General features: G+C 67.6%; 58 protein-coding genes and 1 tRNA gene (2 of these 59 cut by a window edge). 25 read left to right on the forward strand and 34 right to left on the reverse strand.

Going from position 1 to position 56,461, the window contains the following annotated elements; genetic code table 11:
- From CQ045_RS03530 to efp, 4 genes are all read right to left on the reverse strand, one after another.
- Positions 1 to 1,030 carry the 5' portion of a Rieske 2Fe-2S domain-containing protein gene (locus CQ045_RS03530; RefSeq protein WP_105721263.1) on the reverse strand. The gene continues 548 nt to the left of window position 1, outside the view, so 1,030 of the gene's 1,578 nt are visible here — the first part of the coding sequence; its start codon is at positions 1,028 to 1,030; its stop codon lies beyond the left edge, outside the window.
- 81 nt (positions 1,031 to 1,111) lie between these two features.
- Positions 1,112 to 4,072, reverse strand: a complete 2,961-nt coding sequence (locus CQ045_RS03535; protein ID WP_105721264.1) for a DEAD/DEAH box helicase — start codon at positions 4,070 to 4,072, stop codon at positions 1,112 to 1,114.
- Between the two features lie 47 nt (positions 4,073 to 4,119).
- Entirely contained in the window at positions 4,120 to 4,530 is a 411-nt protein-coding gene (gene nusB / locus CQ045_RS03540) for a transcription antitermination factor NusB (protein ID WP_105721265.1), read from the reverse strand.
- Positions 4,531 to 4,533: 3 nt separating this feature from the next.
- Complete coding sequence (gene efp / locus CQ045_RS03545; RefSeq protein WP_105721266.1) at positions 4,534 to 5,094, reverse strand: elongation factor P; 561 nt, start codon at positions 5,092 to 5,094, stop codon at positions 4,534 to 4,536.
- Positions 5,095 to 5,437: 343 nt separating this feature from the next.
- Between efp and CQ045_RS03550 the strand changes: the two genes are divergently transcribed.
- Positions 5,438 to 5,749: a hypothetical protein gene (locus tag CQ045_RS03550; protein WP_105721267.1), complete on the forward strand. Its 312-nt coding sequence runs from the start codon at positions 5,438 to 5,440 to the stop codon at positions 5,747 to 5,749.
- 13 nt (positions 5,750 to 5,762) lie between these two features.
- Here the strand turns inward: CQ045_RS03550 and aroQ are convergent, their stop codons facing one another.
- The 11 genes from aroQ to CQ045_RS03605 all read right to left on the reverse strand — a co-directional run bounded on the left by aroQ (position 5,763) and on the right by CQ045_RS03605 (position 17,070).
- Positions 5,763 to 6,197, reverse strand: a complete 435-nt coding sequence (aroQ, locus tag CQ045_RS03555) for a type II 3-dehydroquinate dehydratase (protein WP_105721268.1) — start codon at positions 6,195 to 6,197, stop codon at positions 5,763 to 5,765.
- The gene (gene aroB, locus CQ045_RS03560) at positions 6,194 to 7,282 is read right to left on the reverse strand and encodes a 3-dehydroquinate synthase (RefSeq protein WP_105721269.1); all 1,089 of its coding nucleotides are present in this window, start codon (positions 7,280 to 7,282) and stop codon (positions 6,194 to 6,196) included. Before aroB ends, aroQ begins: the two co-directional genes overlap by 4 nt.
- A complete protein-coding gene (locus CQ045_RS03565; RefSeq protein ID WP_105721270.1) occupies positions 7,279 to 7,797 on the reverse strand; it encodes a shikimate kinase in 519 nt (172 codons plus the stop codon). The genes aroB and CQ045_RS03565 overlap by 4 nt, the downstream gene beginning before the upstream one ends.
- Complete coding sequence (gene aroC / locus CQ045_RS03570) at positions 7,781 to 9,010, reverse strand: chorismate synthase (RefSeq protein ID WP_105721271.1); 1,230 nt, start codon at positions 9,008 to 9,010, stop codon at positions 7,781 to 7,783. Before aroC ends, CQ045_RS03565 begins: the two co-directional genes overlap by 17 nt.
- A gap of 60 nt (positions 9,011 to 9,070) precedes the next feature.
- Entirely contained in the window at positions 9,071 to 9,883 is an 813-nt protein-coding gene (locus CQ045_RS03575) for a shikimate dehydrogenase (protein ID WP_105721272.1), read from the reverse strand.
- A gap of 4 nt (positions 9,884 to 9,887) precedes the next feature.
- Positions 9,888 to 11,387 (reverse strand): endolytic transglycosylase MltG, encoded by a 1,500-nt coding sequence (gene mltG, locus CQ045_RS03580; protein ID WP_105721273.1) that lies wholly within the window; start codon positions 11,385 to 11,387, stop codon positions 9,888 to 9,890.
- Between the two features lie 2 nt (positions 11,388 to 11,389).
- Complete coding sequence (gene ruvX / locus CQ045_RS03585; RefSeq protein WP_105721274.1) at positions 11,390 to 11,863, reverse strand: Holliday junction resolvase RuvX; 474 nt, start codon at positions 11,861 to 11,863, stop codon at positions 11,390 to 11,392.
- Positions 11,860 to 14,520, reverse strand: coding sequence for an alanine--tRNA ligase (alaS, locus tag CQ045_RS03590; RefSeq protein WP_105721275.1), 2,661 nt, complete (start codon positions 14,518 to 14,520; stop codon positions 11,860 to 11,862). The genes ruvX and alaS overlap by 4 nt, the downstream gene beginning before the upstream one ends.
- 55 nt (positions 14,521 to 14,575) lie before the next feature.
- A complete protein-coding gene (locus CQ045_RS03595; protein ID WP_105721276.1) occupies positions 14,576 to 14,764 on the reverse strand; it encodes a hypothetical protein in 189 nt (62 codons plus the stop codon).
- 111 nt (positions 14,765 to 14,875) lie between these two features.
- Positions 14,876 to 15,505, reverse strand: a complete 630-nt coding sequence (rpsD, locus tag CQ045_RS03600) for a 30S ribosomal protein S4 (protein WP_105721277.1) — start codon at positions 15,503 to 15,505, stop codon at positions 14,876 to 14,878.
- A 182-nt stretch (positions 15,506 to 15,687) separates the two neighbouring features.
- Positions 15,688 to 17,070 carry a replication-associated recombination protein A gene (locus tag CQ045_RS03605; RefSeq protein WP_105721278.1) on the reverse strand — a complete coding sequence of 461 codons (1,383 nt, stop codon included), beginning with the start codon at positions 17,068 to 17,070 and terminating at the stop codon, positions 15,688 to 15,690.
- Between the two features lie 101 nt (positions 17,071 to 17,171).
- Between CQ045_RS03605 and CQ045_RS03610 the strand changes: the two genes are divergently transcribed.
- Positions 17,172 to 17,474, forward strand: coding sequence for a hypothetical protein (locus tag CQ045_RS03610; RefSeq protein ID WP_105721279.1), 303 nt, complete (start codon positions 17,172 to 17,174; stop codon positions 17,472 to 17,474).
- 42 nt (positions 17,475 to 17,516) lie between these two features.
- Here the strand turns inward: CQ045_RS03610 and CQ045_RS03615 are convergent, their stop codons facing one another.
- A complete protein-coding gene (locus CQ045_RS03615) occupies positions 17,517 to 18,278 on the reverse strand; it encodes a winged helix-turn-helix domain-containing protein (RefSeq protein WP_105721280.1) in 762 nt (253 codons plus the stop codon).
- Positions 18,275 to 20,158 carry an NAD(P)/FAD-dependent oxidoreductase gene (locus tag CQ045_RS03620; RefSeq protein ID WP_105721281.1) on the reverse strand — a complete coding sequence of 628 codons (1,884 nt, stop codon included), beginning with the start codon at positions 20,156 to 20,158 and terminating at the stop codon, positions 18,275 to 18,277. Before CQ045_RS03620 ends, CQ045_RS03615 begins: the two co-directional genes overlap by 4 nt.
- 214 nt (positions 20,159 to 20,372) lie before the next feature.
- Here CQ045_RS03620 and CQ045_RS03625 point away from each other — a divergent pair, with 214 nt between their 5' ends.
- Positions 20,373 to 21,731, forward strand: coding sequence for a DUF349 domain-containing protein (locus CQ045_RS03625; RefSeq protein WP_181156426.1), 1,359 nt, complete (start codon positions 20,373 to 20,375; stop codon positions 21,729 to 21,731).
- Positions 21,732 to 21,794: 63 nt separating this feature from the next.
- Entirely contained in the window at positions 21,795 to 22,346 is a 552-nt protein-coding gene (locus CQ045_RS03630) for a type IV toxin-antitoxin system AbiEi family antitoxin (RefSeq protein ID WP_105721282.1), read from the forward strand.
- Here CQ045_RS03630 and CQ045_RS03635 read toward each other — a convergent pair.
- The 9 genes from CQ045_RS03635 to CQ045_RS03675 all read right to left on the reverse strand — a co-directional run bounded on the left by CQ045_RS03635 (position 22,333) and on the right by CQ045_RS03675 (position 31,671).
- Positions 22,333 to 24,585 carry a bifunctional (p)ppGpp synthetase/guanosine-3',5'-bis(diphosphate) 3'-pyrophosphohydrolase gene (locus CQ045_RS03635; RefSeq protein ID WP_105721283.1) on the reverse strand — a complete coding sequence of 751 codons (2,253 nt, stop codon included), beginning with the start codon at positions 24,583 to 24,585 and terminating at the stop codon, positions 22,333 to 22,335. The genes CQ045_RS03630 and CQ045_RS03635 overlap by 14 nt on opposite strands.
- Positions 24,586 to 24,652: 67 nt before the next feature.
- Positions 24,653 to 25,642 carry a protein translocase subunit SecF gene (gene secF / locus CQ045_RS03640; protein ID WP_105721284.1) on the reverse strand — a complete coding sequence of 330 codons (990 nt, stop codon included), beginning with the start codon at positions 25,640 to 25,642 and terminating at the stop codon, positions 24,653 to 24,655.
- The gene (secD, locus tag CQ045_RS03645) at positions 25,642 to 27,390 is read right to left on the reverse strand and encodes a protein translocase subunit SecD (protein WP_105721285.1); all 1,749 of its coding nucleotides are present in this window, start codon (positions 27,388 to 27,390) and stop codon (positions 25,642 to 25,644) included. Before secD ends, secF begins: the two co-directional genes overlap by 1 nt.
- Before the next feature lie 55 nt (positions 27,391 to 27,445).
- The gene (gene yajC, locus CQ045_RS03650) at positions 27,446 to 27,847 is read right to left on the reverse strand and encodes a preprotein translocase subunit YajC (protein WP_374955007.1); all 402 of its coding nucleotides are present in this window, start codon (positions 27,845 to 27,847) and stop codon (positions 27,446 to 27,448) included.
- Between the two features lie 72 nt (positions 27,848 to 27,919).
- Positions 27,920 to 28,945, reverse strand: a complete 1,026-nt coding sequence (gene ruvB / locus CQ045_RS03655; RefSeq protein WP_105721287.1) for a Holliday junction branch migration DNA helicase RuvB — start codon at positions 28,943 to 28,945, stop codon at positions 27,920 to 27,922.
- Positions 28,938 to 29,558, reverse strand: coding sequence for a Holliday junction branch migration protein RuvA (gene ruvA / locus CQ045_RS03660; protein WP_105721288.1), 621 nt, complete (start codon positions 29,556 to 29,558; stop codon positions 28,938 to 28,940). The genes ruvB and ruvA overlap by 8 nt, the downstream gene beginning before the upstream one ends.
- A 9-nt stretch (positions 29,559 to 29,567) precedes the next feature.
- Complete coding sequence (gene ruvC / locus CQ045_RS03665) at positions 29,568 to 30,152, reverse strand: crossover junction endodeoxyribonuclease RuvC (RefSeq protein WP_105721289.1); 585 nt, start codon at positions 30,150 to 30,152, stop codon at positions 29,568 to 29,570.
- A gap of 45 nt (positions 30,153 to 30,197) precedes the next feature.
- A complete protein-coding gene (locus CQ045_RS03670) occupies positions 30,198 to 30,959 on the reverse strand; it encodes a YebC/PmpR family DNA-binding transcriptional regulator (RefSeq protein WP_105721290.1) in 762 nt (253 codons plus the stop codon).
- A gap of 109 nt (positions 30,960 to 31,068) precedes the next feature.
- Positions 31,069 to 31,671 carry a hypothetical protein gene (locus CQ045_RS03675; protein WP_105721291.1) on the reverse strand — a complete coding sequence of 201 codons (603 nt, stop codon included), beginning with the start codon at positions 31,669 to 31,671 and terminating at the stop codon, positions 31,069 to 31,071.
- 85 nt (positions 31,672 to 31,756) lie between these two features.
- On the opposite strand from CQ045_RS03675, the gene CQ045_RS03680 reads away from it, so the two are divergent.
- The 3 genes from CQ045_RS03680 (at position 31,757) to CQ045_RS03690 (ending at position 34,967) form a co-directional block, all read left to right on the forward strand.
- A complete protein-coding gene (locus tag CQ045_RS03680) occupies positions 31,757 to 33,151 on the forward strand; it encodes an aminotransferase class V-fold PLP-dependent enzyme (RefSeq protein WP_308737000.1) in 1,395 nt (464 codons plus the stop codon).
- Between the two features lie 93 nt (positions 33,152 to 33,244).
- A complete protein-coding gene (locus CQ045_RS03685) occupies positions 33,245 to 34,150 on the forward strand; it encodes an aminoglycoside phosphotransferase family protein (protein WP_105721374.1) in 906 nt (301 codons plus the stop codon).
- A 130-nt stretch (positions 34,151 to 34,280) separates the two neighbouring features.
- Entirely contained in the window at positions 34,281 to 34,967 is a 687-nt protein-coding gene (locus CQ045_RS03690; protein ID WP_105721292.1) for an alpha/beta hydrolase-fold protein, read from the forward strand.
- A 78-nt stretch (positions 34,968 to 35,045) separates the two neighbouring features.
- Here the strand turns inward: CQ045_RS03690 and pdxT are convergent, their stop codons facing one another.
- Both pdxT and pdxS read right to left on the reverse strand, forming a co-directional pair.
- The gene (pdxT, locus tag CQ045_RS03695; protein ID WP_105721293.1) at positions 35,046 to 35,657 is read right to left on the reverse strand and encodes a pyridoxal 5'-phosphate synthase glutaminase subunit PdxT; all 612 of its coding nucleotides are present in this window, start codon (positions 35,655 to 35,657) and stop codon (positions 35,046 to 35,048) included.
- Positions 35,647 to 36,540 (reverse strand): pyridoxal 5'-phosphate synthase lyase subunit PdxS, encoded by an 894-nt coding sequence (pdxS, locus tag CQ045_RS03700; RefSeq protein ID WP_105721294.1) that lies wholly within the window; start codon positions 36,538 to 36,540, stop codon positions 35,647 to 35,649. The genes pdxT and pdxS overlap by 11 nt, the downstream gene beginning before the upstream one ends.
- A gap of 90 nt (positions 36,541 to 36,630) precedes the next feature.
- Between pdxS and CQ045_RS03705 the strand changes: the two genes are divergently transcribed.
- A complete protein-coding gene (locus CQ045_RS03705; protein ID WP_105721295.1) occupies positions 36,631 to 37,938 on the forward strand; it encodes an aminotransferase class I/II-fold pyridoxal phosphate-dependent enzyme in 1,308 nt (435 codons plus the stop codon).
- 49 nt (positions 37,939 to 37,987) lie between these two features.
- Positions 37,988 to 38,839 carry a pyridoxal kinase PdxY gene (gene pdxY, locus CQ045_RS03710; RefSeq protein WP_105721296.1) on the forward strand — a complete coding sequence of 284 codons (852 nt, stop codon included), beginning with the start codon at positions 37,988 to 37,990 and terminating at the stop codon, positions 38,837 to 38,839.
- A gap of 11 nt (positions 38,840 to 38,850) precedes the next feature.
- Here the strand turns inward: pdxY and CQ045_RS03715 are convergent, their stop codons facing one another.
- From CQ045_RS03715 to CQ045_RS03735, 5 genes are all read right to left on the reverse strand, one after another.
- Positions 38,851 to 39,408, reverse strand: coding sequence for an HIT domain-containing protein (locus CQ045_RS03715; protein WP_105721297.1), 558 nt, complete (start codon positions 39,406 to 39,408; stop codon positions 38,851 to 38,853).
- Entirely contained in the window at positions 39,405 to 41,330 is a 1,926-nt protein-coding gene (thrS, locus tag CQ045_RS03720; RefSeq protein ID WP_219844393.1) for a threonine--tRNA ligase, read from the reverse strand. The genes CQ045_RS03715 and thrS overlap by 4 nt, the downstream gene beginning before the upstream one ends.
- A 122-nt stretch (positions 41,331 to 41,452) precedes the next feature.
- On the reverse strand, positions 41,453 to 41,812 hold the full coding sequence (locus CQ045_RS03725) for a YnfA family protein (protein ID WP_105721299.1): 360 nt from the start codon (positions 41,810 to 41,812) through the stop codon (positions 41,453 to 41,455).
- A gap of 26 nt (positions 41,813 to 41,838) precedes the next feature.
- On the reverse strand, positions 41,839 to 42,516 hold the full coding sequence (locus tag CQ045_RS03730; RefSeq protein ID WP_105721300.1) for a response regulator transcription factor: 678 nt from the start codon (positions 42,514 to 42,516) through the stop codon (positions 41,839 to 41,841).
- A complete protein-coding gene (locus CQ045_RS03735) occupies positions 42,513 to 43,670 on the reverse strand; it encodes a sensor histidine kinase (protein WP_105721301.1) in 1,158 nt (385 codons plus the stop codon). The genes CQ045_RS03730 and CQ045_RS03735 overlap by 4 nt, the downstream gene beginning before the upstream one ends.
- 165 nt (positions 43,671 to 43,835) lie before the next feature.
- Between CQ045_RS03735 and CQ045_RS03740 the strand changes: the two genes are divergently transcribed.
- The gene (locus CQ045_RS03740; protein WP_105721302.1) at positions 43,836 to 44,786 is read left to right on the forward strand and encodes an alpha/beta fold hydrolase; all 951 of its coding nucleotides are present in this window, start codon (positions 43,836 to 43,838) and stop codon (positions 44,784 to 44,786) included.
- Positions 44,787 to 44,806: 20 nt separating this feature from the next.
- Here CQ045_RS03740 and CQ045_RS03745 read toward each other — a convergent pair whose 3' ends face one another.
- Entirely contained in the window at positions 44,807 to 45,580 is a 774-nt protein-coding gene (locus CQ045_RS03745; protein ID WP_105721303.1) for a GIN domain-containing protein, read from the reverse strand.
- 118 nt (positions 45,581 to 45,698) lie between these two features.
- Here CQ045_RS03745 and CQ045_RS03750 point away from each other — a divergent pair, with 118 nt between their 5' ends.
- From CQ045_RS03750 to CQ045_RS03810, 15 genes are all read left to right on the forward strand, one after another.
- Positions 45,699 to 46,112, forward strand: a complete 414-nt coding sequence (locus CQ045_RS03750) for a hypothetical protein (protein WP_105721304.1) — start codon at positions 45,699 to 45,701, stop codon at positions 46,110 to 46,112.
- A 39-nt stretch (positions 46,113 to 46,151) separates the two neighbouring features.
- A complete protein-coding gene (locus CQ045_RS03755; protein ID WP_105721305.1) occupies positions 46,152 to 47,504 on the forward strand; it encodes a deoxyribodipyrimidine photo-lyase in 1,353 nt (450 codons plus the stop codon).
- Between the two features lie 73 nt (positions 47,505 to 47,577).
- Positions 47,578 to 48,183: a hypothetical protein gene (locus CQ045_RS03760; RefSeq protein ID WP_105721306.1), complete on the forward strand. Its 606-nt coding sequence runs from the start codon at positions 47,578 to 47,580 to the stop codon at positions 48,181 to 48,183.
- Positions 48,184 to 48,301: 118 nt separating this feature from the next.
- A complete protein-coding gene (locus CQ045_RS03765) occupies positions 48,302 to 48,919 on the forward strand; it encodes a copper resistance CopC family protein (RefSeq protein ID WP_105721307.1) in 618 nt (205 codons plus the stop codon).
- A gap of 11 nt (positions 48,920 to 48,930) precedes the next feature.
- Positions 48,931 to 49,464 (forward strand): copper chaperone PCu(A)C, encoded by a 534-nt coding sequence (locus CQ045_RS03770; RefSeq protein WP_105721375.1) that lies wholly within the window; start codon positions 48,931 to 48,933, stop codon positions 49,462 to 49,464.
- Positions 49,464 to 50,690: a Dyp-type peroxidase gene (locus CQ045_RS03775; protein ID WP_105721308.1), complete on the forward strand. Its 1,227-nt coding sequence runs from the start codon at positions 49,464 to 49,466 to the stop codon at positions 50,688 to 50,690. Before CQ045_RS03770 ends, CQ045_RS03775 begins: the two co-directional genes overlap by 1 nt.
- A gap of 282 nt (positions 50,691 to 50,972) precedes the next feature.
- Positions 50,973 to 52,121 (forward strand): tyrosine-type recombinase/integrase, encoded by a 1,149-nt coding sequence (locus tag CQ045_RS03780; RefSeq protein WP_105721309.1) that lies wholly within the window; start codon positions 50,973 to 50,975, stop codon positions 52,119 to 52,121.
- Between the two features lie 88 nt (positions 52,122 to 52,209).
- Positions 52,210 to 52,656 (forward strand): hypothetical protein, encoded by a 447-nt coding sequence (locus tag CQ045_RS03785; RefSeq protein ID WP_105721310.1) that lies wholly within the window; start codon positions 52,210 to 52,212, stop codon positions 52,654 to 52,656.
- A complete protein-coding gene (locus tag CQ045_RS03790; protein ID WP_146115176.1) occupies positions 52,653 to 52,982 on the forward strand; it encodes a DUF3039 domain-containing protein in 330 nt (109 codons plus the stop codon). Before CQ045_RS03785 ends, CQ045_RS03790 begins: the two co-directional genes overlap by 4 nt.
- 36 nt (positions 52,983 to 53,018) lie before the next feature.
- Positions 53,019 to 53,091, forward strand: a tRNA-Arg gene (locus CQ045_RS03795).
- Positions 53,092 to 53,114: 23 nt separating this feature from the next.
- Positions 53,115 to 53,543, forward strand: coding sequence for a hypothetical protein (locus CQ045_RS18600; protein ID WP_146115177.1), 429 nt, complete (start codon positions 53,115 to 53,117; stop codon positions 53,541 to 53,543).
- Positions 53,544 to 53,666: 123 nt separating this feature from the next.
- On the forward strand, positions 53,667 to 53,858 hold the full coding sequence (locus CQ045_RS03800) for an excisionase family DNA-binding protein (protein ID WP_105721312.1): 192 nt from the start codon (positions 53,667 to 53,669) through the stop codon (positions 53,856 to 53,858).
- A gap of 334 nt (positions 53,859 to 54,192) precedes the next feature.
- Positions 54,193 to 55,398, forward strand: coding sequence for an AAA family ATPase (locus tag CQ045_RS03805; RefSeq protein ID WP_105721313.1), 1,206 nt, complete (start codon positions 54,193 to 54,195; stop codon positions 55,396 to 55,398).
- Positions 55,399 to 55,666: 268 nt separating this feature from the next.
- Positions 55,667 to 56,053, forward strand: coding sequence for a helix-turn-helix domain-containing protein (locus CQ045_RS18605; protein ID WP_146115178.1), 387 nt, complete (start codon positions 55,667 to 55,669; stop codon positions 56,051 to 56,053).
- Positions 56,054 to 56,241: 188 nt separating this feature from the next.
- Positions 56,242 to 56,461: the 5' end (the start) of a hypothetical protein gene (locus tag CQ045_RS03810; RefSeq protein ID WP_105721314.1), read on the forward strand. It continues 407 nt past the right edge of the window; 220 of the gene's 627 nt are visible here — the first part of the coding sequence; its start codon is at positions 56,242 to 56,244; its stop codon lies off the right edge, out of view.

The following is a 56,461-nucleotide window of genomic DNA, read 5'->3' on the forward strand; positions in this document are numbered from 1 at the left end:
ACTTCTTCAGCAGCGGCTCCCACCACGTCTTGATCGCCTCGAGCATCTCCGCGGGCGGGATGATCGCGGCACGGGACGCCTCCTCGTCGCGGATCTCCTGCTGGCGGCTCGCGCGCTGCTCCTCGAGGTAGTCCCACTTCTCATCGAAGATGTGCGAGATCTCGGCCTCGGTGTAGAGCGTCTGCTCGCTCGTGACGCTTCCCCCGTCGACCGTGACGACGGTGCCGGGGATGAAGAGCTGGCCGTCGTACTGCGGCGCGAGCTCCTTCATGTGCGCGAGGAACTGCTTCTGGTCGGTGAAGATCGACTCGCCGTTCTTCCCGAGGCCGTTGAAGTCGAACAGGTCGTCGCGCAGGAACATGGGCGGGCCCGCCATCGGGAAGACGTGCGGGGCGTCGACCTTCTCGATGTAGTACATCGCGCGCTTGTTCTGCGCCTCGCGCTTGAGGCGCGCGAAGTTCTGCTTGGCGTCGAGCGGCAGGTCGTAGACCATGGGCCACCAGATCGCACCGGAGACCTGGGTGAAGTAGGCGTCGGGCTTGCCGAAGTCGAGCAGCTTCTCGAGGTCGAGCGGGTGCGAGTCGTTCTGGTTGAGCATCGAGCCGGTGCCGTCGTCGACGCTCAGCGAGGAGTCGCCGATCGGGCCGTCGCTCGGGGCGCGGAGCGGCGTGATCATCATCTTGAGCTCACCGCGCTGGATGACCTGACCGGCCGGGGCGTAGGTGATGTTCGTGTAGCCGAGGGCGCGGATGTCCTTCTCGAGGTCATCGGTGGGATACTCCGGGAGCAGCACCTCGATGTCCTTGCGGATGTACCGCTCGAGCAGCTTCGGGTCGAAGTGATCGCGGTGGCGGTGGGAGATCCAGAGGAAGTCGGCCTCACGCCCGAAGCGCTCCCAGTCGAGGCCGCGGTTGTCGGGGAACGGGAACCAGGATCCGTAGAACGAGGGCCCGAGGACCGGGTCGCAGATGATGTTCCCGCCCAAGGTCTCGATGAACATCCCGGCGTGGCCGAGTCCCGTGATCCGCATTGCATTCCTCCCGAAAGTGAACCGTTCGATTGTACCGAGGGCTCCCTGTGCGCCCGGTCGACCGGGCCGGGAGTATTCGGGTCAGCCCTCGAACAGTCCGCGGATGTCGTCGGCGGAGAGGGACTGCGCGAACAGCGCCTCGTCATCGAGGACGGCAGTGAACAGCCGGGCCTTGCGACGCTGCAGATCGAGTACCTTCTCCTCGATCGTGCCGGCGGCGATCATCCGGTAGACGAACACCTGGCTGTCCTGCCCGATACGGTGCGTGCGATCGACGGCCTGCGCCTCCGCTGCGGGATTCCACCACGGATCGAGCAGGAAGACATAGTCGGCCTCGGTCAGGGTGAGCCCGAATCCGCCGGCCTTCAGGCTGATCAGGAACACCGGCTGCTCCCCCGAGGTGAATCCCTCCACCACCTTCTGCCGGTGACGGGTGGACCCGTCCAGATGCGCATAGGGGATTCCGGCGGCGTCCAAGCGTGCCGCAGCCATGTCCAGGAACGACGTGAACTGGCTGAACACGAGCGCTCGGTGTCCTTCCGCCTGCAGCTCGATCACGCGCTCGAGCAGGACGTCGAGCTTGCGGGAGCCGATCTTCGCGTCCTCCGGATCGATGAGACCGGGCGCGAGGCTGAGCATGCGCATCAAGGTGAGGGAGCGGAACACGATGAACCGATTGCGGTCCAGATCTTCCAGGAGGCCGAGCACCTTCTGCCGTTCCCGCTGCAAAACGGTCTCGTAGAGGGCACGGTGGGATGAGCCGAGTTCGATCTCGAGGATCTGCTCCTGTTTGGGCGGAAGGTCGGGCGCGACGAGTTCCTTGGTGCGTCTCATCAGCAGCGGTCGGATTCGCCGACGCAGCTGCGCGAGGCGGCGTTGCCGGTAGGCCCCGCCTTCCTCGTTCTCCGGGACCTTCCCCTGCTCGATCGGCTGGATGTACTGCTCCCGGAACTTCCGTGCGGACGCGAAGAGACCGGGAGCGGTGAGCTTCAGCAGCGCCCACAGCTCACTCAGGCTGTTCTCCATAGGGGTTCCGGTGACGGCGAACGTCACATCCGCGCGGAACGAGGCGACGGCGCGATGCAGCTTGGTCGCCGGGTTCTTCACGAACTGCGCCTCGTCGAGGATGAGCCCCGCCCAGGAGATCGCGGCGTACTCGGCTTCATCGAGGCGTGCGACCGCGTACGTCGTGATCACGACGTCGGCCTCGAGAAGCGCGTCGGCCAAGGCCGGACCCTGGGTACTGCCCCGGAGCATCACTCGGAGCGCGGGCGCGAATCGGGCGGCCTCCGTGCGCCATGTGGAGAGCACCGAGGTGGGCACGACCACGAGGAACGGCCGCGTCTCCCCCGCTTCACGGGCGTGGAGGATGAGCGCGAGCAGCTGGAGCGTCTTCCCCAAGCCCATGTCGTCGGCGAGGATTCCGCCCAGACGGTGCCCCCAGAGAAAGGCGAGCCAGTCCAGGCCCTCCTGCTGATACGGGCGGAGCTCCGCGGTGAGTCCGTCCGGCACCGACACCGCGGGCACCGACGTGGCGCGACGCAGACCTTCCGCGGTCGCCCGCCATGTCACGGCAGGCAGGGCCTCGTCGGCCAGATCTTCGAACTCTTCCCAGAGGTCGGTCTGGTAGCGGCTGATCCGTGGGCCGGTCTCCCATTCCTCGAGTTCGCTCGATTCGTCGATCAGCTCGCGCAGCCGGTCGAGCGCGCGGTGATTCAGGGAGAAGTAGCTGCCGTCCACGAGGAGGAGCTTCTTCTTGCCCTTGCTGAGCGCCGTGAACAGCGGCTCGAACGGGATCGTGCGCCCGTCGATCTTGACGAGGACCCCGAGGTCGAACCAATCGGGGTCGGTGCTCTCCACCGTGGAGACGGTGATCTCCGGCTCCCCGGTCAGCTCGTGATAACTCTTCCGACGTCCGGAGACGACGAGAGTGACACCTTCGGCCTCGAGCGCCGGCACGACACGGGTGACGAACTCGGCAGCTGCGACGTCGTGGAACGACCCCGCGGGCGCGAGCTCCTCCCCCAGATGTTCGGTCCAGACCAGCTGCAGCGCTTCGCGCTGACGATCCTCCGCCGCCAGGTCGCGCACCGCATGCCCGCTGGGCGCGAAGGGCACGGATCCGAACCCCTGGTAGTCCCACTCGAACGCGTACTTGACCGTGTCGCCGCGATGGAACGACAGTTGCAGCGTCGGACGCGGCGCCGGCAGCTCGGGGAGTTCGACGCGCCCCACCGGTCGCACGACGATGCGGCGTGCGAGCAGCGGATAGGCGTCGCGGAGGAAGACGGACTCCTCCGCTCCCGGCACGGTGACGCCGCCCCGGGCGCCGAGCAGGGCGCGGACGGGTTCGCCGACGGGAACCTCGGCGAGCGTCACGCGGAGCCGCGTTCCTTGCTGCACGACCTCATACACGCCGTTGTGACCGATCGGACGCACCGCGAGCGGATCGGCCCCACGCCCGTCGATCGTGACGTCGGGGCGCACGAGGAGTCCGCCGTCACGACCGCGTTCGACGGTCGCGCCGATCGTGGCATGCTCGGCGAGCACGACCGTAGTGCTCTTCTGGGTCGCGACCAGCGGGATGCCGAGCTCCGCACCCGCACGCAGATGCCCCCAGAGCAGCCCGGACTCGATCAGATCGGCGACGAGCCAGTCGCCGGCGGTTCCGGAGAGGAGCGTGTCCCGCGCGATGCTCAGCAGATCGGCGAACCACCGCGACCGATCGCGACCATACTGCGTGGGAGAGCGGCGCACCGCATCCCACGTGGCCGCGCCCTGCACCCACGCGCCGGTCGAGGCGCTCGTCTCCAACGGACGGATTCCGAGCAGGATCTCGCCGGTGCGCTTGGCGACATCGCGCGCCGTCGCCGAGCGCTGCGGGCGGGACGCCCACGGGTTCGCTCCGCGTCCGTCGCGCAGACGGAGCTCGACCCCGAGGGCGAGCTTCATCTGCGCGTCGCCACCCGAGGATGCGAGGATCGACCGCCAGTCCGCCGCCGAGGAGTCCTCGGAGCGGGACGGATCGAGCGGGAGGGCCATGCCCCCATCCTCTCCGACACCGCCGACAGTGCCTCGCGTCGGACGGGTCAGGCGGCGCGAGCCACCCGAGCGAGGACACCGTGCACGAACGCACCGGAGTCGTCGGTCGAGAACTCCTTGGCGAGTTCGACGGCCTCGTCGATCGCAACAGCCGTGGGCACCTCGTCGTTGTAGAGGATCTCCCACACGGCGATGCGGAGCAGGGCGCGGTCGACCGCGGGCATCCGCTCCAGCTTCCAGTCACGACTGTGGGTGGTGATGTGCTCGTCGATCTCGTCGCGCTGGTCGATGATGCCGTCGACGATCTCGCGGGCGTAGAGCCAGGAAGCCTCGCGAGCGGGCTCGCTCGCGGCACGCTTCGCCTCCGCGGCCAGCGTCACCGCGACGTCGTCCCCGCGCACATCGGCGGAGAACAGGATGTCGAGAGCGCGCTTGCGCGCCTTCGTCCGGGCGCTCACGCCTTACTTCTCGCGGCCGAGGTAGTCACCCGTGCGGGTGTCGACCTTGACCTTGGTGCCGGTCTCGAGGAACAGGGGCACCTGGATCTCGTAGCCGGTCTCGAGGGTCGCGGGCTTGGTTCCTGCCGACGAGCGGTCGCCCTGCAGACCGGGCTCGGTGTAGGTGACCTCGAGGATCACGGAGGCAGGAAGGTCGATGTACAGCGGGTTGCCGTTGTTCATCGCGATGGTCACTGCCTGGTTCTCGAGCAGAAAGTGCTTCGCGTCGCCCACCGTCGCCGCACCGACCGTGATCTGGTCGAAGTCGGTCTGGTCCATGAAGACGTAGCCGTCGCCGTCGGTGTACAGGTACGTGTAGTCGCGGCGGTCGACGTTCTCGATCTCGATCTTCGCGCCCGCGTTGTACGTGCGGTCGACCGTCTTGCCGGAGACGACGTTCTTCAGCTTCGTGCGCACGAAAGCACCGCCCTTGCCGGGCTTGACGTGCTGGAACTCGATGACGCTCCAGAGCTGCCCGTCGATGCTGAGGACGACGCCGTTCTTGATGTCTGCGGTAGATGCCATGCGCTGCGAGTTCCGTTCGTGAGTCTGCGGGGTCGGACGAGGCCGACAGTCGATTCTAAGGGATGAGCGGGCACGGGCCCACACGGAGACTCTGCCGACCTCTGGTGCACTGCGAGAAGGCGCTGCGTGGCCCGCGGGCCGGGATGACCAGGGGGCCGCTCCGATGCGGTGCCGAAAACGCCCGTCACAAGGGAACCTAGACAACAGCCGTCGTCACGCACACCCCGTTGACGAGAGCCGCTCGGACGCTCAACCTGGAGCTGGAACAGGAGATGCGGCCATGTCCGGAAGAGCATCGCGCAGGCGGAGTCAGCCGCCCGACTCAGGTCTGGATCCGACGTGGATGACCAGCCAGCCGTCCCTGAGGACGTCGTCCGGCGGCATCTGGCTCCTCATGGCGTCTCTGTTCGCCATGTTGAGCCTCGCACTTCTGATCGCGATCGTGGTGAACGGAGGACCGGCGGCGTCCGTGGCACTCGTGACCGCGACACTGGTGGTCGGTCTCCTCATCGCGATGGAGGTCGTCCGGCGAGTGGTGGGTGAAGGCCCGCCCCGGTTGCGGGCCCTGGCGGGGTGCTTCCTGAGCATGGCGCTCATCGCGCTCGCCGGGATGGTGGTCTGCGTGATGATCGTATGGATTCCGGTGACGCGCTGAGTGCGGTCCGCGTTCAGAGGTGGGCGTTGAGCTCCCGCACGGCGTCCGCGTACCCTTCGACGCCACGCCCGACGACCCGCACGGCAGCGACGTCGTGCAGGTACGAGTGGTGGCGGAACTCCTCGCGCGCGTAGACGTCGGAGATGTGCACCTCGGCGAACGGCAGTGACACTCCCGTGAGCGCGTCACGGAGCACGACGGAGGTGTGGGTGAGACCCCCCGGGTTGATCACGATGCCCACGCAGTCTTCGCGCGCGGCATGTATCGCATCGATCAGGACGCCCTCGTGATTGCTCTGCACCGCGCGCACCTCGAGCCCCTCGAGGGCGGCGGCCCGGGCCGTGACCCGCTCCACGTCGGCGAGCGTCGCGGTGCCGTAGACCTCCGGCTCTCGGGTGCCGAGGAGGTTCAGATTCGGCCCGTTCACCAACAGGATGCGGCGGCTCACGCCCCGACCTCCTGGTACGCGGCGAACATCAGCGATTCGTCCGGTGCCTGCAGCACCGTGGGCTTCGCGATGTCGTCGAGCAGGATGAAACGCAGCATCCCGCCACGACTCTTCTTGTCCCGCTGCATCGTGGCGAGCAGCTGCGGCCACGCGCCACCCCGGTAGGACGTGGGAAGACCCAGCGACTCCAGGATCGTGCGGTGGCGTTCAGCGGCGGAATCCGACAACCGGCCCGCGAGTCGCGAGAGCTCGGCGGCGTACAGCATGCCGACGGAGATCGCCGCGCCGTGGCGCCAGCGGTACCGCTCGGCGTGCTCGATCGCGTGCCCGAGCGTGTGTCCGTAGTTGAGGATCTCGCGAAGCCCGGCCTCGCGGAAGTCATCGGACACGACCTTCGCCTTCATGTCGATCGCGAGTTCGACGGTGCGACGGAACTCATCCGTCGTCGTGTCGACCGCACGCGCGGGATCTGCCTCGATGATGTCGAGGATCTCCGGCGCCCAGATGAATCCGGCCTTGACGACCTCAGCGAACCCGGCGGTCGCCTCGTTCGGGCTGAGGCTCGCGAGCTCGTCGAGATCGCCGATCACGGCACTCGGCGCCCAGAACGCGCCCACGAGGTTCTTCCCCTCCGCGGTGTTGACGCCGGTCTTACCGCCGACAGAGGCATCGACCAGACCCAGGACCGTGGTCGGGACCTGGATCAGCTGTACTCCGCGGAGCCAGGTGGCGGCGACGAACCCTGCGAGGTCGGTCACTGCTCCCCCGCCGTATCCGACCACCGCATCGCTGCGGGTGAAGTCGGCCTGTCCCATGACCTGCCAGCAGAAGGCTGCGACCTCGATGCGCTTGCCCTGCTCGGCGTCCGGAATCTCCGCCAGCAGCACCTCACGCGGCCCCTCCGCGGTGTCGGCGAGGAGCCTGTCGCGCAGGTCTGCGGCGCGAGCCGCGAGCGTCGGCGGATGCACCACCAGGATCTTACGCACACCCGGTGCGAGGGCGGCCGAGACCCGATCCAGGACTCCGCGTCCGATCGTGATGTCGTAGGGGTCGTTCCCGGTGACGCTGATGCTCGTCGTGCTCATCGCTGTTCTCTCTTCCATGCCACGATCTCGTCGGCGATCTTCTGCATCGGTCGCCGCGACGTGTCGAACGTCGCCGAGGCGACCTCCGCGTACCAGCCGCGACGCTCGTCGAAGATCCTCTTCCAGCGCTCGATAGGATCCTCACCCGAGAGCAGCGGGCGGTTGCTGCCGCGGAGCCTGTCCGCCACCGCTTCGGCGCTCACCGTCAGGAACACGACCGAGTGACCCCGCAGCAGCTCGCGGGTCACCGCATCCGTGACAGCGCCTCCTCCGAGCGAGATCACTCCGCCTTCGGAGATCGCGTCGGCCACGGCACGACGCTCGAGGTCTCGGAAATGCGGCTCCCCGTGGTCGGCGAAGATGCTCGGTATCGGTCCGTGCGCAGCCACGATGCGCTTGTCGGTGTCGACGAACTCGACGCCGAGTCGGCGAGCGACGCGTCTGCCGACGCTGGTCTTGCCGGCGGCCATCGGGCCGACCAGCACCAGCGTCAGCGGATCAGCCGCGCTCGTCATGCGCGATGAGCGCCGCCTCGGACGCGGGGGTCGTGCGCAGCTCGGCGGGGATGCCTGCCAGGTATCCGTCGAGGTTGCGACGCGTCTCGCGGATGCTGTCGCCGCCGAACTTCTCCAGCACGGCGTTCGCGAGTTCGACCGCCACCATGGCCTCGGCGACCACACCGGCTGCCGGCACTGCGCACACGTCCGAACGCTGGTGATGGGCCGTGGCGTCGTCTCCGGTCGCGATGTCGATCGTGCGCAGCGCATGCGGCACGGTGGCGATCGGCTTCATCCCGGCGCGTACGCGCAGGACGGTGCCGGTCGACATGCCGCCCTCGGTCCCCCCGGCACGGTCGGACCCGCGCGTGATTCCGTCTGCGGTCGCGAAGAGCTCGTCGTGGGCCGCAGAGCCGCGACGACGCGTGGTCTCGAAGCCGTCGCCGACCTCGACGCCCTTGATCGCCTGGATGCTCATGAGCGCCTGGGCGAGGCGTGCGTCGAGACGTCGGTCCCAGTGCACGTGCGAGCCGAGTCCCGGGGGCAGCCCGTAGGCGAGTACCTCGACGATGCCACCGAGCGTGTCGCCGTCCTTCTTCGCATCGTCGACCTCGGCCACCATCAGCGCGGAGGTCGCGGCGTCGAAGCACCGCAGCGGATCAGCGTCGAGCGCCTCGACGTCATCCGGTGCGGGCAGCGGCGAGCCGTCGGGCACCCGCACCGGTCCGATCGACAGCGTGTGGCTGACGAGGCGGATGCCGAGCTCGCCGAGGAAGGACCGGGCGATCGCGCCGAGTGCGACGCGAGCGGCAGTCTCACGCGCACTCGCACGCTCCAGGATCGGACGGGCCTCGTCGAAGTCGTACTTCTGCATGCCCACCAGATCGGCGTGGCCGGGACGCGGACGCGTGAGAGGAGCGCTGCGCCCGCGGGACTTGTCCGTGAGCTCGACGGGCTCGGGGTTCATGACCTCGATCCACTTCGGCCACTCAGTGTTGCCGATGCGCAGGGCGATCGGGCTGCCGAGGCTCTTGCCATGGCGCACACCGCCGGAGATCGTCAGCTCGTCCTGCTCGAACTTCATCCGCGAGCCGCGGCCGTAGCCCAGCTTGCGACGAGCGAGATCGGCCTGGATGGCTTCGGAAGACACAGGGACGCCGGAGGGCAGACCCTCCATGACGGCGATGAGTTCTGGGCCGTGCGATTCGCCGGCCGTGAGCACGCGGAGCATTGCTCCAGTCTCCCACGGGTTGGAGCCCCTCCCGCGCCGCGTTTCGTCCGGGCCTCGAGGTCAGAGCGCCGCGCGCATGGCTGCCACGACCACGTCCTCGTCCGGAAGCGTGATCGCGGGGTCGCCGTGGTGGAAGATCCGGATCTGACGCACGGCCTGGTGCAGCAGCATCCCCAGGCCGGAGACCACGACGCCGGATCCCCAGCCCGCCGCGAGAGCCGAGGGCCACGGGGCGTAAGCCGCGTCGAAGAGCGCTCCGCCGTTCTCGCCCAGCGCGGCGGTGGTCAGCTCGGGGAGCGACGTCCCGCTGGGGAGAGTCGCGATCGTCAGGTCGACGGCCACGACGGGCCCGACGAGAGGTCCGGCTTCGACGACGACCCCCAGCCGCTCACCGAGGGCGACGAGGCCGGAGGCGCGCTCGGGTCGTCGGGCGCGCACCTCCGCACGGGAGGCCCCGATCTCGGCTGCCGCGACGAGAGCGGATGCCGCGGTCGCGCCTGCTCCGAGGATGCGAACGGTCTCGGCCGCAGCGACATCAGCCTCGGCCAACGCGTCGATGATCCCGCCGACGTCGGTGTTGAATCCGGCGGTCTCGTCCCCCAGAAGCAGGGTGTTGACGGCGCCGGTGAGCTCCGCGTGGCGGTCATGCCTCCCGGCGGCGCGGAACGCCTCCTCCTTCAACGGCATGGTCAGCGAGAGTCCGCGCCAGGTCCCGTCGAGCGCGCCGAGATTCGTCACGAAATCCTCGGCGGAAACCTGGCGTCGCCCGTACTCCCAGTCGAGTCCGAGCACGCGGTACGCGGCGGAATGCAGGTCCGGGGACTTGGAGTGCGCGATCGGATCGCCCCAGACCGCCAATCGTGAGCGCGTCACCGTCTCAGCAGCCGCCGTCCGGGTTCGCCCGGCACCACTCGCGCCACTTCTCGATCCCCTGCTCGTGCTCGGCCATGGTCTCGGAGAACTGCGTCTCCCCCGTGGCCAGGTTGATCGTGACGAAGTACAGCCACGGTCCGTCAGCGGGTTCCATCGCCGCCTTGATGGCCGCGTCGCTCGGGCTGGCGATCGGTGTCGCCGGCAAGCCGGTGCGCACGTAGGTGTTCCAGTCGTTGTCGTCCTCGAGCGCTTCCTTCGAGCTTGACACGACGCCCTCGTGGAGGGATCCGTATCCGTACTGCGCCGTCGAATCCATCTGCAGCTTCATGTCGATGTCGAGGCGGTTCTGGATGACTCGCGACACCTTCGCGAAGTCGTCGAGGCGCCCCTCCCGCTGGATGATCGAGGCGATCGTCAGGATCCGCTCGGCGTCTTCGGCCGGAACACCGGCGCCGTCGAGTGCTTCACGCGTGCGGTCGACCATGCGCTGGATCACCTGAGGTGCGGTGACGCCGGGATCGAACTCGTAGACCGCCGGGAACAGCCAGCCTTCGAGAGTCGGCGCATCGACGCCGTAGGCGGACGGATCCTGCACCGCGGCCTCGAAGTCGGCCAGCGGAAGCCCGAGGGTCTCCGCCATCGAGGGAAGCGACGAGACGATCGTGCCGCCCTCGGAAACCGAGACGGCGTTCGCCATCTTGTTGGCATCGTCCCTGAGAGCCTCGAGTGCGGCCTCCGCCGTCATCTTCTTCTGCAGGCGGTACACGCCGGGGTAGAACGTGACGGCGAGGTTCTCCTCGACGATGTAGTCGTAGAAGACGTCCTCGGTCTTCGTGACTCCGGCCTCGTAGAGGGCGGTGGAGACCGGCGAACCGGTGTCGCCCTGCTTGATCGTGACGAGTGCCTCCCCGGTCGCGAGACCCGGTTCCCAGTCCTTCGACTCGCCCCAGCCGAGAGCGTCGCTGATCTTGTCTCCGTAGGTGTTGGCCACCCAGACACCGGCGGCCGCGATGCCACCGAAGATGGCGAGGACGATGATCAGAGCGATCAGGCATCCCTTTCGGCGCTTCTTCTTCGGTCGCGCATCGACGTGGTCGTCGTGGGGCACGAACAGGTCGTCGAGTCCTCCGCCGATGACCGGCTCGGGTGCGGCCCCGCCCTCGGGAGTCACCTGGGGCATCGCGCGTGTCGGCGTCTCCGCGGCGTCCGCCGAGGCGCGAATCGGGGTCGGCGAGGGCACAGCATCATTCGATCGCACCGCATCATCCGCCGAGGCGCGGACCGGGACAGGAGACGGCTCGGCGGCAGCGCTCGCCGTTCCCCGCGCCGGGGTGGCGGTTCCCTCGCCGGCAGCTGCTTCCCGGGCGGCGCGGCGCGACCCGGGAGCGGGCGCGCTGTTGTCGACAGTCGGGCTCTGGCGCGTGGGATCGGGCAGATTCTCGAACAGGTCGCCCAAGCGGGCGTCGGGGTCGTGCGGGGGCGTTGCGCTGTCACGTTCGGACATCGTCAGGCGTGCTCCTCGTCAGGCGGGATCGTGGCACCGGCCGGGTTTCCGGTGCTCTTCTCCGTGTCGATCGCCTGCTGCAGAAGCACCACGGCGGCGACCTGATCCACAATGCTACGAGACTTCTTCTGAGATCTCCCGGAACTGCGCAGGGCCGCGTGTGCCGTGACGGTGCTGAGCCGCTCGTCCACGAGTCGCACGGGAATGCCGCTCCGCTGCTGCAGGGCGGCGGCGAACTCGCGTGCATCCGTGGTCGACAGGGTGTCGGCACCCTGCATGTTCACCGGGAGTCCGACGACGAACTCCATGGGCTCGTACTCCCCCGCGAGCTGCACGATCCGATCGATCGACACCTCGTCACGGGGAACCGTCTCGACGGGCACGGCGAGCATTCCGTCAGGATCGCAGCGCGCGACTCCCACCCTCGCCCGACCGACGTCGATGCCGAGCCGCACACCGCGGCGGAACCCGCTCACGCGACGCGCAGCTCCTGGGCGATGGCCTCGAGGGCCGCGGGAAGGGCCGCCGCATCCGCGCCGCCGCCCTGGGCGACGTCGTCGCGACCGCCGCCGCCGCCGCCGAGCACCCCGGCGGCGCGCTTCGCGAGCGCGCCGGCCTTGGCGCCCGCCGTGCGGGCCGCGTCGTTGGTGGCCACGACCACGACCGGTCGCCCGTTGACGACCGCGCCGAGGGCGACGACTGCGGCATCGGATCCGAGTCGTTCGCGAACGCCGTTCACGAGGTCGCGCACGTCATCTGCAGACGCCACCTCACCGAGGTTCTGCGCAGCCAGGCGGAATGCTCCGACGCGGGTCGCGGCGTCGACGATCGCGGGAACCCGTCCCGCACGCTCCTTCGCCTCGAACTGCGCGATGCGCTTCTCCGCCGTCTTCAAGCTCGCGGTCAGATCTGCGATCCGCTCGGGAAGCTGCTCGCGCGGGGTCTTGAGCGAGCTGGTGAGCTGCGACACGATCGCCCGCTCCGCAGCCAGCTCGCGGAAGGCGTCCGCACCGACGAGCGCCTCGATCCGACGGTTGGATGCACCGACGGAGGACTCACCGACGAGGCTGACCAGCCCGATCTCCGCACTCGTGTTCACATGGGTGCCCGCGCACAGCTCGCGCGACCAGGGACCGCCGATGTCGACCATGCGCACGACGTCGCCGTACTTCTCGCCGAACAGCGCCATGGCGCCGGCTTCCTTCGCCTCATCGAGCGAGACGATCCGCGTGGTCACCTCGAGGGCGTCCTGCACCGCACGGTTTGTGATCTCCTCGATCTCGCTGCGCGTGTCGGTGGACAGCGCCTGCGACCAGGAGAAGTCGAAACGCATGTAGCCGGCGCGGTTCAACGATCCGGCCTGCGTCGCGCTCGGGCCGAGCGTGTCGCGGAGCGCGGCGTGCACGAGGTGCGTGGCCGAGTGCGCCTGGCGGGCGGCGCGGCGGTTGGCCGCATCCACGACCGTCGTCGCGATGTCGTCGACCGCCACGCTTCCGCGGGTGACCTCGACGGTGTGACTGATCAGCCCGGGAACAGGCTTCTGCACGTCGAGCACCTCGAGCACGTAGCCGGGGCCGACGATGGTGCCCTTGTCGGCGACCTGTCCGCCCGACTCCGCGTACAGCGTGGTCTCGGCGAGGACGACCTCGGCGATCTGTCCCTCAGCGGCGCTCCGCACCGGGACGCCGTCGACGAGGAGTCCGAGCACGCGGGATTCGACCTCGAGAGCGGAATAGCCGTCGAAGCCGGTCTCACCCAGTGCACGGAGTTCGCGATAGACCGACACGTCGGCGAGCTGCCGCTTGCGGTTGCGGGCGTCGTCCTTGGCACGCTGACGCTGCTCCTGCATGAGCGTGTCGAAGGCCGCGCGATCGACGTCGAGTCCGGCCTCCTCGGCGACCTCGAGCGTGAGGTCGATCGGGAATCCGTAGGTGTCGTGCAACAGGAACGCCTCGGGTCCGCTGAGCGTCTTGCCGCCGCCCTTCCTGGTCTCGTCCAGAGCCAGATCGAGGATGGTCGAACCGGCGACGAGCGTGCGGCGGAAGGTCTCCTCCTCGGCGAAGGCGGATGCCGAGAGCACCGACCAGTCCTTCTCGAGCTCCGGGTAGGTCGTCTTCATCACATCACGCGATGCGGCGAACAGTTCGGGGAAGACGGGCTCGTCGACGCCGAGCAGTCGCATGGAGCGGACCGTGCGGCGCATCAGGCGGCGCAGAATGTACCCGCGCCCCTCGTTCGACGGGCGCACCCCGTCGGAGAGAAGCATGAGCGAGGAGCGCACGTGGTCGGCGACGACGCGGAAGCGCACGTCATCCTCATGCTGCACGCCGTACGGGCGTCCGGAGAGCTCGATCGCGCGGTCCAGCACCGGACGCATCTGATCCGACTCGTACATGTTGTCGACGCCCTGCTTGAGGAACGCGACGCGCTCGAGCCCCATGCCGGTGTCGATGTTCTTCATCGGCAGCTCGCCGACGATGTCGAACTCCGTCTTGCCACGGATGTTCTCGATGAAATCCTGCATGAACACGAGGTTCCAGATCTCCAGGAACCTCGTGTCGTCAACGGCCGGCCCGCCGTCCTTGCCAAAAGCGGGGCCGCGATCGAAGAAGATCTCCGAGTCGGGACCGCCCGGTCCGGGCTGCCCGGTGTTCCAGTAGTTGTCCGCACGGCCGAGACGCTGGATGCGCTCCGGCTTGAGCCCGATGATGTCGCGCCAGATCGCCTCAGCCTCGTCATCGGTCTCGTAGACGGTGACCCACAGGTCCTTCTCGTCGAAACCGAGACCGCCGTCCGACTCCGACGACGTCAGCAGCTCCCAGGCGTAGCGGATCGCGCCTTCCTTGAAGTAGTCGCCGAACGACCAGTTGCCCAGCATCTGGAAGAACGTGCCGTGACGGGCGGTCCGACCGACCTCTTCGATGTCGTTGGTGCGGATGCACTTCTGCACGTCCGCGATGCGCGGATGCGGAGCGGGCACGACCCCCGTGAGGTACGGGATCATCGGGACCATGCCGGCGACGGTGAACAGCAGAGACGGGTCGTCGCTGACCAGGGATGCCGAGGGGACGATGAGGTGGTCGTTCTTCTCGAAGAAGTCGAGGTAACGCTGCGCGATCTCCGCAGTTTTCATAGAGTGCCGGGTGTCCTTGCGTGAAGATGCCGCGCCGGAGCGCTGCTGCGGTGGTTCAGTTCTTGCCCGGCTCCGTGAGCCGTGCCTCCTGCTCGCGGTAGGCGTCGCCGATGATCGCGGTGAACCCGTTGATCCGGGCGTCGACCTCGGCGAGGATGTCATGACCGCGCGGGTCCTTGTTCATGAAGTGAGCCGCGACGAAGCCGCCGATCACACCGATCAGGAACCACTGCAAGCTCTTCATGTCGTCATCCTTGCCCTTGACCCGCGAAGGCGCGGTGTCACCATCGTATGCGGAAACGACAGGAGGCGTCGGGAATCCCGACGCCTCCTGCCTGATTGCTCTTTCGCTGGATCAGCGAGCCGCGTAGTACTCGACGACGAGCTGCACTTCACAGGTCACGGGGACCTCGGCGCGCTTCGGACGACGGACCAGGCGGGCCTGGAGCTTGTCGAGCTCGACCTCGAGGTAGCCCGGAACGGGGGGCAGGACCTCGGCGTGACCGCCGGCTGCTGCCACCTGGAAGGGCTCGGTGCCCTCGCTCTTGGCCTTGACGTGGATGAGCTGGCCCGGCTTCACGCGGAACGACGGGCGGTCGACGAGCTGGCCGTCGACGAGGATGTGGCGGTGCACGACGAGCTGGCGAGCCTGAGCCGTGGTGCGGGCGAAGCCCGAACGCACGACGAGCGCGTCGAGGCGCATCTCGAGCAGCTCGACCAGGTTCTCACCCGTCAGGCCGTCGAGGCGGCGAGCCTCGTTGAACGTGTTGCGCATCTGCTTCTCGCGGATGCCGTACTGCTCGCGCAGACGCTGCTTCTCACGCAGACGGACGGCGTAGTCGCTGTCAGCCTTGCGCTTGGTGCGACCGTGCTCACCCGGAGCGTAGGGACGCTTCTCGAGGTAGCGGGCGGCCTTCGGGGTGAGCGGGATGCCGAGGGCACGGCTCAGACGCACCTTGCGGCGGTCCTGGGACTTCGTGGTCACGAAGCTGTCCTTCCGATGACGTGGTCGCGTCTTTCGCGACTCACGGACGTATCGTCCGCGTTCTGCCTTGGAGCGCACGCCGGGGCGCCAGCAAGGTGTGGTGTGAACGAGGAGATGCCCGAAAACTCGGTTTCGAGCCGGTCAAGTCTAACAGATCGCGACTCACCGACCGATCGGACGGATCAGCGGTCACCCAGGATGCGTCGGATGCGCTCGAGGCGCGAGCCGATGTCACGCTCCGCGCCGAGGTTCTTCGGCTCGTAGTAATGCCGCCCGTCGAGCTCGTCCGGAAGGTACTGCTGAGGCACGACGCCGAACTCGCTGTCGTGCGAGTACACGTATCCGCGACCGTGGCCGAGGCGCTTGGCTCCCGGATAGTGCGCGTCCCGCAAGTGCAGCGGCACCCGGCCGAAGCCGCCGGCGCGGATGTCGGCGATCGCGGCATCGATACCCACATACGCGGCGTTCGACTTCGCGGTGGTCGCCAGGTACACGGTGGCCTCGGCGAGCGGGATCCTCCCCTCCGGCATCCCGATGAAGGCCACGGCGTCGGCGGCGGCGACGGCGATGCTGAGCGCCTGCGGGTCGGCCAGACCGACGTCTTCCGACGCCGAGATCACGAGACGCCGGGCGATGAAGCGCGGATCCTCCCCCGCCTCGATCATCCGCGCGAGGTAGTGCAGCGCCGCATCCGGGTCGGAGCCTCTGATCGACTTGATGAAGGCACTGATCACGTCGTAGTGCTCGTCGCCCTGCCGGTCGTAGCGCAGCAGCGCCTTGTCGACGGCCTGTGCGACGTCGTCGGCGGAGACCTCGGGCACCGCGGTGGCACGGGTCTCTTCACCGGCATCATCATCGGTGGCGGCGTCGGTCGCCGCTGCGGTCGCGTGCGACAGAGCCACAGCGGCACCCGCCTCCAGGCCCGTCAGGGCGCGCCGGGCATCGCCGGACGCGAGCCGAACCAGAGCGGAGCGCGCCTCGTCGCTCAGCACGACGGCGCCGTTCAGCCCGCGCGCATCGGCGACCGCCCGGTCGACCAGCAGGCCGATGTCGTCGTCGGTGAGGGGCTGGAGGGTCAGCAGCAGTGACCGCGAGAGCAGCGGCGAGATGACGGAGAAAGACGGATTCTCGGTCGTCGCGGCGATCAGGATGACCCAGCCGTTCTCGACGCCGGGGAGGAGCGCGTCCTGCTGCGCCTTCGTGAATCGGTGGATCTCGTCGAGGAAGAGGATCGTGGTCTGCCCGTAGAGGTCGCGCTGGGTGATCGCCTCCTGCATCACCTCCCGCACGTCCTTCACACCCGCGGTGATCGCGGAGAGCTCGACGAACCGCCGACCGGATGACCGGGCGATGGCCTGCGCGAGCGTCGTCTTCCCGGTGCCCGGCGGCCCCCACAGAATGATCGACACGGCTCCCGGCGAGCTCGCCTCCGGGTCGGCGAGGGCGACGATCGGCGAGCCGGCGCGGAGCAGATGACGCTGTCCCGCCACCTCGGCGAGCGACACCGGGCGCATGCGCACGGCGAGGGGCGTCTGCCCGGAGAGCAGCGCGGCAGGAGACGTCATCCCTCCAGGCTAACGGCGGCCGCCGACACTTCGGCGACCCACCCGTCCCGGTAGGCTCTCAGGCGACGTCGTGAGCGACGTCGGGATGGGAGATCCAGGGCATGGCCGCACGCGGTTCCAAGAACGCACAGGCACGCACGTCGGCGGAGCGCGCACGTCTGCACACCGCGCGCACGCGCTGGCACGAAGGGCAGATCCGCCGTCGCGTCCGCGACAACACGATCGCCGCCATCGTCGGAAGCCTCATCGTCATCGCGGCGATCGGCAGTCAGGTGGTGCACGCCCAGGTCACCGCGCCCGAGCCGGAGCCCACGCCCACACCGACCGTCGAGCCCACCACGGCGCCGACCGAAGCTCCCGCGGAGACGCCGGCGCCCGACATCTCGGAGCCTCCGGCGGAGTAGACGTCTGAGCGGTCCATCGCTCAACTCAGGGATCTTCCCTGCTCAGCGCTCCGCCACGGCGAGGCGATAGCCCCGCTTGACCACCGTCTGGACCAGGTCGATCGAGCCCAACGACTCCCGCAACCGTGCGACGGCGACCTCCACCGCACGACCGCTGCGCTCGCCGCCGGGAAGTCGCCGCCCGAGCTCCGTCCGCGAGAGCACGCGTCCGCGGGCGAGCAGCAATGCCTCCATCAGTCCGGCCGCGCCGCGGGACAGCGGAACGAAGCGGTCATCGAGCACGACGCCACAGCTGCGCACCTCGAGGCGTCCGGCCTCGGTGAGGAGCGACCGCGCTCCACCGGCGTAATACGCGACGACGCAGCCGGCAAGTCCCGCCGGCGTCGGCTGCTCGACGTATCGTGCGGGGAGCCGCGCATCCTGCAGTCGGCGCGCTTCCTGCTCATCGGTCGCGATGAGCAGCAGCTGTCCCGCTTCGGCTCGTCGGCGATTCGCCTCGATCGCCCCGGTGCTCGATGCCGCCTCGATCCACGATGCGGAGGACTCCGTGAAGAGCACGGCGTCCGCGCCACCGAAACCCGCTCGGTGCACCGCACGACGCAGCAAGGCCGGAGCAGGGGTGTCTGCACGCGACGCCAGGACGCGCATCACCTGCGCGCCGTCGCCCGTGAGCGCTCGTTCGAGCACATCGGTGCCGGCCGCGCGACTCGTCGGGAAGCGCCCTCCCGCCGCCCTCGTGTCGACCGAAACGATGATCCTGCACCCCGCGAGGACATGGCTCGCCGCCGAACTCCCGCTCGTCATGCGGGGTTCTCCGCACGGAACGAGGAACCACTGAGCACACCGCCGTTCCGACCTCGTTCTCCCCAGCCGATCGTCACGGTCGAGTCATGACTGTGACGCTGCAGTCCGAGGGCGCCCGAGCCCGCCGACGGCTCGCCTGTCGGCCGCGGCGCCTCCTCTGAGAACGGCGCTCCGGCGTCGGGGAAAGAGGCAGCGCATCCGAGCCCCGCGACACCGAGAAGATGCCGCAGCTCCGCGTGCTGGTCCCGACGAACCCCTTCCAACTCGATCCGTGCACGGACGATCTGCGGCCGCAGGCCGAGGTCCTGCGCGATGCGCCCGATGTCGATGAGATGAGCCGCCGTGAGATCTCCTCCCGTCGCCGACGACACCACCACTCGCGTCCCGACCGGTCGGACAGGATCGTCCGGCTGATCACTCTCCGCCCGACGTCCGGACACGATCCGAGGAGAGTCCTCAGCGAGCTCGATGAGCGCGCGAGCCACAGCCAGGGTGCAGCGTTCACAAGCGGGCTCCCTCCCGAATCGCACTCCGACGGCACTGAACGTGAACAGCCCCGCCCCGCGGAATGCCGCGAGGAGTTCCCGCTGGGGCATACCGAGGTGGACGCAGACCGCGGCGGACTCGTCGCGATCATGCGCTGTGCGGAACAGCTCGGCGGCGACCTGTCCCCGAGACGCGGCCCCGACGAGCCGGCGGAGCGAACCCTGACCGCTCGTGTCACCGACGAGGACTCCGCCGAGGAGCATCTGCGCGTCGTCGCTGAGCACGAGCTTTCGGTACACACCCTCGCTACGAGAACGATGCGTGACGACTTCGACGGAATCTGCGGCGCGGGGCTGCGATTCGCCGAAGCTCGCGAAGTCGATTCCGGCGATGGTGTGGTGGATGTGATCGTCGTGCCCCAGGAAGCGCCTCTCTCCCCCGAGCAGCCGCGCCGCCGCCACCTCCGCCATGGCGCGTGCGGGAGCGGCAGCATCGATGCAGCGTCCCTCGAAGCACGCGGCCTCCCCGATCGCGAGGATGTGCGGATCCGATGTCACGCACCCGTCGTCGATGATCACACCTCCGTGCGGGTGCACCTCGAGCCCGGCGTTGCGCGCGAGTTCGTCGCGCGGACGCACGCCGACGGTGAAGACCACAACATCGGCGCGCTGGAAGGAGCCGTCCTGGAACTCGAGCGCCGTGACCGCACCTGAGTCGTCCGCGTCGAGGCGCGTCGTCCTGGTTCGGGTGCGGACGGCGATGCCCCGTTCCTCGAGGCCGGCCTGCAGCATGCCAGCGCCGGCTCCGTCCAGCAGCGCTGGCACGAGCTGATCCGCGTACTGCACGATCGTCGTGCCGACGCCCGCGTCGTCGAGCGCGACTGCGGTCTCGAGCCCGTGCAGCCCACCTCCGATCACGACGCCCCGCAGCGGACGACCGAGGGCGCGGGATCGGGAGTCCACGAACTCCTGCACCGACTCCGCGTCCTCGATCGTTCGCAGCACGAAGCACCCGGGGAGCCGAGCTCCTGAGACCGCCACCCGCGCCGCGAACGACCCCGTCGCGAGGACGAGCGTGTCGTAGGAGTATGTCCGCCGGGAGCGCGTCCGCACCGTCCGTGCGGACGGGTCGATGCGCAGCACCCGATCATCGCGGATCAGCCGCACGCGATCGTCGCGGAAGACGGCGCGATCGAGCGAGAGTTCGGCGGCATCGGCCCCGGAGAGCAGGCCGGCCAGGGCGGATCTGTCGTACGGGCCATGACCCTCATCGCCGATCACCGTGACCCGCACCGCGGCGCCGGGCTCGCGGAGCAGGTGCTCGACGAACCTGTGCGCCGCCATCCCCGCTCCGACGATGAGGATCTCTCTCGGCGGGGATGTGATGTCCTTCATGCTGCTCCTGTCGACCGGAAGACTGTCGTGCTCGCGACGATAGGAGGAACGTGTTTCCCGGAGATGACGAGGACTGTCTCCTCCGTCGAAAGTTCTCCTCACGAAAAGGTAACGACCACGAGCGACAGCGGGGCCTCACCAGTGGTGCTCGGGCGTACTAGGCTGAGCCTCGTCCTTTCCGCCTCCCGCGGCCCGACCGCGCAAGGAGAATCACGTGTCTGCCACCGAGCCTTCGAAGCCGACTCCGCCCGTTCCCGCACCGCCTGCCGTGCCGATGCCGCCGAAGACGCCCAAACCGGCGGTGGTCGCTCCCGCTGCGCCCGCGCCGTCCCCGGCAGCCTCGTCGACCTCTGCCGAATGGGGCCGCGTCTCCGACGACGGCACCGTCGAGGTACGCGAAGGCGACACGTGGCGGGTCGTCGGGCAGTATCCCGACGGCACGCCCGACGAGGCGCTCGCCTATTTCGTGCGCAAGTTCGACGACATCGCCTTCAAGGTGCACACCCTCGAACAGCGCAAGCAGGCGGGTGGGGCGTCGGCGAGCGACCTCGCGAAGCAGGCCTCCCACCTCATCGACGAAGCGACGGATGCCGCCGCCGTCGGAGACCTCGCAGGACTCCATGACCGGCTCAACGCTCTGACCTCCTCGCTGTCCGAAGCGACAGAGCAGGAGGCGCAGCAGGCCAAGGAGCTCGTCGACAAGGCGATCGCCGAGCGTACGGCGCTCGTCGAGAAGGCCGAGGCCATCGCCGCGCGCGACCTCACCAAGGTGCAGTGGAAGCAGGTCACAGCCGAGCTCGGTGAACTGTTCGACGCATGGCAGGCGCAGCAGCAGAACGGTCCCCGCCTGTCGAAGGGCATCTCGCAGCAGCTCTGGAAGCGGTTCCGTGACGCCCGCGCGGTCGTCGACAAGCAGCGCCGCGCGTTCTATTCCGAGCTCGACGACGCGCACAAGAGCGCCCGCGACGTGAAGACCCGTCTGGTCGAGCGTGCCGAGGCTCTCGCGCCGCGCGGCACCGACGGCATCCCCGCCTACCGCACGCTGCTGGATGAGTGGAAGGCCGCAGGTCGCGCAGGCCGCAAGGCCGACGACGCGCTCTGGGCGCGGTTCAAGGCCGCGGGCGATGCCCTGTACGCGGCTCGCGCCGAGCAGTCCGCGGCCGAAGAAGCGGAGTCCGCTCCGAAGATCGAGGCCCGCGAGGCTCTTCTCGAAGAAGCCAAGGCCGTCGCCGACGAGTCGAACATCAAGCGCGCTCGCGCCCTCCTCACGCGTATCCAGCGTCAGTGGGACGAGATCGGCCGGATCTTCCCGCGGGAGAAGGAACGAGCACTCGACGACAAGCTCCGCGCGATCGAGCAAGGCCTGAAGGGCCGCGAGGACGTGGACTGGAAGAAGAACAACCCCGAGACCAAGGCACGCGCGAACGACATGAGCTCGCAGCTGCTCGAGGCCATCGAGAAGCTCGAGGCCGAGGTCGCTGCCGCCGAGAAGTCCGGCGACAAGAAGGCGGCGAAGGCCGCGGCCGACGCGCTCGAGGCTCGTCGGGCCTGGCTCAGCGCGCTCGGGGGCTGATCGGTTCTCCACAGGTCACCCGCGAACACGAAGACGCGGGGTGCACTGCGCCAGACTGGCGTGATGCACCCCGCGTTTCTGTATCTGCCCGGTGAACGATTGAGCCAGCCGGAGCTGAGCGCCGCCCGGATCGACGGCCATGTCGTCGAGGTCGGGGACGCGTATGTCCCCGCAGATCTGGTGGAGAGCGCGGATGTCCGAGCGAGCGCCGTCGCCACCCTGGTTCAACCCGGCGCAGCGGCATCCGGTCCGACCGCCGCCTGGATCCACGGCGCCGGCGACACGCCGCCCGCCGTGCATCACGTCCGGCGATGTGTCGAGCGACGGCTCCGACCGGTGACCAGCGCGCGACTGGTCTTCCACGACACCGTGATTCCGGCATCCGACGTCCAGGTGATCGGCGGCATCCCGGTCTCCACACCGGTACGGACGATGCTGGACCTCGCGACGACGCTGCACCGTGACCCTCGGGTGCTTACTTGGATGAACCGTCTCGCGATCGTGTGTCCGGAGACGCCCGAAGCCGCTCGCACCGCGCTGCGGGGCCTGCGCCGGGTTCCGGGAAGCCGAGCAGGAGCAGCCGTGCTGGAGCGGCTCGCGCTCAGGACGAGGTGACGCGGTAGACGTCGTACACGGCGTCGATCCGTCGGACGGCGTTGAGCACGCGGTCCAGGTGCACGGCATCGCCCATCTCGAACACGAACCGGCTGAGCGCGAGACGCTCGTCGGTCGTCGTCACCGTCGCGGAGAGGATGTTGACGTGATGCTCGCTCAGCACCCGCGTGACGTCCGAGAGCAGACCGGAGCGGTCGAGTGCCTCGACCTGGATCTGCACGCGGAACACGCTCTTGGTGGTCGGCGCCCAGGACACCTCGACGAAGCGGTCCTGCTCGGCGCTCAATGCCTTCACGTTGACGCAGTCCGCGCGGTGCACCGAGACACCGCTGCCACGGGTCACGAAGCCCACGATCTGGTCGCCGGGCACCGGAGTGCAGCACTTCGCGAGCTTCACGAGGATGTCGTTGGCACCGCGAACGAGCACCCCGGAATCCCCGGAACGGGGCTCGCGCGTCGGCACGCTGCCGGGAAGGTCGATGGTGCCGGTGTTCGGGTCGTTGGCCGCGACCAGCGCGGTGACCTTCTCGAGGACCGACTGCGTCGAGACGTGCCCCTCCCCGACCGCCGCGTACAGCGCGGAGACGTCTTCGTAGTGCAACCCGCGCGCGACCTCGGCGAACGAGTCCTGGCTCATCAGCTTCTGCAGCGGCAGGTTCTGACGGCGCATCGCGCGAGCGATGGCCTCCTTGCCCTGCTCGATGGCCTCTTCACGGCGCTCTTTGGTGAACCATCCGCGGATCTTGTTCCGTGCGCGCGTGCTGGCGACGAAGCCGAGCCAGTCCTGACTGGGGCCGGCATCGGGGTTCTTCGAGGTGAACACCTCGACGACGTCGCCGCTCTTCAGCTCGGATTCCAGCGGAACCAGGCGTCCGTTGACCTTCGCACCCATGGTGCGGTGGCCGATCTCGGTGTGCACGGCATAGGCGAAGTCCACCGGAGTCGCGCTGGCCGGAAGCCCGATCACACGACCCTTGGGGGTGAAGACGTAGACCTCCTTCGCGCCGATCTCGAAGCGGAGCGAGTCGAGGAACTCCCCCGGATCGGCCGTCTCGGCCTGCCAGTCGGAGATGTGCGCGAGCCACGCCATGTCGGTGTCGGAGGCGCGGACCTCGGTCTTGCCGCCGCCGTTCATCCGCTCCTTGTACATCCAGTGCGCGGCGACACCGTACTCCGCCTGCTGATGCATCTCGTGCGTGCGGATCTGGATCTCGACCGTGCGCCCGGCGGGGCCGATCACCGTGGTGTGCAGCGACTGGTAGAGGTTGAACTTGGGGGTGGCGATGTAGTCCTTGAAGCGTCCGGGCAACGGGGTCCAGCGCGCGTGGATGGCGCCCAGGACCGCATAGCAGTCCCGCACCGAAGCGACCAGGACGCGGATGCCGATCAGATCGTAGATGTCGTCGAACTCGCGGCCTCGGATGACCATCTTCTGGTACACCGAGTAGAGCTGTTTCGGACGACCGACGACCTTGCCCCGGATGCGGAGATCGCGCAGATCCTCGTCGATCTCCTCGACGACCTGGTTCAGGTACTTCTCGCGCTGAGGCGTGCGCTGGGCGATCAGGCTGTGGATCTCGTTGTAGATCTTCGGATGCAGCACCGCGAAGGAGAGGTCTTCGAGCTCCGACTTGATCGCCTGGATACCGAGGCGGTTCGCCAGCGGAGCATAGATCTCCAGGGTCTCCTTGGCCTTCTTCGAGGCCTTCTCCGGAGGGACGAATCCCCAGGTCCGCGCGTTGTGCAGGCGGTCGGCCAGCTTGATCAGCAGGACGCGGATGTCCTTCGACATCGCCACGATCATCTTGCGGACCGTCTCGGCCTGAGCGCTCTCGCCGTACTTGACCTTGTCGAGCTTGGTGACCCCGTCGACGAGCATGGCGACCTCATCGCCGAACTCGGCCGTCAGATCGGTCAGGGCATAGCCCGTGTCCTCGACGGTGTCGTGCAGGAGTGCAGCCGCGATCGCTCGCGGCCCGAGACCGAGCTCGGCCAGGATCTGTGCGACCGCGAGCGGGTGCGTGATGTACGGCTCACCGCTCTGGCGCTTCTGCCCCTCGTGCTTCTCCTTCGCGACCGCATAGGCCCGCTCGATGACGGAGAAGTCGCCCTTCGGATGGTTCGCACGAACCGTCCGGATCAGGTTGTCGAGGTCGTTGATGCGGGACGCGCGGGAGAAGATGCGGGGAACCAGCCGTCGCAGACTCGATCCCTGCGATGACGTCTGCGGTTCCGCCATCAACTCACCTCCCGATCAGTTCATCCTACGCGTGCTGTGCGGGCCGAGCTCCCGCTGAGGAGACCGATCAGACCTCGACGGACGCCTTGCTGCGGGCCTCGCGGATCCGCGCATCGCGCGCCTTGAGCTGCGGCTCGTTCTCTCGGAACAGCGAGTACAGCGGAGCTGCCACGAAGAGGGTGGAGTACGTCGCGACCAGGATGCCGACGAAGATCGACAGCGAGATGTCGGTGAGCGATTCCGCACCGAGCCAGAAGGCGCCGATGAAGAGGACGGCGCCGACGGGCAGCGCCGCGACGACCGAGGTGTTGATGGATCGCACGAGCGTCTGGTTCACGGCGAGGTTCACCGATTCACCGAACAGCCGGGCAGACTTCTCCCCGTCCTCCGTCGTGTTCTCTCGAATCTTGTCGAACACGACCGTGGTGTCGTAGAGCGAGTAAGCCAGGATGGTCAGGAACCCGATCACCGCCGCCGGAGAGATCTCGAAGCCGGCGAGAGCGTACACACCGACGGTGATCACGAGGACGTCGAGCAGACCGATGATCGCGGCGGCGGACATCTTCCACGTACGGAAGTAGATCGCGAGGATCAGGAAGGTGAGCGCCAGGAAGATCGCGAGTCCCCACAGCGACTGCTTCGTGACGTTCTCACCCCAGGCCGGACCGATGAACGACGAGGTCACATCCGACGCCTCGACGCCGTATGCATCGGCCAGCGCCTCGGCGACCTGCTGCGTCTGGGCGGCACTCATCTGGTCGGTCTGCACACGGATGTCGGAGTCGTTGACGACGACGACCTTCGTCGCGGCCCCCGGGACGACCGATTGGACGGCCTCGGTGGCGGTGTCCTGCTCGACACTGTCGGGCGCCTGCACGGTGAACTGCGACCCGCCGGTGAACTCGATCGAGAACTGGATCGGACGGATCAGCGGTACGAGGGCCGAACCCACCACGAGGACGATCGCGATGATGAACCACAGGCGGCGCTTGCCGACGAACGGGAAGGAGGTCTTCCCCGAGTAGAGGTTGTTGCCGAACTCATTCATGGAAGGCATCAGGCGTCTCCCTCACTTCCGGCGTTGGTGGGTTTGTCGCCCGCGAGTGCTTCTGCGCGCTTGCGTTCTGCGATCGTCTGCCGACGATCCGCTTCGCCGCGCGAACGGGCGTTCTTGGCGCCTCGCCCGACGGTTGCCGTCGTGACTTCCCGGTATTGGGACCGGCTGCGGTACACGGCACCGAGTGCCTCCGGGTCGAGCCCCGACAGTTTGTGTCCCCCGCCGAAGAACCGGGTGCGCGCGAGGAGCTGCATCACGGGGTGCGTGAAGATGACGAAGATGAACACGTCGATGAGCGTCGTGAGACCCAGAGTGAACGCGAAGCCCTTCACCGTGGCGTCGGCCAGGATGTACAGCACGAGAGCCGCCAGGATGTTGATCGACTTCGAGATGTAGATCGTGCGCTTCGCTCGCCCCCAGCCGTCTTCCACGGCGGAAGTGATGGACTTGCCGTCGCGGAGCTCGTCTCGTATTCGCTCGAAGTAGACGATGAACGAGTCGGCCGTGAAGCCGATCGAGACGATCAGACCCGCGACACCGGCGAGCGAGAGGCGGAAGCCGATGCGCCAGGCCAGGATGCAGATGATGACGTAGGTCAGGATCGCCATGACCGCGATCGAGGCGATGATCACCGACCCGAGCGCGCGATAGACGATCAACGAGTAGATCGCGACGAGCGCGAGACCGATGAGGCCGGCGATCAGTCCGATCTGCAGCTGCTGGGTACCCAGCGTCGCCGAGATGGTGTCGGAGCTCTGGACGGTGAAGCTCAGCGGCAGCGCACCGAACTTGAGCTGGTCGGCGAGCGTGGTCGCGGTCTCCTGCGTGAAGCTGCCGGAGATGCTGGGGCGGCCGTCGAGGATCTGTCCGTTCATCCGCGGCGCGCTGATCACGTTGCCGTCGAGGACGAATGCGAACTGGTCGCGGGGCGAGAGCCCGTCGAGACGGTTCTGGTTCAGCCGGGTGCTGACCTTGCCGAAGGCGTCTGCGCCGTCACCGTTCATCGTGAGCTGAACGAGCCAGGCGCCGGACTTCGGGTCGCGGCCGGCCGAGGCGTCGGTGATGGCCGTGCCGTCGAGCTCGGCGGGCCCGAGGAGGAACTTCTGCGCACCGTCCGGGGAGCACGCGATGAGCGGCTCGTCCCTCGGCGCCCGGGAGGGGTCGTTCTCCGGATTCGCGCAGTCGTAGGCCTGGAACTCCGCAGTCAGCTTCTCCGTGACCCAGGAGAGGTCGCTCGCGTCGGTCGGCGCGGCCGTGGGCGTCGCGTTCAACGAGGGGTCGGGGCTCGGGAACGGCGTGGAGTTGCCGTCCTCCCCCACGAACTCGGTGCTCGCGGCCGTGGTGTACAGCACCGGACGGAACTCGAGCTGGGCGCTGGACTGGATCCGCTCCCGCGTCTGGGCATCGGCCTCACCGGGGATCTGGACGACGATGTTCTGTCCGCCCTCGGTCGTGATGTCGGCCTCGGCGACACCGGAGGCGTCGACGCGCTGGCGGATGATCGCCGCAGCCTGATCGAGCTGCTCCTGTGTCGGAGCCGCCCCGTCCTCCGTCTCGGCGCTCAGGACGATCTGGGTACCGCCCTGCAGGTCGAGGGCGAGCTCAGGCGACCACGAGCTCGCGGCCTCCCCGTTGCTGTCCTTGAAGACGTACACGCCCAGCGCGTTGATGCCGAAGAGCACGCCCGTCACGAGGAGCAGTCCGAGGAGGACCCGCCAGGCGTGACGGACAGGAGAGGATGAAGCCACGTGTGTTCAGCTTTCTGGAAGGACGGAGATCCGAGGGGCCGCGTCGGCCGCGGACTTACTTGTCGTCGGCGTCGCGCTCGAGGCGGGCGCGGGTCTCCTCGGGAGTCTCCACTCCGGGAGCGATCGACTCCTCGGCGGTGTGCTCTTCGATCTCATCGGACGGCGCGTCGACGACGACATCCTTCGGCTCGACGACGCGCAGGATCGCCTGGCTGTGGACGTCGATGATGGTGCCGGGAGCGATCTCGACGAGTGCGGGAGTGTCGAGGTCCTCGGGGTCGTACGCGACGATCGTCCCGTAGATGCCGCCCTGCAGAAGCACCTTGGCACCGGGGACCGTCTTGGTCGCCTTCTCCTCCTGCTCCGCCTTCATCTGCTTCGTCCGCTTGCGCGTGTTGAAGATCATGAAGACCAGGAGGACGGCAAGAAGTCCGAAGAGGAGAAATTCCATGGGCATGGGGGAAGCGCCTTTCTCAGGTGCACGCTCCAGCCTTTGGGCGCGCGAAGGTAACCGGGAAGTCTTCAGCGATTATAGGTCATCCAACTTAAGCATCCCGTCTGGATGCGCCACGCCCAGATGCGCGTAGGCCTCGGGCATCGCCACACGACCTCGAGGAGTGCGTCCGAGGAAGCCGATCCGCACGAGGTACGGTTCGACCACACTCTCCACCGTCTCGCCTTCCTCGCCGACCGCGACCGCGAGCGTGCTGAGGCCCACCGGACCTCCCCGGAAGCGGCGGACGAGCGCCTCGAGCACGGCACGGTCCAACCGATCGAGGCCGATCGGGTCGACATCGTAAAGTTCCAGCGCCGCCCTGACCTCGTGGATGGTGGCCTGTCCGTCGGCATGCACCAGGGCATAGTCGCGCACGCGGCGGAGGAGACGGTTCGCGATCCGCGGTGTGCCACGCGAGCGGCGAGCGATCTCCGAGAGCGAATCCGTCGGCAGATCGACGCCGAGGACGGCCGCGGAGCGCGCGATCACCTGCTCCAGCTCGGATTCCTCATAGAACTCGAGGTGCCCGGTGAAGCCGAACCGATCGCGCAGAGGGTTCGGCAGGAGACCGGATCGGGTCGTGGCGCCGACCAGGGTGAAGGGCGAGAGCTCGAGGGGGATGCTCGTGGCCCCCGCACCCTTGCCGACCATGATGTCGATCCGGTAGTCCTCCATAGCGAGGTACAGCATCTCCTCCGCCGAGCGTGCCATGCGGTGGATCTCGTCGATGAAGAGCACCTCCCCCGGCACCAGGCTCGACAGCAGGGCGGCGAGGTCGCCGGCGTGCTGGATCGCCGGGCCGCTCGACAGACGCAGTGGGCGCTCGCTCTCATGCGCCACGATCATCGCCAGCGTCGTCTTCCCGAGCCCCGGAGGGCCGGCGAGCAGAATGTGGTCGGCGGGCCGACTCTGGATGCGCGCGGCCTCGAGGAGCAGCTTCAGCTGCCCGCGGACCTTCTGCTGCCCGACGAACTCGCCGAGGCTCGTCGGGCGCAGAGCACCCTCGATCGCGAGCTCGGTCTCGTCGGAGGGCTCGTTGGCGTCCAGAGGGTCAGACACGCGCCTGGCTCCCCTGCGCCGGGCCGAGCAGCGCGAGTGTGCGACGCAGCAGCGAAGCGACCGATGTGCGCTCGGCCTCCGTGGCATCGGCCGCGGTCTCTGCCGCAGCCTCAGCGGCGACCCTCTCCGACCAGCCGAGGCCGACGAGTGCGGCCGCCACCTGCGTGACGACATCGCCCCCGCCCGCCGCCGTCGGCTTCGAGGGCGCAGCGAGAGCCTGCACCTTCCCGGCGAGCTGCAGGACGATGAGCTTGGCTGTCTTCGGGCCGATTCCGGAGACACGGCGGAAGGGAGCATCGTCTTCGGCGGTGACCGCTTCAGCGATCTGATCCGCTGTGAGGTGCGAGAGCACGCCGAGAGCCGACTTGGGTCCGACGCCGGTGACGCTGATCAGGAGGCCGAAGATCTCGAGTTCGCCCCGGTCGGCGAAGCCGAACAACGCCAGCGAGTCCTCTCGGACGATGAGGCTCGTGTGCAGGAGCATCTTCTCCCCCACGGTGGCCGTATGGGCGACGTCGGCGGGGACGGCGACGGCGAACCCCACTCCGCCCACGTCGACGACGACCTGATCGGACGTCGCATGCAGGACGACACCGTGCAGAGAGGAGATCATCCACTCAGCCTACGGCGTCGCTCGTAGGTATGTTCGACCGACACGCTTCTCCGCGTCGGCCCAGGCGCGCTGGGCCGGTGTCAGTGCTCCGGACGCGGAAGAGGCGGCCCCGCCGCGGCGCCAGGCGTGACACAGGGCGATCGCCAGAGCATCCGCGGCATCCGCGGGCTGCGGCAGTGCATCCAGGCGCAGGATGCGCGCGATCATGGTCTGCACCTGCCGCTTGTCTGCCGCGCCGTATCCGGTCACCGCCGCTTTGACCTCGCTCGGGGTGTGGGTGGCGGCGGGCAGCCCCGACTCGGCCGCGACCAGCAGCGCCACTCCGCTCGCCTGGGCCGTCCCCATCACGGTGTGCGTGTTCTGCTGGGCGAACACGCGCTCGACGGCCACGGCATCGGGACGGTGCTCCGCGATCACGGCACGGATACCCGCGGCGACGATGGCGAGACGATCACCGATCTCCGCGTCGGGTGACGAGCGGATCACCCCCACGTGCACGAGTGTGCCGCGGCGCGAGCGGTCGACATCGACGACGCCGACGCCGCACCGGGTGAGCCCGGGGTCGATGCCGAGCACGCGCAGAGAGGAGGTCACTCCCCCAGGCTAGGCGGCCGAACCGACACGAGGCGTCCGGCGCGCCTACGCCTCGTCGTTCTCCAGCTCGGCCTGCACCTCTGCGGTGAGATCGAAGTTGGTGAAGACGTTCTGCACGTCTTCGCTGTCTTCGAGGGCATCGATCAGTCGGAAGATCTTGCGCGCGGTGTCGGCGTCGATCTCGACCTTGAGGTTCGGGACGAACTCGACATCGGCCGACTCGTAGTCGATCCCGGCTTCCTGGAGCGCGCTGCGCACGGCCACGAGGTCGGTCGCTTCCGTGATGACCTCGAACCCCTCGGCGTGCGGCTCGATCTCCTCGGCACCCGCCTCGAGTGCCGCCATCATGACGTCGTCTTCGGTGGTGCCCTCGGAGCCGACGACGATGACGCCCTTACGACTGAAGTTGTAGGCGACGCTTCCCGGGTCGGCCAGCGTCCCGCCGTTGCGACTGAGAGCCGTGCGGACCTCGGCCGCGGCCCGGTTCTTGTTGTCGGTCAGACACTCGATCATGAGGGCCACGCCGTTGGGTCCGTAGCCTTCGTACATGATCGAGAGGTACTCGACGGCTTCGCCGCCGATACCGGCGCCGCGCTTCACCGCGCGATCGATGTTGTCCTTGGGGACCGAGGTCTTCTTGGCCTTCTGGACGGCGTCGAAGAGCGTCGGGTTGCCCGCCAGATCGGGTCCGCCGAGCTTCGCGGCGACCTCGATGTTCTTGATGAGCTTGGCCCAGGACTTCGCGCGCCTGGAGTCGATGATGGCCTTCTTGTGCTTCGTGGTCGCCCACTTGGAATGCCCGGACATATGTCTCCGCTCGTCGTATCCGCCCCGGAGCCGTGTCCAGCGCGTCGTCCATTCTATCGAATAGCCGTGGTCGCCTGAGCAGGCTCCGCCCTCGCCGACCGCGGAGCCGTCATTCCCGTGGGTCTCGACCCTGCAGCGTGACCGGCACGGAACCGATCTGCAGCATCATGCGCGATTCATCCCCGCGCGTGACCCGCACGTGCTCGGCGATGTACCCCGCGACCTCGGCGCTCGGTTCTCCCTCAGCGCATGCGCCCACCGCCGCGTTCGCCTGCCGGACGAGCGACATCATCATCGGGACGCGCTGGAGCAGGCGGTCGGCCTCCCTCGGCTTGCCGACCGCTTCGGCGATCGCGCGCTCACCCTTCATCTGGTAGTCGCAGGCGAGCACGTGGGCCGCTCCGAATGCGGCCTGCTCCCGCAACGGGGCGCTGGGATCGTGCATCGCGTAATAGCGACCGACCTCCTCACGGAGCCATGGCACCAGCGGCAGCAGAGAGTCCTGCGTCGCCTGCTCGAGTTCTCGCCCCTGCAGTACCGGCTCCATCGCCGCCACGACGGCGTCCATCCATCCGCGAAGGGCGCTGGTCCGTGACTCGTCCTCGGCGGTCCCGCCGATCATCGCCGAGGCGCGATCGTAGACGTGCAGTCGTTGCAGATTCATGTAGAGGTTGTTCAGCCCGATGAGTTGCCATTCGCGTGCGCCGATCATGCGATCAACCCTACTGATCGCCACCCCGCTCCTCGCGAGCGGGGGACCTCTGGCGCGGCACGACGCCCGGGTGTAGGCCTGAGACATGAACGAGATGGCTCCCGACAACCGGACCCGCGCACTCGAGACCGCGCACCATGCCGCCCTCCACTTCCTGGGCACGGTGGCCGAGCGGCCGGTGTGGCCGAGAGCATCGCTCGACGACATGTTGGCCGCCTTCGGCGGCCCGCTGCCTGAGCACGGAACGGACCCCGCAGCGGTAGTCGAGGAGATGGCCGTGCGCGCCGATCCCGGGCTCGTCGCCATCCCCGGTGGTCGGTTCTTCGGCTTCGTGATCGGCGGGACGCATCCCGCGGCGCTGGCCGCCGACTGGCTCGTCTCGGCATGGGACCAGAACGCGGGCTCTTCGATGCTCACACCGGCGACGGTCGCGATGGAACGGATCGCGGGACAGTGGATGCTCGATCTCTTCGGACTTCCCGCCACCGCGAGTGTGGGCTTCGTCACGGGCGGCCAGCTGGCCAACTTCACCTGCCTCGCCACCGCGCGGCACGCTGTGCTGGCTCGCGAGGGATGGGACATCGCCGAGCAGGGATTCCACGGTTCTCCCCCGCTGCGCTTCGTCGTCGGAGCCGACAGACACGGGTCGATCGACCGCGCGGCACGTTTCCTGGGGATCGGACGAACGGAGCTGACAGTGGTCCCGTCGGACGACCAAGGACGCATGAGCGCGGATGCGCTCGAACGGGCTCTCGTCGGCGGACAGGGACCCCTCATCGTGTGCTTGCAGGCGGGAGAGGTGCACACCGGCGCCTTCGACGACTTCGCCACGCTGATCCCGATCGCGCGCCGACACGGCGCCTGGGTGCACATCGACGGGGCTTTCGGGCTGTGGGCGGCGGCGTCTCCCGCACTCAGCCACCTCACCACCGGCATCGCGGATGCCGACTCCTGGGCGACCGACGCCCACAAGACGCTGAACGTGCCGTACGACTGCGGCATGGCGATCGTGCGCGACCCGGCGGACTCCATCGCGGCCTTCCGCACGGGAGGCGACTATCTGATCTATTCGGGCCTCGATCCGTGGGATGTCACGCCCGAGCTGTCGCGTCGCGCCCGCGGCGTCCCCGCTTGGGCCGCATTGCGCAGCCTCGGGCGGTCGGGCATCGCGGAGCTGATGGACCGTCTGCACACGAACGCCCTCGCGATCGCGGCGGGGCTCGCATCGGTGGACACGGTGGAGATCCTCAACGACGTCGACTACACACAGGTGATGTTCCGCCTCGGCTCCGACGAGACGACACGTGCGCTGGGCGCCGCGATCCTCAGAGAGGGGACGGCCGCGATGACCGGAGCCGAGTGGGATGGCCGTGCGGCCCTCCGATGCTCGATGTCGTCGTGGGCGACCACGGCTGAGGACATCGACCGCACGGTGGAAGCCGTCCGCGGGCTCGTCGCCGCCGGCTCGCGCACCCAATGACCACGACCTTCGGTCGTGCTGTCGACGGCTGCTAACGTCGAGGAACCCGTGCCCCGCGGATATCGCGACGCTGCGAGCGAAGGGAACGTCACGATGAGCGCAGGCGCCGATCGCCTCCGACCGGAGTGGACCTCACTCCCCCTGGTGCTGCGTGCGCGCATCATGGATGCGATCGGAGGACGATTCGTCCGTGACGAGCCGGCACAGAGTGGGTTCAGCGCGTCGTACGCGGGGGTCGTCACGACCACTCGCGGCAAGGCCTTCGTCAAGGCATGCGCACGAGATTGGCATCCCGACTCCCTGCACTTCCTCCGGGCCGAGATGCAGGTGCTGGCGACGATGCCGGCGACGATCGCTCCGGCGGTGCGGGGTGAGATCGATGAGGCTGTCGGGGCCGCGCTCGTGCTCGAGGCGATCGATGGACATCACCCGGGCAGCCCTTGGTCCGCGGATGATCTGCACTCCATCGCTACGACCCTCAGCATCCTCTCGTCGACGAGGGCGCCACTCGGCCTGGCCGGCGCGGCGGACAGCATGCTCCCCGACTTCACCCGATGGGAGCAGATCGCTCGCGATGAGCGTCTGCTTGCAGGCCTCCCCGACGCCGTGCGATCGCGGATGAGTGATCTGCTGCGTATCGAACGGGACTTCCCTGCTGTGGTCGACGGAGACGTCATCCTGCACGACGACGTGCGTGCCGACAACATCCTCATCAGCGATGGGCGAGCACGTTTCGTGGATTGGCCGAACGCCCGCCGCGGAGCCCCGTGGGTCGATCTCCCGTGTCTGCTGCCGAGCATCGAGGCCTCGGGCGGTCCCTCGTGCGCAGAGGCATGGCCGCTGTTCGAAGAGCACGGAGCCCCGCCCGTCCACGACATGCTGCCGGTGATCTCCGGTTTCGCGTCGTACCTCTGGTTCGCACAGGCGCAACCCGAGATACCGCTGCTCCCCGGACTCCGCACATTCCAACGGGCGCAGGCCCTCCCCGCCCTGGGGTAGCTCGCCGCGCTGTTGTCCGATGTTCGGGACCGAGCAGCGTCGTCACCCGGCACGCACTAGAACACGACCGCAGCCGATGGCGCTACATCGTCCCGTCGGAAGACCGGCACGGGTGGCGCAGGATGGAGGCATGCGCAGATCACGACACATCGCTCCTGCCGTTCGCACGTCGGACGTGCACGACGACGCACCGACACCGGCAGATGTGCTGCGGTATCTGGTCCATCTTCCGGATGACTACGACGCCGATCCGGGCAGGCTCTGGCCCCTCGTGCTGTTCCTGCACGGTGCGGGCGAACGAGGTTTCGACCTCGACCTCGCCGCGACGCACGGTCCGCCGCGGCTGGCAGATGACGGTCACGAGTTCCCCTTCATCCTCGTGACCCCGCAGTGCGGTGAGTCCAGTCAGTGGGTCGCGGAGCTCTCGACCCTGTCCGGGTTGGTCGACGAAGTCGTCTCGACGCACCGTGTCGATCCGGCCCGCATTTCGGTGACCGGGCTGAGCATGGGCGGCTTCGGAACCTGGAGCCTGGCGGTGCGCTATCCCGATCGGTTCGCCGCGATCGCGCCGATCTGCGGCGGGCTCTGGATGCAGAGTGCTGCGCCGATTCGTCACCTGCCCGTCTGGGCTTTCCACGGCGACGCCGATGATGTCGTGCCGATCTCCGCCACGGAGGAGATCATCACCGAACTCCGCTCGCTCGACGCCGACGTCCGGTTCACGCGATATGCGGGCGTCGGTCACGACTCCTGGACCGAGACCTACGACAACCCCGAGCTGTACGACTGGCTGATCTCCCATCGGCGCGTGCTCTGACACCCGGACATCTACATAGCCCCTGAGCGCACGGCATAGCGGACCGCGCATGCGGCGCGACTTTCGCGATCGCTGGCGCTAGCGCACGTATTTCCCAGCACGGGTCCGTGCCTTCTCGAGGAAGCGCTCGTGGAAGCGCGTCTCGCCGTCGACCTCCGGGTGGAAGCTCGTTCCGAGCAGGCCGCCCTGCTCGACGGCGACGACCGTGCCGTCTGTGAGCGACGCCAAGAGGTCGACACCGGCGCCCACACGCTCGACCACCGGGGCGCGGATGAACGTCGCGCGCACCGGAGGCTCCCCCAGCGCGGGGACGTGGAGTTCCGTCTCGAACGACTCCGTCTGGCGACCGAAGGCATTGCGGCGCACATCGATGTCCATGCCGCCGAACGACTCCTGACCCTCGATGCCGTCCAGCACCGTATCGGCGAGGAGGATCAGCCCGGCACACGTCCCGTAGACCGGGAGACCGGACGCGATCGCGCCGCGGATCGGCTCCTGCATCCCGAAGATGCGGGAGAGCTTGTCGATCACACTCGACTCCCCTCCGGGGAGCACGAGACCGTCGACGCTCGCCAGTTCCTCCGGCCGGCGCACGAGAACGACCTCGGCGCCGAGACCGGCGAGCAGAGCGGCGTGTTCGCGCACGTCGCCCTGCAGCGCGAGGACTCCGACGCGGGTGCTACCAGCCACGCTCGGCGAGGCGGTGCGGGGCGGGAAGGTCGCTGACGTTGATGCCGACCATCGCCTCGCCGAGACCGCGCGAGGCCTCGGCGACGACCTTCGGGTCGTCGTAGAACGTGGTCGCCTTGACGATCGCCTTCGCCCGCTCGACCGGGTTGCCCGACTTGAAGATGCCGGAACCCACGAAGACGCCGTCGGCGCCGAGCTGCATCATCATCGCGGCATCCGCGGGTGTGGCGACGCCGCCGGCGACGAACAGCACGACGGGGAGCTTGCCGGTCTCGGCGATCTCAGCCACGAGCTCGTACGGCGCCTGCAGCTCCTTCGCCGCGACGAAGAGCTCGTCCTTGGGCAGAGCGGTGAGGGCGGCGATCTCGCCGCGGATCTTGCGGATGTGCTTCATCGCCTCGGAGACGTCGCCCGTGCCGGCCTCGCCCTTCGAGCGGATCATCGCCGCGCCCTCGTTGATACGCCGAAGGGCCTCGCCGAGGTTCGTGGCTCCGCAGACGAACGGAACCGTGAAGCCGAACTTGTCGATGTGGTTCACATAGTCGGCGGGTGAGAGCACCTCGGACTCGTCGATGTAGTCGACGCCGAGCTCCTGGAGGATCTGGGCCTCGACGAAGTGTCCGATGCGGGCCTTGGCCATGACCGGGATCGAGACCGTGTCGATGATGCTGTCGATCATGTCGGGGTCGCTCATCCGCGAGACTCCGCCCTGAGCGCGGATGTCCGCAGGAACGCGCTCGAGCGCCATGACGGCGACAGCACCGGCATCTTCCGCGATCTTCGCCTGCTCTGCCGTGACGACGTCCATGATGACGCCGCCCTTGAGCATCTCGGCGAGGCCGCGTTTGACACGCGAGGATCCGGTGGTGGTCTGCTCGGTCATGGGGAACTCCTGTCGGATGCACCGAAGTCGGGTTTGATCTAGATCAAACATAGCACTGTCCGAATCGACCTAGAATCGCTGAGGAGGACCATGAGCGACCAGATCACAGGCACGACCGCGTCGGACATCGCCGATAGCGTGCGCTCGCTGCGCGATCGCGGAATCCTGCAGGCCGGAAGCGTGCTCCCCCCGGTTCGAGAGCTCGCCGCCACGCTCGGAGTGAACCGGAACACCGCCGTCGCGGCGTACCGCCAGCTCGCGCAGGCAGGTCTGGTCATCTCACGAGGACGCGCCGGCACCGTCGTCGCGGGCCTCGAGTCGGTGGCGCAGGAGGGATACGCTCCCGACACCGTGCTCCGCGACATCGGCACGGGCAACCCGGATCCGCGCCTCATCCCCGACCCGGCCTCTGCGCTGATGACCATCGCCTCCCGTCCCGTGCTCTACGGAGAGCCGGTGATCGATCGCGGTCTCGACGAGTGGGCGCGCCGATGGATGTCGGCGGACCTGGGCGACATCGACTTCCGCATCACCGTGACCAGCGGCGCCGTGGACGCGGTCGAACGGCTGCTCGCCCAGGCTCTGATGCGCGACGATGCGGTGGCGCTCGAAGACCCCTGCTTCCTGGCCAGCATCCACACCGTGCGCCTGGGCGGATACCGCGCTGTTCCGGTTCCGGTCGATGCCGAGGGCATGACCGTCGAGGGACTCCGCGCCGCGCTGGACGCCGGAGTCCGGGCCATCATCTGCACTCCCCGCGCGCAGAATCCGACCGGGGCGAGCCTCACCGCGACGCGAGCGGCCGAGCTCCGTGCGGTGCTCGCCGACCACCCCTATGTGCTGATCATCGAGGACGACCACTTCTCGATGCTGTCCCGGCAGCCCTACGAGTCGCTCATCGGCTCCGAACACCGCCGGTTCGCGCTGGTCCGCTCCGTGTCGAAGTTCCTCGGACCCGACATGTGCCTCGCGATCGCGGCGACGGATGCCGAGACGGCCGAGCGGCTCGCGATGCGGCTGAGCCCCGGGACGACCTGGGTCAGTCACCTGCTCCAGCGGCTCGCCCTGACGCAGCTGACCGACGAGAGCGTCATGGCGGAGGTCGCAGCGGCCGCCTCCCACTACGCGGAGCGGAACGCCGCCTTCGCGGAACGGCTGCGAGTCGGTGGCCTCGACGCGACCCCGACCGACGGCCTCAGCCTGTGGGTGGAGTTCCCGCGGCCAGCACGCACCGTCGCGGATCGGCTGATGCGACGCGGATGGCTCGCCCGCACCGGAGACGACTTCGCTCTCGACGATCGCGCCGAGCCGTCTCATCACCTACGCCTGACCGTGCACGACTTGTCCGAGGACGAGACCGAGGCTCTCGTCGCCGACCTCGTCGCCGCCGGACGATGACCACCACCCGTCGCGGGCACCTGCCCGCCCTTAACGAAAGGATCGGGGAATGAAGGTCCTCTCCATCCAGTCCGCCGTCGCCTACGGACACGTCGGCAACTCCGCCGCCGTGTTCCCGCTGCAGCGCATCGGCGTCGAGGTGCTCCCGGTCTATACCGTGAACTTCTCCAACCACACCGGCTACGGCGCCTGGCGCGGCCCGCTGATCGCTCCGGACGACGTGCGCGAGGTCATCACGGGCATCGAGGAGCGCGGCGTCTTCGGTCAGATCGATGCGATCCTCAGCGGGTACCAGGGCGGCGAGGGCATCGGCGATGTCATCATCGACGCGGTCGCCCGTGTGAAGGCTGCGAACCCGGATGCCGTGTACGCCTGCGATCCGGTCATGGGCAACGCCAAGTCCGGGTGCTTCGTCGCCCCGGCCATCCCTGTGTTGCTGCGGGAGCGGGTCGTGCCGGTCGCCGACATCATCACTCCGAACCAGTTCGAGCTCGGCTTCCTCACCGACACCGAGCCGGACACGCTGGAGTCCACCCTCGCCTCTGTCGACCTCGCCCACGCGTTGGGTCCGCGCACCGTACTCGTGACGAGTGTCGAGCGGCCCGACCGCGAAGAGGGCACGATCGAGATGCTCGCCGCCGATGAGCAGGGCGCCTGGATCGTGCAGACCCCTCACCTGCCGATGAAGGCCAACGGCTCCGGCGATGTCACCGCCGCCCTGTTCACCGCCCACTATGTCGAGACCGGGAGTGCGAAGACCGCACTCGAGCGCACGGCATCGAGCGTCTACGACCTGCTGAAGGCCACCTTGGAGTCCGGTGAGCGTGAGCTGCAGCTCGTCGAGGCGCAGGAGTTCTACGCCAACCCCCGGATGCAGTTCACCGCCCGCCAGGTGCGCTGAGCCGAGGCTTCTCAGCGACCGGGCTCAGGCCAGGCGTCAGCAACGGCCTCGCGCACCTCGCCGAGGAGCTGCGGGAGCGCCTTGGTCTTCGCGATGATCGGGAAGAAGTTCGCGTCCGACGTCCACCGCGGCACCACATGCTGGTGCAGGTGGGCGTCGACGCCCGCGCCCGCCACAGCACCCTGATTCATACCGAGATTGAATCCGTCGCAGCGGGAGACCTCACGCAATACCCGCATCGCGGTCTGCGTGAGCGCGCCGATCTCGGCGACCTCCTCGGGCGTCGCCTGGTCGTACGTTCCGATGTGGCGATACGGGCACACGAGCAGATGCCCGGAGTTGTACGGGAACAGGTTCAGCAGCACGTAGGCCGTCTCGCCCCGCGCGACGATGAGCCGCTCCGCATCCGGGAACTTCGGCGCCTCGCAGAACGGGCACTCCTCGCGCAGCGGCTCCGGCCCCGCCTGGATGTACGCCATCCGGTGCGGGGTCCACAGCCGCTGGAACTCATCTGGCACGCCCACCAGGCGTCCTGCATCCTCCAGCGGCTGCTCCACCCCGTCAGTCACGCCAGATCCCCTGCTGTCTGCACGAGGGCGTGGGAGTCGATCGCGGCACGGATGCGGGCCACCGCGTCGGCGATCGGCACACCGTTCTCCTGCGCGCCGTCGCGGTAGCGGAAGGAGACCGTACCCGCAGCGCGGTCCTGCTCCCCCGCGATCAGAAGCAGCGGCACCTTGCCGGTCGTGTGAGTGCGGATCTTCTTCTGCATCCGGTCGTCGGAGGTATCGAGCTCGGCCCGTACCCCCTGGGAACGGAGCGTGTCGATGACCTCGCCCAGGTAGTCTGCGAAGTCGTCCGCGACCGGGATGCCCACGACCTGCACCGGCGACAGCCACACCGGGAAGTCGCCGGCGTAGTGCTCGAGCAGGATCGCGAAGAACCGCTCGATGGAACCGAAGAGAGCGCGGTGGATCATGATCGGGCGCTTCTTCTGCCCGTCCTTGTCCATGAACTCGAGGTCGAAGCGCTCCGGCAGGTTCGGGTCGACCTGCACGGTCGAGAGCTGCCAGGTGCGACCGATCGCGTCGCGCGTCTTGAGGTCGATCTTCGGACCGTAGAACGCGGCCTCACCGGGAACCTCGGTCAGCTTGAGGCCCGAGGCGACGGCGACGCGGCGAAGGGCGTCGGTCGACGACTCCCAGAACTCGTCGGAGCCGATCCACTTGGACTTCTCGTCGTCCTTCATCGACAGCTCGAGCTCGAAGTCGGTCAGACCGAAGTCGCGGAGCATCGAGAGGATGAACTCCAGGACCTTGGCGACCTCTGCTTCGAGCTGGTCAGGCGTCACGAAGAGATGTGAGTCGTCCTGCGTGAAGCCGCGCACGCGCGTGAGACCGTGCAGCGCTCCGGAGAGCTCGTTGCGGTAGACCGTGCCGTTCTCGGCGAATCGCAACGGCAGGTCGCGATAGCTCCGTGCGCGCTCCTTGTAGATGAGGATGTGCATCGGGCAGTTCATGGGCTTCAGGTAGTAGTCCTGGCCCTGCTTGGTGATGTTGCCCTCGTCGTCGCGTTCTTCGTCCATCACGATCGGCGGGAACATGCCCTCCTTGTACGTGACGAGGTGGTTCGAGGTGAGGAAGAGATCTTCCTTCGAGATGTGCGGCGTGTACACATAGGTGTAGCCGCCCTCGATGTGGCGCTTGCGAGCGTGCTGCTCCATCTCGCCGCGGATCACGCCGCCGCGCGGGTGCCAGACCGAGAGGCCGGAGCCGATCTCCTCGGGGAAGGAGAACAGGTCGAGTTCCTTGCCGAGGCGGCGGTGGTCGCGCTTGGCGGCCTCCTCGAGACGGTGCTGGTACGCGCGCAGCTCGTCCTTGGTCGGCCAGGCGGTGCCGTAGATGCGCTGAAGCTGCGGGTTCTTCTCGCTGCCCCGCCAGTACGCGGCGGCGATGCGGGTGAGGTCCCAGCCGTTGCCGATCATGCGCGTGTTGGGCAGGTGCGGACCGCGGCAGAGGTCCTTCCAGACGACCTCTCCGTCGCGGGTGGTGTTGTCGTAGATCGTCAGCTCGCCCTCGCCGACCTCGACGGAGGCGCCCTCGGCGGCTTCCTTCCCGCCCTTGAGGCCGATGAGCTCGAGCTTGAACGGCTCGTCCGCGAGCTCGGCGCGCGCCTCGTCGTCGGTCACGACACGGCGGACGAAGCGTTGGCCCTCACGGACGATGCGCTGCATCTCCTTCGTGATGGCCTTGATGTCCTCGGGCGTGAACGGGGTCTCCACGCCGAAGTCGTAGTAGAACCCGTCGGTGATGGGCGGGCCGATGCCGAGGTTCGCCTGCGGGTTGATGCGCTGCACCGCCTGCGCCAGCACGTGGGCTGCCGAGTGGCGGAGGATGTTCAGTCCATCGGCGCTGTCGATCGTGACCGCTTCGACCTCGTCGCTGTCGGTGACGGTCGTGGCGAGATCCTTGAGATCGCCGTTGACGCGCATCGCGACGACGTTTCGGTCAGTGAACAGGGCGAAGCCGTCATTCGGCCGGGCGTTTTCAGGCACAGAAACTCTCCATCTGGGTCGGTACCCAGGTTACTCGCACGGCCAGGCGCTCCTGACCGCTACGCGAGGGTGTCGGATGCGGCGTTCGACGCGGTCGGCGCGAGGATGATGATGGCCGCGCCGAGCAGGGCGATCGCGGATCCGGTCCAATCCCACATCGTCGGCTTGAACCCGTCGACGATGATGCCCCACGCCAGGGACCCGGCGATGAAGATCCCGCCGTACGAGGCGAGCACGCGCCCGAAGTTCGCGTCGGGCTGCAGCGCGGCGATGAAACCGTACGCACCGAGCGCCATCACACCGAGCACCGCGAAGATCCAGCCGCGGTTCTCCTTCACCGCCTGCCAGATCAGCCAGGCACCGCCGATCTCGGCGACGGCGGCGAGAACGAAGAGGATCACGATGCGCGCGACGGTCATCCGCCCAGTGTGACAGTCCGTCGCGCTCAGTCGTGCTGTCCGCGCGAGGGGATGACGAGTCCGGATTCGTATGCCTGGATCACGAGCTGCGCCCGATCGCGCGCATGGAGCTTCGACATGATGCGGTTCACGTGCGTCTTGGCCGTGTGCGGTGAGATCACGAGACCTTCGGCGATGTCCTGATTCGACGCCCCGCCGGCCACGAGCAGCAGCACCTCACGTTCTCGCTCGGTGAGCTGCCGCAGCGGCTCGCTCTCCCAGGCATCCGGGCGCGGATGCTGCGGCAGCACCGAGCGCTCGATCAGCGCTCGGGTCGCCGCCGACGACAGCAGTGCCTCACCGCGATGGACCACCCGCACCGCGTCGACGATGTCATCGGGTTCGGCGCCCTTGCCGATGAACCCGCTCGCACCGGCACGGAGAGCGGCGACCACGTAGTCGTCTTCCTCGAAGGTCGTGAGGATGAGCACACGGGTGCGGCCACCCGAATCGCCGCCGCAGATCTGCGCGGTGGCGGCGATGCCGTCGAGCCCCGGCATCCGGATGTCCATCACCACGACGTCCGGCGCATCGTCCCCGACGGCGCGCACGGCGTCGACGCCGGTCGCTGCTTCCCCGATCACACGGATGCCGCCGTCGGTGAGGATGTCGCGCACGGCCTGACGCACCAAGGGCTGGTCGTCCGCGATGATCACCGTGATCATCGGGCGCCTCCGTCGATGGGGATCCGCACGTCGAGACGGAACACCCCGTCGGCCCGACTGAGCTCGACATCTCCTCGCACCGCGAGGACGCGCTCGCGCAGACCTCGCAGACCGTGGCCGTCCTCATCGGACACCGGATCGGTCTCGGGGACCACCTGATTCAGGACCACGAGACGGAGCGAGTCGCCTCCCGCATCGACGCTGAGGACGGCCGTGCCATCCGCGCCGTGTTTGTGGGCGTTCGTCAGCCCCTCGAGGACCACGAGATAAGCCACGTGATCGCTGGCAGGCGACAGGGCCGCGCGATCGGGGTCGTCCTGCAGAACGACGTCCAGCCCGGCCTCGCGGAACTGCGTGACGAGGCCGTCGAGACCGGCGAGGCCGACCTGCGGATGAAGATCGCGAAGGTCGTCGGGATCGTCGGAGCGCAACAGCGCCATCAGCCCGCCGATGTCGGCGAGCACAGTGCGAGACGAACGCCGGATGGTGCTCAACGCCTCTCGCGCACGCTCCGGGCGGGTCTCCAGCGCGGAAGACGCCACGCCGGCGTTCAGGCTGATGACCGAGATCTGGTGAGCCACCACGTCGTGCAGGTCGCGAGCGATGCGCACCCGCTCCTCGGCGACGCGCCGACGCGCTTCCTCATCACGCCCCTGCTCGGCCCGCTCCGCTCGCTCGGTCATCGCGGAGACGAACTCGCGTCGCGACCGGGTCGCATCTCCGAGCGCGCCGGCGAGGGCGATGATGAAGACGAACTGCAGCGCACGGGCGTCGAAGAGATCGCCGTCGAGGGGGATCGCGTTGGAGAAGAAGACGATGGTCATCGCCGCACTCACCGTCACGATGCCGACCCACCGCCCTCGACGATCCACGACGGCGAAGGCGCTGATCGCCACTGCGATCAGCCCGCTCGGCGAGAGGATTCCCGCGAAGGCCAGAACCACCGCGCACAGCAGGCTGACCGAGAGTACGAGGAGCGGACGCCGGCGGCGCAGCGGCATCACGGCGGCGGGGACGAGGGCCATGACGAGCAGCCATCCGGTCGCACGGAACGCCTCGTCCGGGAACGGCGACACGGCGAACACGACCACGACGGCGACCGCGATGAGGTCGCCCAGCGGCGCCGCGATTCCTGGTGGACGAGGTGCCGGCATCCCTCCAGTATTCCCCGCGACGCGCGGTACCGGATCCCCCGCCGGGATGAGCCGCGTGTACCGCGATCGCAGTACACGGGTGTCTGCGTCAGGTCGATGCGGCAGCAGGTGCCCGGCGGCACGCTGGAAGGAGGGCGCGCAGCGAGTGCGTCGAGAGAGGTCGGCATGAAGAAGCCTGTCAGGAGAGCGCTCATCGCGCTCACATCCGTCGTCGCCGTGATCGCGGTCGGACTGACGACGACCACCGTCGGGAATGCGGTGGCCACCGCGGTCGAACAGGATCGGATCGAACCGTACGGGCAGAAGGTCACCGTCGACGGTCAGGAGATGAACGTCCTGATCACCGGTGCGGGCACGGAGGACGTCGTCCTCCTCCCGGGGTTCGGCACCGCGTCTCCCGTACTCGACTTCGAGCCGCTCGTGGCCGACCTCGCGAAGGATCACCGTGTCATCGTGGTCGAGCCCTTCGGCTACGGATTGAGCGACGGCACGGATCGCGCACGCACCACCGACAACATCGTGACGGAGACGCACGCCGCTCTCCGCGAGCTGGGGTTCGACGACTACGTCCTGATGGGGCACTCCATCGCCGGCATCTACGGCATCCAGTTCGCGACCCGCTATCCCGATGAGGTGCGGGCGTTCGTCGGGATCGACAGCAGCGTCCCCGGGCAGCCCGGCTCGGACACCGAGCTGCCCGTCGGGCTCTTCGGCGCCGCGAAGAACCTTGGGCTGGTGCGACTCATCGCCTCCTTCCGCGGCACGGGCTACGACGCGTCCGTCTACTCCGAGGAGGCGCGCGAGCAGATCGCCCTGCTCACGAACCGGAACACACTGAGCCCCACATATCTGAACGCGATGTCCCTGCTTCACGCGAACTTCGAGGACGCGCTCGACACGAGCTTCCCGGAAGACCTCCCGCTGTTGCTGTTCGTCGTGGCGGACAATCCGACCGTGCCCACGTGGGTCGGGTTGCACGAGGAGCAGGCCGCGGCCGTCACGGACGGAACGGTCGTCCCCCTCGACGGGGAGCATTACCTCCACCACACGCACGCATCGGAGATCGCCGACGAGTTCCGCTCCTGGGAGCGCAGCAGGATGCCCGCCGCGGAGTGACGGTGGATCCCGCGGTGAGCTCAGCGCCGGCTGAGCTCACCCGATCCCGACACGTCCTTCGTGACCCGGGCACCGCCGCCGTAGAAGACATCGCCACTGCCGTCGAGGATCACCTCGAGCCGGGCATCCGCGGAGATGTCGGCACCCCCGGAACCATGGACCTCGAGGAAGACCTCGGCGCTGCGGAGACCGGTTGCCTGATAGTCGCCGCTCCCGTTCAGCTCGACCCGCTGCGTCCCTGCGGTCCCGTCGATGGCGGCTCCGCCCGCGCCGCCGATGCGCACCGAGAGGTTGTCCACCTTCGCATCCTCGACGGTGACCTCCCCGGAGCCGTCCATCGTGATCTCGGCGCTCATCGCGTCGATGCCGGTGGCGTCGACGTCACCTGAGCCGCTGACGATGATCGTGGGCTCGCTCGCTCCCGTGAAGTCGACCCTCGCGTCGCCGGAGCCGAGCACCGTGACCGATTCCAAGGCAGTCACGGTGAGCTCGTAGCTGATCTTCGCGTTGCGCGGCATCGAATCGCCGGCCCAGTCCAGGCGCAGCGCGCCGTCCGAGACTTCGGCGGTCAGACGGTCGATGATCCGTTCTCCGGCAGTCACGGTCAGAGAGGGAGTTGTGCCGATCCGGACCGTCAGGTCGCCTTCGGTGCGGAGCTCCACCACGCGCACATCGGTGATCTCGCGCTGCTCGGCGACCAGCGGGCTCGAGTCGAACGACGCGCACCCCGCGAGTGCGGTCGCGACCGCGACGAGGAGGGCTGCGGCGGAAGCGGTGAGGAGATGTGAGCGCATGCCGTCAGAGTAGGTATCCGACGAAGCCGCCCGACAGCTACCGGGGTGCCATTGTGATCTGCCTCCTGGGAGTGAGTCCGGACGCCCCGACCTGCCCGACTTCACGTAGCGTGAACGGATGGACAGAGCAGTCGCACGATGGATCCTGGCGATCGCGCTCGGCGCGATCGGGGTCGGCCACTTCCTCAGCACCCGCGGATTCCGGGTGGTGGTGCCGGACTGGGCCACCCGCCTGACCAGGCTCGACAAGGACACCATCGTGATCGCCTCTGGCGCCGCTGAGGTCGCGCTCGCCGCAGGGCTGCTCGCACTGCCGAAAGAACGCCGCCGCATCGGCTGGGCGACCGCCGCGTTCTTCGTCGTCGTGATGCCCGGGAACATCCATCAGTGGCAGACCAAGCGCTCGACGCCGGGACTCGACACGGATGCCCGACGATTCGGCAGGCTGTTCCTCCAGCCGGTCCTCGTCCTGTGGGCGCTGTGGTCGACCGGGGACGAGGCACCCCGCCGCCGTGACCGCCGTCGGCGTTGAGCGACGAACCATCCCCGTGAGCTCGAAGAGAATGGTCCCATGACATCCCCCTCGCTCGTGTGGTTCCGCGATGATCTCCGTCTCGCCGACAACCCGGCGCTGCGCGCCGCGATCGATCGAGACGAACCGGTCATCGCGCTGTATGTGCTCGACGAGGAGTCGCCGGGCATCCGGCCCCTCGGCGGCGCTGCCCGTTGGTGGCTGCACCACTCGCTGGCATCACTGGACGAACGTCTCCGCGAGCGTGGCGGTGCACTCGTCCTGCGTCGCGGCGCCGCCGATCGCGTCGTGCGTGAGACGGTGGCGGAGGTCGGAGCAGGCGCGGTGTTCTGGAACCGCCGGTACGGGGGTGCCGCGCGCGAGATCGACTCGGCACTGAAGTCGTCGCTCCGGGCCGACGGACTCGAGGTCACCTCCTTCGCTGGCTCCCTGCTGCACGAACCGTGGACGGTGACGACCAGCAGCGGGACGCACTACTCCGTCTTCACCCCGTTCTGGCGCGCGTGCCTCGCGCTGCCGGCACCCCGAGCTCCGCTGCCGGAGCCGCGCGCAGTCGACGGCCCGGATCGTGCTCCCGCATCCGATGCCCTCGACGACTGGGATCTGCTGCCCACCCGTCCCGATTGGGCCGGTGGCCTGCGCGAGACCTGGGAGCCCGGCGAGCCCGCCGCGCGACGGCGCCTGCGACGCTTCCTCGACGAGGACATCGCACACTACGACCGCGCCCGCGACGAGCCGTCTGCCGGAGCGACCTCGTTGCTGTCCCCCCATCTGCGCTGGGGAGAGATCAGCCCGTTCACCGTCTACGACGAGGCCGTCACGGTCGACGGTGCCGGTGGCTTCCTGTCCGAGCTCGGCTGGCGCGAGTTCGCCTGGCACACGCTGTACCACGCGCCCGACCTCGCGACCGAGAATCTGCGTCCGGAGTTCGACGCGTTCCCCTGGCCCCCGTTGGACACGGCCCATCTCGAGGCTTGGCAGCACGGGGAGACCGGTGTGCCGCTGGTGGATGCCGGAATGCGCGAACTCCGGCATACCGGCTACATGCACAACCGGGTGCGGATGGTCGCGGCCTCGTTCCTGGTGAAGAACCTGCTCATCGACTGGCGCCTCGGCGAGGAGTGGTTCTGGGACACTCTCGTCGACGCGGACGAGGCCAACAACCCGTTCAACTGGCAGTGGGTGGCAGGATCCGGTGCCGACGCTGCCCCCTACTTCCGCATCTTCAACCCTGAGCTCCAGGCGAAGAAGTTCGACCCGCAGCACCTGTACATCTCGCGCTGGGCGTCGGATGCACCGGCCGTGCCTCTCGTCGACCTGGGCGCGACGCGGAAGGCCGCGCTCGCCGCGTACGACGTGGTCAAGCGGGCAGCAGGCTCATCGCGTCCGTGAGCCGGGCGACAAGCCCGATGCCCGATCGCTCAGCCCGGCGAGGCGGTCGCGGGGTCCATGCCAGACTGGATCCGTGACCGAGTCCAGGAAGCCAGCCGTCGTCCGCGGCTTCGCTGCTTCGTCACTCGCGATCTTCGTCGCTCTCGCCGGCCACGTCTCCGGTGGCGGCCAGATGCCCGGCGCACTCGGCATCCTCGTGCCGTGGATCTTCTCCTTCATGATCTGCGTACTGCTCGCGGGGCGTTCACTCTCGTTGATCCGACTCGGCATCTCGGTCGCCGTGAGTCAGTTCCTGTTCCACACCCTCTTCGTCCTCGGTACCTTCACCCCCTCCGGAATCCCCACGTCCCACGTGCACGGCGCACCGCTCGTACTGCCGCCCACCACCGGAATCCCCGAAGCAGTCGCCGTGGACGCCTCGATGTGGCTCGCTCACGGTCTTGCTGCACTGCTGACGGTCGCCGCTCTGCACCGGGGCGAGCGGCTCGTCCTCGCTGTACGCGACCTCGCGGTCCAGGTGGTCCGGTGGCTGCGGCGCCGTGTCGACCACGTCCTGGTGCTTCCGGCGCTTCCTGCATCGAGAGTCCTCCGCGGTCGCTTCGCTGTCGCGCACGCAGACGACAGTCTTCTCCTCGCGACGCTTCGGGGCCGAGCCCCACCCCTCGCCGCTGCGATCTGATCCGCATCCTCGGCTGTTCGCGGCCGCGAGGTGCGCCCTGCCGCGCGCATCCGATGCGCGCGGGTTCTGACGTATGCATGCACGTCGCATCCGCGACGTCTGACGAGAGGCCCTTCCTATGTCCCCTGTCCGCAGGATCGCGGCCGGGTTGGCGCTGGCGACGGTCGCGACCTTCGCGATCGCGACGCCGGCGTCCGCCCACGACCAGTTGATATCCAGCACGCCCGCTGCCGACGAAAGGCTGACGACTCCACCAGAGAGCATCACGATGACGTTCTCGGGTGAGCTCCTGGTCCTCGATGAATCATCGACCGGGGCCGTCGTCCTGGTCGTGGACTCATCAGGCAAGGACTGGGTCGCCGGAGACGTCACTGTGGCCGGGCGCACGGTCACCGCCGCGCTCGCGCCCGGTATGCCGTCCGCCGGCTACCAGGTCCGCTGGCAGGTGGTGTCCGAAGACGGTCATCCGATCGCGGGGGTCGTCCCGTTCACGGTCGGCGATGCCGAGCCGATGGCGACGGCAGCGACGAACGGTGGGGCGGACGCCTCTTCGACATCGACAGAACAGTCAGATCAGACCGTATCCGAGATCGGCGGCACCCTCAGGGTGCTGCTCATCGGCGCAGGTGGGGCGGCCATCGCCGTCCTCGTCCTCGTGCTCGTTCGATTCCTTCGTCGTCCCCGGACGACAGCCGCACCGCCGGAGGCCGGCGGTTCCGCGGCAGATGATCTGTGAAAGGCACCATCATGAACACCAGCAAGACACTCCCCCGACTCGCCGCTGTCATCGCGGTCTCGTTGCTCGCTCTGACCGGGTGCGCCACGGAGAGCGCGCCGGCGGAGTCGGAGACCGTCCCGGCCGGCGATGTCGTCACCATCGAGGACGCCTGGGCGAAGTCAGCCGAAGAAGGCATGTCCGCCGCCTTCGGCACCCTCATGAACAACGGCGACGACGACGTGACCGTCGTTTCGGTCTCGTCTGACGCCTCGACCATGTTGGAGCTGCACGAGACGGTCGAGAACGAAGCCGGTGAGATGGTGATGCGCGAGATCGCGGGCGGTTTCGTCATCCCCGCCGGCGGTCGGCTCGCGCTGGAGCCCGGAGCGAATCACATCATGATGATGGACCTCATCGCCCCGCTGGTCGCCGGCGACGAGGTCACCTTCACGCTCACGTTCGACGACGATTCCACGTACGAGTTCTCGGCTCCGGTCAAGGACTACTCGGGCGCGAACGAGAACTACGAGGACGGCGGCGAGCACGAGGGCATGGATCACTGATGACGGCGCCCGCTGAGGGCGCCCGCTCCCGCCGTGCCGGGTCGACCCGGCGACAGTTCCTCCTCGGAGGAGCCGTCGCCGGCGTCGGCGCGGTCGCGGCCGTCGGAGCGGACCTCGCCCTGAACAGACCGAAGACCGGCCCGACTCCCGTCTCCGCTCCGATGAACGGGGACCTGACGGTGCCCTTCTTCGGTGTGCACCAGGCCGGCATCGACACCGCGGCGCAGGCCCACGGGGTCTTCCTCGGGCTCGACCTCCACGGCGATGTCGATCGCGACGGTCTCACCCGCCTGATGCGAGTCCTGACCGATGACGCCGCCCGGTTGACGCAGGGGCGTCCCGCCCTCGCCGACTCCGAGCCGGAACTCGCGCTGGCGCCGGCGCGACTCACGATCACGTTCGGCCTCGGCCCCGGTTTCGTCACCTGCGCCGGCGCGGGGGGGCCCGCGTGGCTCGCTCCCCTGCCGGGGTTCGGGGTCGACCAGCTGCGTCCGGAGTTCTCGGACGGTGATCTGCTGGTGCAGATCGCCGGAGACGATCCGCTGACCGTCGCACACGCCACCCGGATGCTGTTGAAGGATGCCCGCCGCTTCGCGAGCATCCGCTGGACGCAGCATGGTTTCCGGCGCGCGCACGGCACGGAGCGCCCGGGAACCACCATGCGCAACCTCTTCGGGCAGGTGGACGGCACGACCAACCCGCAGCCGGGAACCGAGGACTTCGCCCGCGTCGTCTGGACCGAGGAGGGGTGGCTCGCCGGCGGCACGGGCATGGTGCTCCGCCGCATTCGGATGGATCTCGACAAATGGGACCGTCTCGATCGCAGCGGACGCGACGCCTCGGTGGGCAGGACGCTCGCCAACGGTGCACCGCTGACCGGAACGGAAGAGTTCGACGAGCCCGACTTCGCGGCCAAGACGGCCATCGGGTTCCCGGTGATCCCGCAGTTCGCCCATATCCGTCGGGCCCGGGGAGACGGGGACGAACGCATCTTCCGGCGCGCATACAACTACGACGAGCGTCCCGCCGGCACCGAGGTCTCGGAGTCTGGTCTGCTGTTCGTGTCGTTCCAGGCGGACATCGACCGACAGTTCGTTCCGATGCAGCGCAGGCTCGATGAGCTCGACCTGCTGAACGAGTGGACCGTACCGATCGGATCTGCGGTGTTCGCGATCCCACCCGGGTGCTCCGAGGGTGGGTTCATCGGAGAGACTCTCCTGGCGTGACCCCGTGCTGCGTGCTGCGTGCTGCGCTTCGGCTGAGCGCGCAGCGCGCATGCACTGATCGGCGGTCCAGGACACGAAAAAACCCCCGGAGATCCGGGGGTTTGTCTGTGCGCGATACTGGGATCGAAACTGTATCCACGCTACTGGGAAGTTTGGCTTCACCACTGGAGATACCCGCATTCTGGTGCGGATTAGGACGAACCGTGTTAAGGTCACTGGAACACGCAAGCGGACACGATTAGACACGAGATATTGCCCGTTGTTGCCCAGAAAGGCTGGAAGATGGTCCCCAAGAAGCGCAAACGGCGCGAGTCGTTCGGCGCCATCCGTCAGCGTTCTTCGGGCCGATACCAGGCGTCCTATGTTGGTCCGGATGGAGAACGACATAACGCTCCTCAGACATTCGATGGCATCACTGATGCTCGAGGATGGCTCGCAGTCCAGCAGGCACGCATCCTCGACGGGACGTGGTCCGAGTTCGACACCTCGCGGGCCGAGCAGGCAGGCAAAGGTCGTGCGCTCATCTTCGCCGACTACGCAGAAGAGTGGATCAGCACCCGCACCAACCGACACGGTGACCACCTGCGGCCGCGCACCGCAGCGGAGTACAGGAGGCTCATCACAGGCGCCCTCAATCCGTTCGCGCAATCCCGCCTGTCCGCGATCACCCCGGAACAGGTGCGCTCCTGGTACTCCACGCTGATCGCAGCGGGCACGAAGACACAGGCAGCCCGCGCCTACGAACTACTGAAGGCGATCATGTCGACCGCGGTCGCTGATGGCCGACTGAAGGTCAATCCATGCCAGATCCGTGGAGCAGCATCTGCTTCGACAGGGAAGAAGACCGAGCCCCCGACGCCGAGTGAACTGCAAGCGATCGTCGACTCGATCACGCCTCGATTCAAGGCAGCAGTGATCCTCGCCGCGTGGGCGGGTGTTCGCTACGGAGAACTCACCGAGCTTCGACGTCGAGACATCGAGGCGGCGGGCGATGCGCTTGTGGTCAGCGTCGCACGCGCGGTCACCCACGTCACGGGGCAGGGGTTCATCGTCGGAACCACGAAGTCCGAAGCCGGCGTCAGGTCCATCGTGCTTCCTCCCCACGTAAACGAGGTCGTAATCACTCACCTACGAGATTTCGTCGGCCGCTCCGCAGACGCACTCCTGTTCCCCTCAGCCGACGGCACCGGGCACCTGGCGCAATCAGCCTTCTACAAGCACTGGAACCCCGCACGAATCGCCGCGGGACGCCAGGACATGCCCTGGCACGCGCTCCGCCACTACGGCGCCACTCGAGCAGCCCTCGCAGGGGCAACTCTGAAAGAACTGCAGTCACGGCTCGGGCATTCGACGGTCGCCGCAGCGATGCGCTACCAGCACACTGCTGGGCGCGACGAAGAACTCGCGAGACGTATGAGCGAACTCGCGTAGAGAGATGCGGCACCCGCCGTATCCATAGAAGAGCCCCCACCGAGCGGCAACTCGACGGGGGCAAGAACATCAACACCTAGGAGATGAAATGTCCAACCTCGAGGTTACCCCGACGCCATATGATTCCACGGCGCCAACCGATCCGACCGTGAAGGAACTCGTACTTGCGGCTGGTCGCCAGGGCGTCTCGGTGAGCACCGTGTCACCCCCTCCCTGGACGACGAAGACTGAGATCGATGACGACCCGTACAGCCTCAGCGTGAGACACATGCACGAGTTCAAGTCGGGCAAGTTCGGCGTCGGCATTGAAAAGTTCATCGCCACGGTTGACCTCGGCACCACCGCCTCACTCTGGTGGGACTCTTTCGACCCGACCGGGGCAGGGGGAGTCGTCACGTTCACCGTCAACATGACTGACATCCCTGAGCTCATCGTGGCACTGCAGGAGGCGCACGACGCCGTGAACGGAGTGCACGATCGAGTACTGCGCCGGGCGGCCAACGTCGACGCCGAGCTTCAAAGGCTGGACGCGTGATGGTCACCGTCAACCACATGGTCAAAGCGGGTTTCGATCTCAACCTTGCGATGATCGAGGGCACGCCGATCGAGGCCTGGTGCGGAGAGCGCTTCACCCCGTCTGTCACTGTCGGTACGAGTGGCCGCGCTGACGTCCCCGGAGCACCTCACTGTGACCGATGCCAAGAGGTCGTCGACAACTGGCGAAAGTTCATCCGTCTGAAGGACGAGAAGAACCGACTCATCCGCGAGATGCGTGCCGTCGAGAAGTTGCAAGGCACTCTACAAAAGCAGTGGCGCAAGGAACGCGAGCGGTCAGGCAACCTGGCGCCGCAACTTGCTTGAAACGAGAGGGCGCCGGTCGATTCGGTGCCCTCTCCCCCTGTTGTAGCTCAGAGGACAGAGCAGCGAGCCTCTAACTCGACTGTCGCTGGTTCGAATCCAGCCAGCAGGACGCACAATGGAAACGGATACCTCATGACCAACCAAGACGCAGGCGACGACTTCTCCGCACGCATGACGGCCTTCAGCGATCGGATCAGTGTGCGAGTCATGTGCATGCACGCCGGTAAGGGGTTCGACGGCGGCCCCGTTGTCATCGTGGCCTATCTCAAAGACGGCAGTGGCATCCCGGACTACCGCTACTGGCGAGAAGCAATATCAGAAGTTGGCGGACGTGTCGCAGTAGTCGCTCAAGCTCGCGGAAGCAAGCCGAAGGAAGACCGCCCGGGCGAGCCTCGGCTACGCCAGATCATGGAATGTCCATGCGGCACAGGATTCCCATTCGCAAGCGAGGACGTGAACTCTCTCGTGCGCGATGCCGCCGCAGCAGGCCAAACCATTCTCGAATTGTCGGCGATGCCCACGCTAATCGGCAAAATGCATAAGCTTCGCGACACGCCTTGACCATGCGAGGCCGATTGTGTCCCCATGCAGTGCTAACCTGATAGGGCTCCCTTCGGCGGAGCCACAGATTGTCCGGACGCCTTCCGGGACCATGCGAAAGCATGCAGTCCGGAAGGTTTTTTCATGCTCAACGAACAGTGGGGCACTATTGCGGCAGCAGCCGCGATCCTAGACGTTTCGACCAAAACGATCCGACGGCGCATCTCGGACGGGTCCATCGAGGCCCGCCGCTTCGGGCCGCGCCTGGTGCGAGTCAACCTCGCCGCGCTCGCGGATTCCGGCCGACCCATGCAGTACCTGCGTGGTGACGCTTGAATGCCGAAAGCCGCCCTAAGGCGGCTCCCGAGACTCCTGCTGTGGCGGCTGGATTCATCTCGAAGTCTACGATCACGGCACTTTGCCGTGGGGCTATCTCCAACATGGTTCCGGTCGACCGACTGCCATCCCCCCTCGCCGACCTCTGGCGAGACGGGTTCGTAGAGGGCGCGACTCAAGTACGTACGCAAATGCGACGTGAAATCGAACGCCTCGAACACGCTGTCAACCATTGGTACGTCTCCGCCAACTACTCCCCCGCTGAGATCGCAGAAATGCGGCATAAGGCATCCTTCACGCAGTCCAAAATCGACTGGGCGACGGGGGTAGTCGCATGAGCCGGGAACTTCTCCGAACTTCACTCGCCTCAGTCGAGATCGAGCGTCAAGGGTGGTGTGTCCAAGATCAGATCCCGCTCGATGTCATCACAATCCTCGCAGGCATGGCAGGCATCGCGAAGTCGACCATCCTGGCCTGGTACGTGGCAGGGCTCACGCGTGGCACCCTCCCCGGCGACTTCCACGGAACACCCGTACCCGTCGCGATCATCGCGGGCGAAGACGATATTTCCCGGATGCTGGTACCTCGCCTCAAGGTCGCGGGCGCCGACCTCAACCTGGTCACAGCGCTAAGTGGCGTCCACGTCGTGGAGGAGGATGGCGACTGGATCACGTCACCCAACCTCAGCGACGACCTCGCATCCATTCGGAACGCGCTGATCGATACCGGCGCACGACTGCTCATCATCGACCCGATCATCAGCCTCATGCGCGGCGACTCCCACCGCCTCGAGGACGTGCGCCGAAACCTAGATCCCCTAGCCTCGATGGCCGCGGAACTCGACATCGCGATCGTCTGCGTGGCGCACTTCAACAAAGGCGGAGGACAGGCCAGTGACAAAGTTTCGGGCTCCCACGCGTTCCGGGACATCGCTCGCTCCATGATGCTCCTCGCGGTTGACGACGAAACGGACAACCGCATCCTCACGGTCGAGAAGTCCAACTACTCCCCCGTGAAACCGTCGCTCGCCTTCCGCGTCGACTCGGTGGACGTACCCACCCGTTCGGGCGAACTAACAACAGTGGGACGCGCAGTCATGCTCGGCGACTCATCACTCACCGTCCAGGACATCCTCAACAGGGACGTCTCAGTCCTCGGAGAACGGTCATCCGACCTGATCGACTACGTAAATCGCCAGCCAGAGGGCACCCGCGCAGAGGAAGTCGCTGCGGCACTGGATATTCCAGTCAACCAGGCGCGTACCTACCTCAGCCGGGCGGCGTCCTCCGGACGAATCAACCGAGCCGAGCGCGGCGTGTACACCGCCCTTCGCAACACCAACGCAACACCGCCAGACCTCGTTGGGAGTGTTGCAAGTGTTGCAAACTCCGTCTTCTCTCCCCCAAATGCAACAGACGCAACAGACGCAACAGGGCATGGCGGTGTTGCGAACACTGTTGCAAGTCAACTTGTGGACTACTGCTTACACGGCGTAACCACCGGATCCAGGTGCTCAAAATGCGGCGGAGTCGCAGCATGAGCCGCCCAGACAAGGGTGCAGCCGAGTACAGCGCTCTAAGCGACTCACTCCGGAGAGTCGCCTCGCCCTGCATCAACGACGAACGGTTCGTCCAGGAGCGTGAGCAGCTCGACGAAGTCGACATCAAGGACATGCGTCGAATGTGCAGCCAGTGCCCCGCTTCCTTGGCGTGCGGGGCGTATGCCAACGTCGCGCGACCCTCTGCGGGCATGTGGGCTGGGCGCTTCTGGGGCCGTCGAGAACGGTCGACTCCGGAAAGGGGGGAATCGTGACCAGAAGAGTCGAGAACGCGATCATTCTCACTGGCGCGGACGCAGCCCTCCTCTACCAAGCAGCGAACCTCAGATCCCTCCGCGTTGCGTCACGCGGCAAGTCCGACAAGCTCTACGCGCTCCTCACCGACATCACTCACGCGGCGTTCACGTACGCCAATTCCGTCGACGGAAGATCCGGCGGAAAACGAGCGGAACTCGACGAATCTGGAAGTACAGAGATCGTCACCGTAGAGCAAATCGCTCGACGGGCAGGCATAACCCCGAGAGCAATCCGAAATCACATTGGACTCGGGCTTCTCAAAGCAACAAAGGCAAGCCGCACCTGGGTGATTACACCCGAAGCGGCAGAGCAGTACATAGCCGGACGAAGCACCGCCTGAGTCCACAGAGCAGAGCGAAAGGTCTACCAGATGAACGATCCCTCCCCTCAAGAGAAGCGTCCTGGAATCTACGAGACCAACGACCTCGAAAGGGCAGAACCTGGGCTCTACGACGTCGGGGACCTCGCACGAGTCGAACCAGGACTGTACGAGATCAACGGCCTCGAAACTGACTGAAGGAGAACCAAATGGCACTCACAACGCTTGAGAACAACATTGACGCCATCCGCGCGCGAGTAAAGCCCATCAAGGACAGCCTCAACACCGCACTCGACAAAGTGCGCAACGACGGACGCCTCACACCCCAAGCCAAGCGACAGGAAATCGCACGGCACTACCTCGACGCCAAACAGCAGCTCAACGGTCTACTCGGCGAGGAACGGGCCATCACCGCGAAGAAACGCAACG

It is taken from the genome of Microbacterium sp. MYb66, assembly GCF_002979435.1.
Taxonomy (GTDB): Bacteria; Actinomycetota; Actinomycetes; order Actinomycetales; family Microbacteriaceae; genus Microbacterium.

Coding starts and splice junctions, on each gene's coding strand:
- aroB (WP_105721269.1), bottom strand. CDS start 7,282: ATGAGCACGACGAGCATCAGCGTCACCGGGAACGACCCCTACGACATC.
- CQ045_RS03605 (WP_105721278.1), bottom strand. CDS start 17,070: ATGACGTCTCCTGCCGCGCTGCTCTCCGGGCAGACGCCCCTCGCCGTG.
- efp (WP_105721266.1), bottom strand. CDS start 5,094: ATGGCATCTACCGCAGACATCAAGAACGGCGTCGTCCTCAGCATCGAC.
- CQ045_RS03610 (WP_105721279.1), top strand. CDS start 17,172: ATGGCCGCACGCGGTTCCAAGAACGCACAGGCACGCACGTCGGCGGAG.
- CQ045_RS03630 (WP_105721282.1), top strand. CDS start 21,795: ATGCACCCCGCGTTTCTGTATCTGCCCGGTGAACGATTGAGCCAGCCG.
- CQ045_RS03705 (WP_105721295.1), top strand. CDS start 36,631: ATGAGCGACCAGATCACAGGCACGACCGCGTCGGACATCGCCGATAGC.
- CQ045_RS03675 (WP_105721291.1), bottom strand. CDS start 31,671: ATGATCGGCGCACGCGAATGGCAACTCATCGGGCTGAACAACCTCTAC.
- ruvA (WP_105721288.1), bottom strand. CDS start 29,558: ATGATCTCCTCTCTGCACGGTGTCGTCCTGCATGCGACGTCCGATCAG.
- CQ045_RS03690 (WP_105721292.1), top strand. CDS start 34,281: ATGCGCAGATCACGACACATCGCTCCTGCCGTTCGCACGTCGGACGTG.
- CQ045_RS03615 (WP_105721280.1), bottom strand. CDS start 18,278: ATGACGAGCGGGAGTTCGGCGGCGAGCCATGTCCTCGCGGGGTGCAGG.
- CQ045_RS03535 (WP_105721264.1), bottom strand. CDS start 4,072: ATGGCCCTCCCGCTCGATCCGTCCCGCTCCGAGGACTCCTCGGCGGCG.
- thrS (WP_219844393.1), bottom strand. CDS start 41,330: ATGCGCGTCAACGGCGATCTCAAGGATCTCGCCACGACCGTCACCGAC.
- CQ045_RS03550 (WP_105721267.1), top strand. CDS start 5,438: ATGACCAGCCAGCCGTCCCTGAGGACGTCGTCCGGCGGCATCTGGCTC.
- yajC (WP_374955007.1), bottom strand. CDS start 27,847: ATGCCCATGGAATTTCTCCTCTTCGGACTTCTTGCCGTCCTCCTGGTC.
- CQ045_RS03780 (WP_105721309.1), top strand. CDS start 50,973: ATGGTCCCCAAGAAGCGCAAACGGCGCGAGTCGTTCGGCGCCATCCGT.
- mltG (WP_105721273.1), bottom strand. CDS start 11,387: ATGTCCGAACGTGACAGCGCAACGCCCCCGCACGACCCCGACGCCCGC.
- CQ045_RS03755 (WP_105721305.1), top strand. CDS start 46,152: ATGACATCCCCCTCGCTCGTGTGGTTCCGCGATGATCTCCGTCTCGCC.
- CQ045_RS03740 (WP_105721302.1), top strand. CDS start 43,836: ATGAAGAAGCCTGTCAGGAGAGCGCTCATCGCGCTCACATCCGTCGTC.
- CQ045_RS03745 (WP_105721303.1), bottom strand. CDS start 45,580: ATGCGCTCACATCTCCTCACCGCTTCCGCCGCAGCCCTCCTCGTCGCG.
- CQ045_RS03750 (WP_105721304.1), top strand. CDS start 45,699: ATGGACAGAGCAGTCGCACGATGGATCCTGGCGATCGCGCTCGGCGCG.
- CQ045_RS03765 (WP_105721307.1), top strand. CDS start 48,302: ATGTCCCCTGTCCGCAGGATCGCGGCCGGGTTGGCGCTGGCGACGGTC.
- CQ045_RS03770 (WP_105721375.1), top strand. CDS start 48,931: ATGAACACCAGCAAGACACTCCCCCGACTCGCCGCTGTCATCGCGGTC.
- CQ045_RS03735 (WP_105721301.1), bottom strand. CDS start 43,670: ATGCCGGCACCTCGTCCACCAGGAATCGCGGCGCCGCTGGGCGACCTC.
- CQ045_RS03680 (WP_308737000.1), top strand. CDS start 31,757: ATGAACGAGATGGCTCCCGACAACCGGACCCGCGCACTCGAGACCGCG.
- CQ045_RS03730 (WP_105721300.1), bottom strand. CDS start 42,516: ATGATCACGGTGATCATCGCGGACGACCAGCCCTTGGTGCGTCAGGCC.
- CQ045_RS03785 (WP_105721310.1), top strand. CDS start 52,210: ATGTCCAACCTCGAGGTTACCCCGACGCCATATGATTCCACGGCGCCA.
- CQ045_RS03595 (WP_105721276.1), bottom strand. CDS start 14,764: ATGAAGAGCTTGCAGTGGTTCCTGATCGGTGTGATCGGCGGCTTCGTC.
- CQ045_RS03725 (WP_105721299.1), bottom strand. CDS start 41,812: ATGACCGTCGCGCGCATCGTGATCCTCTTCGTTCTCGCCGCCGTCGCC.
- CQ045_RS03685 (WP_105721374.1), top strand. CDS start 33,245: ATGAGCGCAGGCGCCGATCGCCTCCGACCGGAGTGGACCTCACTCCCC.
- CQ045_RS03565 (WP_105721270.1), bottom strand. CDS start 7,797: ATGACGAGCGCGGCTGATCCGCTGACGCTGGTGCTGGTCGGCCCGATG.
- CQ045_RS03800 (WP_105721312.1), top strand. CDS start 53,667: ATGCTCAACGAACAGTGGGGCACTATTGCGGCAGCAGCCGCGATCCTA.
- pdxS (WP_105721294.1), bottom strand. CDS start 36,540: ATGACCGAGCAGACCACCACCGGATCCTCGCGTGTCAAACGCGGCCTC.
- CQ045_RS03635 (WP_105721283.1), bottom strand. CDS start 24,585: ATGGCGGAACCGCAGACGTCATCGCAGGGATCGAGTCTGCGACGGCTG.
- CQ045_RS03670 (WP_105721290.1), bottom strand. CDS start 30,959: ATGTCCGGGCATTCCAAGTGGGCGACCACGAAGCACAAGAAGGCCATC.
- CQ045_RS18600 (WP_146115177.1), top strand. CDS start 53,115: ATGACCAACCAAGACGCAGGCGACGACTTCTCCGCACGCATGACGGCC.
- CQ045_RS03620 (WP_105721281.1), bottom strand. CDS start 20,158: ATGAAGGACATCACATCCCCGCCGAGAGAGATCCTCATCGTCGGAGCG.
- alaS (WP_105721275.1), bottom strand. CDS start 14,520: ATGAAAACTGCGGAGATCGCGCAGCGTTACCTCGACTTCTTCGAGAAG.
- pdxY (WP_105721296.1), top strand. CDS start 37,988: ATGAAGGTCCTCTCCATCCAGTCCGCCGTCGCCTACGGACACGTCGGC.
- CQ045_RS03775 (WP_105721308.1), top strand. CDS start 49,464: ATGACGGCGCCCGCTGAGGGCGCCCGCTCCCGCCGTGCCGGGTCGACC.
- secF (WP_105721284.1), bottom strand. CDS start 25,642: ATGCCTTCCATGAATGAGTTCGGCAACAACCTCTACTCGGGGAAGACC.
- aroC (WP_105721271.1), bottom strand. CDS start 9,010: ATGCTCCGCGTGCTCACGGCCGGCGAATCGCACGGCCCAGAACTCATC.
- CQ045_RS03805 (WP_105721313.1), top strand. CDS start 54,193: ATGAGCCGGGAACTTCTCCGAACTTCACTCGCCTCAGTCGAGATCGAG.